The following is a 52,007-nucleotide window of genomic DNA, read 5'->3' as shown; positions in this document are numbered from 1 at the left end:
CTGGTCGGGCCGGTCGCCGTCGAGCGAGACGAAGAAGGGGGCCATGGTGGCCTCCCATCGCGCGGTGCGCGGGTCGGCGGCGAGAGCAGCCGCGGAGGCCGCATCATCGTCGGTCTCGTAGACGCCGACCAGCAGGCCGGAGGGGGACAGGAACAGCGAGTAGTCGCGCCGTCCCGCGTCACGGATCGCCTCCAGCATCTCGGGCCAGACGGCCCGGTGGGCCTCGACGTACTCGTCGAGCCGCGTCGGGTCCACCTGGAGCGTGAAACAAATGCGCGGCATGGCCTACGCGCCCCAGCCGGCCTGGGTGCCACCCACGCGCTCCTGCGCGGCGCGGGCAAGATAACCCGAGTCGGCGAAGGCGCGCATCGGGTTGGCGGGCAGGCCGCGCGACTCGCGCCAGGCGGCGAGGTCGGGGCGCACGTCCGTATAGAACGCGTCCATGAGGATGCCGTTGGCGGTGAGGACGTCGCCGTCGATCTGGGCGGCAGTGAGGGCCTCGCGGTCCACCAGGAGCGCACGAGCCGTCATCTCCTGGACGTTCAGCACCGAGCGGATCTGGCCGGGGATCTTGTCCTCGATGTTGTGGCACTGGTCGAGCATGAAGGCCGTGTCGCCGTCCTTGCCGTAACCGCCTCCGCGGATCACCTCGACGATGATGCGGAACAGCTGGAAGGGGTCGGCGGCGCCCACGATGAGGTCGTCGTCGGCGTAGTTGCGCGAGTTGAAGTCGAACGAGCCGAGTTTGCCCAGGCGCAGGAGCTGCATGACGATGAACTCGATGTTGGTGCTGGGGGCGTGGTGGCCGGTGTCCAGGCACACGGTCGCGCGCTCGCCGAGCGCGGCCACCTGGGCGTAGCTGGTGCCCCAGTCCGGAACGTCCATGTGATAGAACGCCGGCTCGAAGATCTTGTATTCGAGCACCAGCCGCTGGTGCTCACCGATGCGCGCGTAGATCTCCTGGAGGGACTCGTGCATGCGGTCCTGGCGGCCGCGCATGTCGTCCTGGCCGGCGTAGTTGGTGCCGTCCGCGAGCCAGATCTTGAGGTCCCGAGAGCCCGTGGCGTCCATGATGTCGATGCACTCGAGGTGGTGATCGATCGCCTTGCGGCGGATCCGGTCGTCGCGGTGGGCGAGGGAGCCGAGCTTGTAGTCCTCGTCCTGGAACGTGTTCGAGTTGATGGTGCCCAGTGCGACGCCCTCGGACTCGGCGTGAGCCTTGAGCCGGCCGTAGTCCTCGACCTTGTCCCACGGGATGTGCAGGGCGACGGTGGGCGCCAGCCCGGTGAACTTGTGCACCTGTGCGGCATCGGAGATCTTCTCGAAGGGGTCGCGTGGAGTGCCGGGGGTGCCGAAGACTCTGAAGCGGGTGCCCGAGTTGCCAAAGGCCCACGAGGGAAGCTCGATGGCCTGCTCCTCGAGTCGGGGGGTGATGTTGGCGAAGTCCACCATGGTTCTCTCCTTCGAGGCGAGGTGCTGACGGGTTGTCGTGGTGCGGTGTGGTGCCGTGCGTTTTGAAACGATTCAAGCGATAGCGACGATGCTACGGGTCGTGCCGGGCGCACGTCAACTTGGGGGTGATGCACCTCAGCGGCGCGGGTGGGGTCCCGCGCCGCTGAGGGCAATCTGGCCGCTGGCTGGGGGGTCAGCGGGCCAGGTGAGGAGCGACGGCGAGGGCGAACGCATCGGCGGTCCGTGAGGCCACCTGGGGGTGCGGCGTCGACCACACGTCTGCGTTGAAGATCTCGACCTCGATGTCGCCCGCGTAGCCGGTCGCCTCGACGGCGCGAGTGAGCGACGCGAAGTCGATCACGCCGTCGCCGGGGTAGTGGCGGCTCAGCAGGACGTCGGCCGCAAGCGGGGTGGCCCAGTCGCACACCTGGTAGGTGGCGATCCGGCCCTCCTTGCCCGCGCGCTCAATCTGTTCGTACACCTGCGGGTCCCACCACACGTGGAAGGTGTCCACGGTGACGCCCACGACGGCGGGGTCGAACGGTGCGGCCAGGTCGAGCGCCTGGCCCAGCGTCGACACGACCGCGCGGTCCGAGCAATACATGGGGTGCAGCGGCTCGATCGCGAGGGTGACGCCCGCCTGCCGGGCATAGGGCGCCAACTCATCGAGCGCATCGGCCACCCGAATGCGGGCCTCTCGCACGTCGCGAGAGCCCTCGGGCAGGCCGCCCACGACCAACACGAGGATGGCCTGCGAGCCCTCCGCGCCGGCGGCCGCGAGCCGAGCGGTCTCGTCGATCGCGCGGCGGTTGTCCTCGATGGACGCGCGCCGCTCGGGCCCCTCGGGCACCGTGAAGAAGCCGCCGCGGCAATGGGTGGAGACCCGCAGGCCCGACGCCGAGATCATGGCCTCCGCGCGTGCGAGCCCCACGGCCTGAACGGGCTCGCGCCACGTGCCGATGGCCTGGTAGCCGGCCGACTGTACGGCCTCGATGGCCTCCTCGAGGCTCGCGTGCTTGACGGTGGCCTGGTTGAGGGACAGGCGTGGATGCGCGGTCATCATGCCTCCACGCCGTTGAGGTTCAGCATGCCGTGCCAGCGCTGCTGCGCGAGCTCGGGCTGCTCGAGGGCGCCGCACGCATTGGCGAGTTCGACAATGCGCGACAGGTGCGGCAGCGAGCGGGCGCCGTGCAGGCCGCCCACCATCTGGAACGCCGCCTGGTGGCCGTTCAGCCACGACATGAAGGCCACGCCTGTCTTGTAGTAGAACGTGGGCGCCGCGAAGATCTGACGGGACAGTTCCTCGGTGGGGCCCAGGATCGACCGGTAGGCCTCGACATCGCCCGCGTCGAGCGCCTGGATCGCGGCCGAAGCATGCGGTCCGAGCGCCGCGAACGCACCCAACAGCGCGTCCGAGTGGCCCTGCTCGTCGCCCTCGATGAGCGAGACGTAGTGGAAGTCGTCGCCCGTGAGCATGCGCGCGAACTCGGGGAGCTGGCCGCGTACCGCGATCTCCGAATCCGCGTTCAGCAGGCTCATCTTGACGCCGCTGACCGCCTGCGGGTTGGCCCGGATGATTGCGAGCAACGTGTCAGAGGCCACGCGCCAGTCGTCGCTACCAAAGTAGCCGGCGAGCTGCGGGTCGAAGGCCGTGCCGAGCCAGTGCAGGATGACGGGGGAGCCCGCGACGGCGAGCACCTCGTCGTACACGCGCCGGTAGTCGTCGGCCGACTGCGCGGCCTTGGCCAGGTGCCGGCTCGCCATCAGCACCGCCCCCGCGCCAGCGTCCTCGGCGTGGAACAGCTGCTCCTTGTAGGCGTCGATGACCTTGTCGAGGCTGATCACCTCGTCCTCGACGTGGTCGGTGTTCACTCCCACGACGAGCGCGCCGCCCACCCGGTTGGCCTCTGCGGCCGAGCGCTGGATGAGTTCGCGGGTGGCCGCGGCGTCCAGGCCCATGTTGCGCTGGGCGGTGTCCATCGCATCGGCCACCCCCAGACCCCACGAGTACAGGTGGTGACGGTAGGCGAGCGTGGACTCCCAGTCGATCTGGGCCGGCCGGCCGGGGGTGTTGTCAGCGTGAACGTGGGGCACCACGTGTGCGGCGGCGTACGCCACCCGCGAGGTGAGCGGCCCGCTGGGCCTGGTGAGGGCCGATGCGGGGGCCAGGTCCACGCGCGAGGTCACCCCCGCGGTGGACAGCAGGGTCAGCTGGCTCACGTTAGTTCTCCGCCACGACGGAGTCCTGCGCCTGCGCCGCGTCGCTCGGGACGCCATCGACCGAGATCTCGGGCAGGTCGATGCGGGTGCCGGTGCGGTGCGACTCAAGGCCCTTCTCCGCGAGCAGCATGCCCCGCGCGCCGGCGAGGAAGTCGTAGGGGTGAGGGGCGTCCTCGGCCACGTGGCGGATGAACTGCTCCCACTGAGCGCGGAATCCGTTGACGTTGTCCTCGGTGTCGGGCACCTCCACCCACGTGGAGTCAAAGTCGATCTCGTTCTTGAGGTCGGGGTTCCACACGGGCTTGGGGGTCGCGTTGCGCGGCTGGATCTTGCAGCCGAACAGGCCCACCACGGCCGAGCCGTGGGTGCCGTCCACCTGGAACTCGACCAGCTCGTCGCGGTTGACGCGAGTGGTCCACGAGGAGTTGATCTGGGCGGTGATGCCACCGGCGAGCTCGAAGATGCCGTAGGCGGCGTCGTCCGCCGTCGCGGCGTAGGGCTGGCCGTGCTCGTCAACGCGCTCGGGGATCTCGGTGACCACGCGCGAGTAGACGGACTCGACGCGGCCAAAGAGGTTCTCGAGCACGTAGTTCCAGTGGGGGAACATGTCGACAACAATGCCGCCGCCGTCCTCGGCGCGGTAGTTCCACGAGGGGCGCTGGGCCGGGTGCCAGTCGCCCTCGAAGACCCAGTAGCCGAACTCGCCGCGCACAGACAGGATCCGGCCAAAGAAGCCCGAATCGATCAGGCGGCGCAGCTTGAGCAGGCCCGGCAGGTAGAGCTTGTCGTGGACCACGCCGTTCTTGATGGCGGCCTCGGTGGCCAGGCGCGCAAGTTCGAGGGAGTCCTCGAAGGACTCGGCGGTGGGCTTCTCGGTGTAGATCGCCTTGCCTGCGGCGATCGCCTTGCGGATCGCGGCGGAGCGGGCCTTGGTGACCAGGAAGTCCGAGTAGATCTCCCAGCGGTCGTCCGCGAGGGCCTCATCGAGGTTGGTCGTGTAGTGCTCGAGGCCGTGGCGCTCGGCGAGCTCGCGCAGCTTGTCCTCGTGGCGGCCCACCAGGATGGGCTCGACCTGGACCTTGGTGCCGTCGCTCAGTTCGACGCCGCCGGCCTCGCGGATGGCGAGGATGGACCTCACCAGGTGCTGGCGGTAGCCCATGCGTCCGGAGACGCCGTTCATGATGATGCCGATGGTCCGCGTGGCCACGGTTGCCTCTTTCCCTTGGTGCCCGGGCGTTGTCGCTCAGGCGCGTGCGTGGTGGTCTCGCGCTGTCCGGGGAGGGGTGGTGCGGTCGGAGCGGCCGTCTTCCCGTCATTGGAAAGCGCTTACCGCGAGTGTACGCAGAAGCCACGCGTCGGTGCAAGGGGTGAGTGTCGAGCGCGTGCGTCGACTGGGCGCGTCGAGCGCGTGCGTCGACTGGGCGCGTCGAGCGGGTGCGTCGACTGGGCGCGTCGAGCGGATGCGTCGACTGGGCGCGTCGAGCGGGGCGTGCGTCAGCGCGCCGGGGTGGACTCCCGCAGTTCGACGGAGCACGAGACGGCCGCGGGGTGGGCGTCGCCGTCCGCGAGGGCCAGTTCGAGTGCGTGCGCCCCCACGTCTGCCAGGGGAAGGGCGACCGAGGTCAGGCGCGGTGTCACGTCGCGCAACGTCGGGATGTCGTCAAAGCCGGCCACCGCGATGTCCTCGCCAGGTGTCAGTCCACAGTCGCGGAGCGCGGACATGGCGCCCACCGCCATCACGTCGTTGACCGCGAAGACCACGTCGATCTCGCCCAGGCCCTCCTCGATCATGCGGCGCATGCCGTCGTAGCCGCCGTCTCGGGTGAAGGCCGTGGGGACAATGCGCTCGGCGGGGATGGGCGCGCCGGCCTGAGCGAACGCATCGGCAAACCCTGCCAGGCGCTCGTCAGACGTGCGCAGGCCCACGGTCGCGACAGCGCCCTCGCCGTCACTGTCCGTGACGGTCAGGCGCGGGCCCGCGAGCACCGCAGGGTGTCGATAGCCCAGGGCGTGCAGCCGCTCGCCGAGCGCGAAGGCACCCTCTCGGTGGGGCAGGGGGAGGCAGCGAAAGTCCTGTGCCGCAGAGGAGATGAAGACCACGTGGCCGCCTGCGGCCTCGTAGGCGCTGAGCTCGCGCGACAACGCCTCGGCGTGCGGGTCGCCTGTCAGGCGTGACGCGGCGAGGATGATCGCGCGGGGGCGCTGCCCGCGCATGGCGCGCACGAGTTCCACCTCGCGGGCGGCGTCGCGCTCGGTCTCGGTCATGGTCACCACCAGGCCGTGGCGCGTGGCCGCTCGCACCACTCCGGAGGCGATGGTGGAGAAGTACGGGTCAGTGATATCGCCGACGAGCAGCGACACCGTCGTGGTGGTGCCGCGCGCGACCGCCTGGGCGGAGGCGTTGGGGGTGTAGCCCAGACGTGCGGCCGCCTCGACCACCAGCTGGCGGTTGGACTCCTTGACGTTGCGGGTCGAGCCGTTGAGACTGCGCGAGGCCGTCGCGAGCGACACGCCCGCCTCGCGCGCAACGTCGTGAAGCGTGACGGGGGAGGTGGGCTCGATGCCAGACACGGTGCTCCTGCGGTACGGGCCGGCCGACGGCTGGCGGGTGTGTGCGGGCTGACTTGTGGCCGTCGCCGGTGACTGGAGCCACGCGTCATCCCTGGCCCTAGCCTGGCATGGCCAACGCCGTGGTGCCATGAGACGCGCGTCCTAGAAGGGGTGCGCCCAAGGGCGCGATACAGTTCGGACAACGCTTTCCAAAGGTGGAGGCGCGAGAGGGGGCGCAGTGTCCGACCATGAGCCGCTCGCGGTGACCGCCGACGATCGCGGCGACCGCATCGGTGTGTCTGCCGGCGGACGCGACCTCGCGCACTACGTCTACCGGCCCACTGACGTCACACTCGAGTCGCCGCGGCCGTACCTCAGCCCCGTGCACACCCTCGCGGGCTCGCTCGTGTCGCTGTTTCGCCCGCACGATCACGTGTGGCACAAGGGCATCGCGTGGTCGCTGCCGGTCGTCGGCGACGAGAACTTCTGGGGCGGCCCCACCTTTGTGCGCGGCGAGGGCTACGTGCAGTTGCCCAACAACGGCGAGCAACGTCACGTGTCGCTCGACGTGGCTCAGGCGGACGGCGCGGTGACCATTGCCGAGCGGCTCGAGTGGATCACCCAGGCCGGACTGCGCGTGTTCGAGGAGGAGCGCACCCTGCGGGCGCGCGTGGTCGACGCCTCCACCTGGGAGTGGGGTTTCGAGACTCGCATGACTGCCATCGCGAAGGAGCCCATCGCGCTCGGCTCGCCCACCACCCGCGGTCGCGACAACGCCGGCTACGGGGGCTTGTTCTGGCGCGGCCCGCGGTCCTTCACCGGCGGCGTGGTGCTGTCGCCTGCCGGTGACAGTGGCGACGATCTGCGCGGCACGCGCGCACCATGGATGGGCTTTCGCGGCACGCATGACGGCGACGGTGCCGTGTCGACCGTCGTCATCGCTTCTCACCCGGAAAACTCCGCCCACCCGCCGCCGTGGTTCGTGCGCTCCGAGGACTTCGCATGCCTCAACCCGGCGCCATTCTTCTACGAGGAGCGCGTACTAGCTCCCGGTGGCGTCCTCCACGAGCGCTACAGCGTGCTCGTCCACGATGGCCCATGGAATGCGGCCGATGCGGGTGAAGCCGTCGCACGCACGCTCGCCTGGCACGGGGGTGCGGCATGACCACCTGGCTCGCTCCTGGCGCCACCTCCGTGAGCGCTCTGGCGGTGTACCACTCCGTCGCTCCCGATGGGATCGCGGGCGGTAGTCCTCACCTGCACACCGTGGCCTCCGAGGCGTACTTGGTGACGGGTGGTCGCGGCGAACTCCACGTGATTGATGCCGACGGTTTCAGGTCCGTGCCGCTCGCCACGGGCGACACCGTACGTATCGAGCCCGGGGTGGTCCACCGCGCAGTCAACCGCGGCGGCCTTGAAGTGCGCGTCCTCATGTCGCACGCAGGGCTTCCCGAGGCCGGCGATGCGGTGCTGACCTTCCCCGACCGCATTCTCGCCGACCCCGAGCGCTACGCCGCGGCGGCCTACATCCCCGGCCCGGAGGCAAGCCATGCTCACCGGCTCGAGGCTGCCGAGCGCCGGCGCGACCTCGCTGTCGAGGGGTACCGGGCGCTATTCGCCGAAACCGCCGAGGGATTCCGTGTGAATCCCGAGGCCGTCGCCCACCTGCACGAGCGCGCGGTCGCGCTGGTGGGGCCGCGGATCGAGCGGTGGCGAGGCCTTGCTGCCGACACGGTCGAGCGGGTCGCCCAGGAGACTCGCGAGCGTCTTGATGCACTCGCTCAGGCGGACGCGCGCGTGCTCGACGGCGGCAGGGCGGTGGCGTCTCAGCCTCGCCAGGACTATGGAATGTGCGGCATTCTCATGCGCGAGCACTCGATCTCAGGAGGACAACGATGACCACTCCCTTGCGCGCAGGCATTGTGGGCACCGGCGCGATCGCCCACGCGCACGCCGAGGCGATCGCGGCGCTGCCCGGCGTGACGCTGGCCGCGGTCACGGACGTGGTCCCCGCTAGTGCGCAGGCCTTCGCTGAGCGGCACGGGGGAGCGGTCTACGACGACATCGGGCAGCTACTCGACCAGGCCGCGGTGGACGTGATCCACATCTGCACGCCCCCTGGGGTGCACGCCGCGCAGGCGATCGCGGCGATGGAGGCGGGGGCCCACGTGGTGTGCGAGAAGCCGGCGGCTCTGTCGCTTGCGGAGCTGGACTCCATGATCGCCGCCTCGGAGCGCACCGGCCGGGAGTTCGCTGTGGTGTTCCAGCAGCGCACCGGCACGGCCGCGGCTCACGTGAAGGGCCTGCTCGAATCGGGGGCGCTGGGTCGCCCTCTCATCGCGGTCTGCCAGACCCTGTGGTTCCGCGATCAGGCGTACTTCGATGTGCCGTGGCGAGGCAGTTGGGCCACCGAAGGCGGCGGCCCCACCCTCGGGCACGCCATCCACCAGATCGACCTGCTTTCCTACCTGCTGGGCCCTTGGGAATCAGTCAGGGCGGACCTGTGGCGAGTGGCACGGGACACCGGCACGGAGGATTCCTCGACCGCGACGGTCGCCTTTGAAGGCGGCGCGATTGCCGCGGTCGTGACGGCGGCCGTGGCTCCGCGCGAGGTCAGTGCGATCAGGATCGATACCGACAAGGCGACGGTGACGGTCGAGCATCTGTACGGACACGGCCACGACCACTGGACGATCACGGCGGCTCCGGGAGTGCCGCAATCGGAGGTTGCCGAGTGGGCGCTGCCCGCGGTCGAAGAGGCCAGCGGGCACGTGCCGCTGCTGCGCGAGATCTACGAGGCCATCGGCGCGGGGCAGCCGCTTCCGGCCCTGGCCTCCGAGCCCGCGAGGTCATTCGAGATCGTCACCGCGATCTACTCCTCGGCCGCGTGCGACGGCGCCCGCGTGACCCGTGACGGGCTCCGGCAAGACGCCGCGCGGCTCACGAGCCTGGAGGCGCCCGTGCACGACCGGCGCGCGTTGACGCCCTGACGCAGGCTCGCCAAGCGCCGGCAACGGTCACGATACGGTCACGTTTTGAAACGTCACAAAGAAGCCGTTGACCGGTCCCAGCGCGTCGGCTAGTTTGTGGATAGCGCTTTCCAAGGGAGGAGTGGCGCGGCCGCCCGGATCCCGGGTAGTGCCACCAGGAGAACAACGGAGTTTTCGGGAGGACACGCATGTTTAACGCTCACAGGAGGCGCGGCCTGATGGCCACCGCCGCCATCACCACTGCCGGAGTGCTCGCACTCGGCGCCTGCTCATCTGACGTCGAGGACCCCGAGGTGGAGAGCACTACTGGAGGCGGCGGCGCCACCTCCGAACCGGTCACCCTCGACTTTGCCTTCTGGGGCAACGACGTCCGTGCTGAGATGTACACGCAGGCCATTGACCTCTTCATGGAGCAGTACCCGCACATCACGGTGAACTCCACGTTCCTGGACTACCCCGCGTTCTGGGAGAAGCGTCAGACGGAGGCTGCCGGTGGCGGCCTGCCCGACGTGATGCAGTTCGACTACTCGTACCTGCGCCAATACTCGGAGAACGGCCTGCTGCTCGACCTCGGACCCCACCTGGGCAACGAGATCGCGACGGACGGCTTCACCGAGCAGATCCTCGGCATCGGCGTGGTCGGAGACGTCACCACTGCCATCCCGATCTCGACCAACGCGTGGGGCATGTACACCAACCCCGCCCTGCTCGAGTCGGTCGGCGCGGAGGACTTCGCCGGCGGCAGCTGGGACGACTACAAGGCCTGGGTCGCGAGCGTCACAGAGGCCTCCGGCGGAGAGATCTTCGGCGGCACCGACTACACCGGTCGCATTCAGAACTTCGAGGTCCAGCTGCGTGCAGAGGGCAAGAACCTCTTCAACGAGGACGGCACGCCCGGCTTCGACGAGGCACGCCTCGCTGAGTTCTGGGAGTCGGGCGCCGAGATGCGCGGCGACGGTGCCACCGGCATCTCGCAGCAGCGACTCGAGGAGATCTACCCCGTGTCCGGATTTGGAGCGGCGCTGACCACCTCCGAGCTCACGTGGGACAACTTTGGCGCTGGCTACCTGGGCGAGCTTGGCGAGTCGTACACCGAGTTGGGCCTCGTGGCTCCTCCGGTGACCGTCGAGGGTACCAAGGACCTGTACCAGAAGCCCTCGATGTTGCACGCGATCGCGGCCACGACCGACAACGCGGCGGAGTCCGCAATGCTCGTGGACTTCCTCGTGAACTCGCCTGAGGTCGGTGCAGTGTTCGGCACCAACCGCGGTCTGCCGGCTTCGTCGGCCATGCGCGACGGCATCACGTTCGAGGGACTGGACGAGCAGATCCGCGCCTACGAGGAGTCGATCGCCGACCGCCTGGGCGACGCCCCGCCGGTGCCGCTCGTGGGCTACGGCACGCTCGAGGAGAAGTTCCGTGTACTCGGCACTGAGCTGGGCTTTGGCACCGTCACGGTTGACGATGCGGTGTCTCAGTTCTTCGCCGAGATGGACGTCGTCCTCAACTCCTGATCGCACGGCCTCGGGGGCGGTGTGCCGCCCCCGAGGCCGCTTCATCTTTGTCAGGAGAGAAAGTGACCTCGACTGTGACTCGCGCCACCTCAGATTCGCCGGCCTCCAGTTCGCCCCAAGCTTCCGACGCCAGCGGCGATCGGCCAACCAAGCAGGACTCTCGCAGAATGCGCCACTGGCGTGAGACCGTGGCCGGATACGGCTTTCTTGCGCCCTGGCTCATCGGGTTCTTTGGGCTCACCCTTGTGCCGATGGTGTACTCGCTGTACCTCAGCTTCACCAGGTACAACCTGTTTCAGCCGCCCCAGTGGATTGGCTTCGACAACTACATCCGCATGTTCACGGAGGATCCCACCTACCTGAACTCGGTCAAGATCACGCTGATTTATGTACTGGTCGGTACGCCCATCAAGCTGGCCGCTGCGCTCGGCGTCGCGATGCTGCTGAATTACCGCGACAGGGGAGCGGGCTTCTTCCGTTCGTCCTTCTACGCCCCCTCGCTGATCGGCGCCTCGGTGTCCGTCGCGATCGTGTGGCGCGCCATGTTCTCGACCGACGGGCCCGTGGATTCGTCGCTCAGCCTGTTCGGCATCGAGATCGGCGGCTGGGTCGGCAACGTCGCCCTCGTCGTGCCCATGCTGATCCTGCTGGCCGTATGGCAGTTCGGTGCCCCCATGGTCATCTTCCTCGCGGGCCTCAAGCAAGTGCCGCGTGAGTTGTATGAGGCCGCCGACATGGACGGCGCGGGCCCCGTGCGCAAGTTCCGCTCGATCACCATGCCCATGCTGTCCGCGGTGGTGTTCTTCAACCTGTTGCTCGAGATCATCGGTGCGTTCCAGGTATTCGCTGCGGCCTACATCATCTCCAACGGCACCGGCGGCCCCGCCGGCATGACCAACTACTACACGGTGTACCTGTACAAGCGCGCGTTCGCGGATGGCCAGATGGGCTACGCGTCCGCCATGGCCTGGACGCTCGTGATCGTCGTCGCGATCCTTGCCTTCGTGCTCTTCAAGAGCTCGAAGATGTGGGTGCACTACCAGGGAGACAGCAAGTGAGTAGCCTGCGCGAGATCCGCACCCCCCTCAAGCCGCGCTCGGGCGCCGACCCGGACGCCCCGCCCCGCTTCACGCGCCGCCAGATCACCACCGCCATCTGGTTTGTGGCCCTCATGACGCTCACCGTCATCGTCCTGTACCCCCTGGTGTGGCTGCTGCTGTCGACGTTCAAGGACAGCAGCGAGTTCGGACAGAACCAGGGCCTGCTGCCCGAGAACCCCACGCTGGACAACTACACCAAGGTCTTCGAAGGCATCGCTGGCGTGCCGATGTGGCGCTTCTTCGCCAACTCGGCCGTCATCGCGATCGCCGCGACCGCGGGCACCCTGCTGAGTTCGGCGATGGCGGCCTACGCGTTCGCGCGCATCCGCTTCAAAGGTGTGGGGATCTTCTTCGCGGCGATGATCGGCACGCTGCTGCTGCCGTTCCACGTCGTGATCATTCCCCAGTACATCCTGTTCAACAACCTCGGCATGATCGACACCTATTGGCCGCTGATCCTGCCCAAGTTCCTGGCCACCGAGGCGTTCTTCGTGTTCCTCATGGTCCAGTTCATGCGTGGCATCCCGCGTGAAATGGACGAGGCCGCAAGGGTCGACGGGGCGGGGCACGTGCGCACCTTCGTGTCGATCATGCTGCCGCTCATCCAGCCTGCCTTGGTCACGAGCGCGATCTTCAGTTTCATCTGGACGTGGAACGACTTCCTCGGCCCGCTCATGTACGTCACGAGCCCCGAGAAGTACCCGCTGCCGGTGGCGCTACGCCTGTACAACGATCAGACCAGCACCTCGGACTACGGCGCGACCGTGACGGCGTCGTTCCTCGCGCTCATCCCGATCCTGTTGTTCTTCCTCGTGTTCCAGCGCTTCTTGGTGGCCGGAGTCGCGACGCAGGGACTCAAGGGCTGACATGCGGGCCGCCCACCACCAGGAGCAATACAGACAGCAACGCGCGGCGCGCCGGCTCGACCGCGACGGGATGGGTCCCGTCCTGGGTGACCGCGCCGTGGGCGCGTGGCCGGGCGCGGTCGGCGGGTTCGCCCTGTGGGGCGAGGTGCTCCTCACCGGCGTCATGGTCACCGTCGCCTCGCTCGGGATCGTGACGGCCCCGGCCGCGCTCGCTGCAGGGGTGCGTCACCTCATGCGCTACGCCAAGGCGCAAGCGAGCCCGTGGTCCGCCTTCTGGGCGGACGTCAGAGCGGCGTTCGTCGGCGGCATGGGCGTGGCGGCGGCGGGCGGGGTGGTCGTGGCGATCCTGGTCACGGACATTCGCCTGGCCGCGGCAGGGGTATTGCCGGGGGGCGGGGTGGTCGCGGCGGCCGGCTGGGTAGGGCTCGTCGCGCTGTCCGTGGTGCTGCTCACGGCGGCGGGCCAGTGGGATCCGGCCGCAGGGTGGCGTGCCGCGTTCCCGCGCGCGATGTCGCAGTGGCGCGGCGACGGCGGCGGCGCCGCCTACCTGACGGCTACGGTGGTGTTTGTCGGAGTGTGCACTTGGGCACTGCCGGCGCTCCTGCCGCCCGCGCTGGGTTGCGCGACGATGGCCGCCGTGGCCATCCCCGCCCGACCACGCGGCGACGGTGAGGGCCGGGGTTGACCCAGCACGCGCATCGGCCCGGCGCGGTCGCCTCAGGCGACCTTGGACGAGCATCGACCGCGATGTCCGCGGGCGATACCAGGAAGGACTCTCATGCATTACGGCGGCGATTACAACCCTGAGCAGTGGCCGGAGGAGATCTGGCCGGAGGACGTGGCGCGCATGCGCGAGGCGGGCGTCACCATGGTGAGCCTGGGGATCTTCTCGTGGAGCAGGATCCAGCCCGCGGAGGGTCAGTTCGACTTCGACTGGCTCGACCGCGTGATCGACCTGTTGCACGAGGGCGGCATTGCCGTTGACCTCGCGACCGCGACGGCCTCGCCGCCGCCATGGGTCCACGAGCGCTACCCCGAGGTGCTGCCCGTGACCGCCGACGGCGTGACGCTCGGCCCGGGAAGTCGGCAGCACTATGCGCCGTCCTCGCCGGTGTATCGCCGGCTGGCGAGCGAACTGGTGACGGCCATTGCCCACCGCTACGCGCAGCACCCCGGCGTGGTCATGTGGCACATCAACAACGAGTACGGCTGTCACCTGCACGCCGACTACTCCGACACCGCCCGCGACGCCTTCCGCGCCTGGCTCGAGAAGCGCTACGGCGACGTCGAGACTCTCAACGACGCGTGGGGCACGGCATTCTGGTCACAGCGCTACACGAGCTTCTCCCAGGTGTTGCCGCCGCGCGCCGCCCCGTACAGCCACAACCCCGGCCAGTTGCTGGACTTCCACCGCTTCACCTCCGACATGCTCCTCGAGTGCTATCTCATGGAGAAGGAGATCATCAGGGCGGCCGGCGCGACGCAGCCCGTCACCACCAACTTCATGGGGCCCTTCAAGCCCGCGAACTACGCGCAGTGGGCCCCGCACCTCGACGTCATCACTGACGACTGCTACCCCGACCCCAACGACCCCGAGTCCTTCCGCGACGCGGCCTTCCAGCGAGACCTCATGCGCTCCCTCAAGCCTGACGTGCCGTGGATGCTCATGGAACAGGCCACCAACGCGCTCAACTGGCGGCCATCGAACGCACCCAAGGCGCCCGGGCAGATGGAGGCGCTGTCGATCCAGTGCGTGGGGCGCGGCGCGGACGGCATCTTGTTCTTCCAGTGGCGCCAGTCACGTGCGGGTGCGGAAAAGTTCCACTCGGCGATGCTTCCCCACGCGGGCACTGACACGCGCACCTGGCGTGAGGTCACCCGCCTGGGTGCCACGCTCGCTGCGCTGGGGTCACTTCCCGTGGGGACCGATGCGCGGGTGGCACTGGTCATGGACTGGGAGAACTGGTGGGCCATCGAAAGCCCCGACCACCCGTCCAACCGGCTTGACCACCTCGCGGTGCTGCAGCGCTGGTACCGGGCGCTGCACCGGCGACACGTCGCGGTCGACATCGTGACGCCCGAGCAGGTCGATGAGCGCCACTCGCTCGTGATCGCCCCCACGCTGTACCTGCTGCGCCCGGAGGGGGCCGATGCGCTGGTCGCCCACGTGCGCCGTGGCGGCCACCTGCTGACCGGCCCCTTCACGGACGTGGTCGACGAGCGCGATCGGTTCCTCGACGGCGGCTTCCTCACGCGGCTGGGGCCGGTGCTGGGAGTCGGCATCGAGGACTTCGGCGCGCTCGCGGTCGCGGGTGGGGGTCCGGGCGAGGCAGTCGCGCCGCTCACGGGACCGTTCGGTGAGGCCATCGGCACGGTGCTCGCCGAGGAGGTCATCCTGCGAGGCGCCGACGCGGTCGCGACCTTTTCGGAGGGCCGACGCGCTGGCGGGCCCGCGCTCACTCGCTTCAGCGGCGAGGGGGGCACGGGCTGGTATCTCGCGACGGTGCCCGACGAGGCGGGGTGTGACGCGATCGCCGGGCACGTGCTCGAGGCCGCGGGGGTGCGCGCAGTCATCGACGGCGCGCCTGACACAGTCGACGTGTCGCGCCGCGGCAACGTGGTCACCGTGGTGAACTTCGGCTCAGAGCCTGCGTCGGTGCCGCTTGCTGGCACTGACCTGGCCACCGGCGAGCAGGTCGAGCACGTGGACCTCGAGCCGTACGGGTATGCGCTGGTGGCGCAGTGAGCCTTGTCGTCCCGAGGGAGGCCTGAGCCCATGCGCGTGGTGATCGCGCCCGATTCGTTCAAAGGCACCGCCACGGCGCGGGAGGTGGTGCAGGCACTCGCGGAGGGCTGGGCCACCGTCGATCCCGACGTCGAGGTGATCGCGCGGCCCATGGCCGACGGCGGGGAGGGTACGGTCCAGGCGCTCGCCTCTGGGCCGGGCGCTCGCCTTCACCAGGTCGCCGCGACGGGCCCCGACGGTCGACCTGTGCAGGCGCAGTGGCTGTCGCTCGACGACGGCGGGGTTTCGACCGCGGTGATCGAACTCGCTCAGTCATGCGGCATCACCCAGATGGAGACGCTAGCGCCGCTCGACGCGCACACCCTGGGGCTCGGCGAGGTGATCCTCGCCGCCCTCGACGACGGCTGCGAGAGGTTGCTGGTCGCGGTGGGTGGGTCCGCCTCGACTGACGGTGGCACGGGTGCACTGCGTGCGCTCGGAGCGTTGCTTGAGGACGGTGACGGCGCGCCGGTAGTGCTCGGGGCGCGTGGCCTCGAAAGCCTGACGCGCATCGACCTGTCTGCCCTGGTAGCCCTGCCCGCTGGGGGCGTGACGGTGCTCACCGACGTGACCAACCCCCTCACCGGGCCCGCTGGCGCGGCGGCCGTGTATGGGCCGCAGAAGGGAGCCGACCCGGACGAGGTAGGGCGCATGGATGCCGCGCTCGGGCGCCTGGCCGTGCTCGTCGAGCAGTTGCGGCCCGATGCCCCCGACCCTGCCGCCCCGGGTGCGGGCGCGGCAGGAGGGACGGCGTACGGCCTCGCCGTCTGGGGTGCGTCGTTTGCGCCCGGCGCCGTGGCGATCGCCGACGCGATCGAACTGGATGTCGCCCTCGCAGGCGCGGACCTCGTCGTGACCGGAGAGGGCCGCTACGACGGCCAGTCCGGCCAGGGCAAGGTGGTCTCGGAGGTGGCGCGCCGTGCCGCGGCCGCGGGGGTGCCCGTGGCCCTCGTCGCGGGCGCCATCGACGCGCCGACCGACACTCTGGCGGCGGCGGTGTCGCTCACCGAGTTGGCGGGCTCATCCCAGGGTGCGATGTCCGAGACCCTGCATTGGCTACGTGAGGCTGGTGCAGCACTCGCCCGCTCGCGTGGGAAGATCGCCTCAACTTTGGTGCGGGAGCAGGGATGACAGTCAGTGTGAAGGAGGTCGCGGCGCGCGCAGGCGTGTCCGTGGGCACCGTCTCGAACGTGCTCAACCGCCCCGACTCGGTGCGCCAGTCCACCATCGACAAGGTGCAAGCGGCGATCGAGGAACTCGGGTACGTGCCCAACGACGCGGCGCGGCAACTGCGGGCGGGCCGCAGTCAGACCCTCGCCCTCGTGGTGCTCGACGTGGGTAACCCGTTCTTCACCGACGTGGCACGGGGTGTTGAGAAGCGGGCCGCTCGCGAGGGGCTCACGGTCTTGTTGGCCAACTCTGACGAGTCTGGCGAGCGAGAGGCCAGCCACCTGGCAGTCTTCGAGCGCCAGCGCGTCGCAGGCGTGTTGCTCTCTCCCGTGGACGACGACCACACCCGGCTGGGAGAACTGCGCGAGCGGGGCATCCCGGTGGTGCTCGTCGACCGCGGAGCGGACCAAAGCGAGTTCCCGTCGGTGTCCGTCGACGACGTGGCAGGGGGCGCGCTCGCGGCCCAGCATTTGCTCGATTCGGGGCGCACCAAGCTGGCATTCGTGGGCGGCCCTTTGCGCATCGGCCAGGTGTCGGACCGATACGAGGGTGCCAAGCACGCCATCGCTGCTCACGACGGGGCGTCGTTGCGCCTGGTCGGGACGGACCAGATGACCCTCGAGGAGGGGTTGCGGGCAGGGGCGGCGCTCGTGGCGCTCGTGCACGAGGGCACCATCGACGGCGTGATCTGCGCCAACGACCTGCTCGCCATCGGCGTGGAACGGGCGCTGCTGTTTGCCACGGAGCCCGTGCGGGTGCCAGAGGACGTCGCCCTCGTGGGCTACGACGACATCTCCTTTGCGGCGACGGCCGCCGTGCCCATCAGTTCGATTCGCCAACCACGCGATCTCATCGGAGCCACCGCGGTCGAGTTGCTGCTCGACGAGGGCTCCCGCCCGGCCGATGCGCCCGCCCGGCAGGTGGTGCTCGCGCCCGATCTGGTGGTGAGAGCCTCGAGCGCCGGTGTGGTCGACGCCGCGCCATAGGCTGGCCGCATGAGTGACACCCCCCGCTCGGGCAGCTTTCCACGACGCGTCTACGACGTGGGCGAGGCTCCCGACGCACGGTTCTCGATGGCGAATGAGCGTACCTACCTGGCCTGGATCAGGACGGCGCTGGGACTGTTCGCGACCGGAGTGGGGCTCGAGGCGCTCGAGGCGCCGCTCGACCCGATGCTGCGGCTCGTCGCCGCGACGGGCCTGAGCGCACTGGGCATCATTGCGTGCGCGTACGCGCTCTATGGCTGGGCGCGCACCGAGCGGGCGTTGCGCACCGGGCGCCCGTTGCCACGTTTTCGCCTGGGCCCCGTGCTGACCGGCGGCATCATCCTCTGTATTGGCCTGGTGGCCGTAGGGCTGCTGCTGTGAGTGCCGACCGGCCTCACCACCCGATGCTCGCCGCGGAGCGCACCGCCCTCGCGTGGCAGCGCACCGCACTGGGGTTCATGGCGGCCAGCGCCGTCGCGCTCAAGGTGCTGTCGGGCGCGGGTTGGGGGCCGGTGGCGATGGCCGGCGCGGGATTCGTGTTCGCCGTGGCCACGCTCGTGATGGCGGCGCGCAGGTATCAGCAGGTGCACCACGGGCTGCATCACGATGACTCGTTGCGTCCGTCAGGTGCGGCGGTGGTGGCGATGGGGGCGAGCGTGCTCGCCTTGGGCGCCGGGTGTCTGTGGTGGATAGGTGTGATCGGAGTGCAGGGATGACGTCGGGATACAGGTGGGTAGTGGCGGCCGCAGGGGTGGCAGTCCTTGCGGGCTGCGGGTCCGCGGGCGTGCCGGATCGGGAGCCCGAGGCAGTCGGCGCCGTCGCCGAGGTCAGCGAGGACAGCGGAACGGTCTACGTGCTGTTCGAGCCCGATGCCGGCTACGAGTATTTCGAGGGCACCACGTTCGCGGTGGGTGCCGAGGTGCCGCTCGAAGGCGTCGACGATGCTGGCGAGGTCGCCGCCGGTGACCGGCTTGAGGTGTGGACCGGGCCATGCGCGGAGTCGTTCCCGGTGCAGTGCACTGTCGAGGGCGTGCGCGTCCTCGACTGACCGCTCAGTGCCTTCCAGGACGCACGCGGCCCCCCGAAACCGACCATGGGTGCCTGCTAGGGCGCTCAGATTCGAAAGAGAGCGGGAGGGGCTCCGCGGCGCTAGTCGAGGAGGGCGGACGCCAGCGACGTGTCGTCGATGCCGCGGTCGGCGGAGCCCAGCACGTTGGTGAGGAACACGTAGGCGAGGTCGTGGTCCGGGAACATCCACAGCTGGGTGCCGGCCCAGCCGCCGTGCCCAAACCCGTCCGTCGCCTTCAGGCCCGGCTCGCGCAGCCGGAGTTTCCAGGTAAAGCCGTCCTCGTGGTCGCGAGTCTGGTCGAAGTCGGGGATGCCGACGGTGAGCGGCTCGCGCATCATGGCGAGGGTCTCAGGGGAGACCAGGCGGCCGTCATCGCGAAGCAGCGACTGTGCGATCGCGAGCATGTCGCCCAGGGTGGCGCTCGCCCCCGCGCCAGGATGGCGCTCGGCGGCGAAGGCGTCGAAGTCGAGCCGGATCTCGTCGGTCATCGTGGGTGGGTGGGTGGTGTCGGCGGCGTCGAGCGACACGCTCGTGGCCCCCGCTCCGGCCAGCAGTTCACGCAACTGCTGCTCCCACGGCCGAGGTTCGGCATGCTCGATCAGGCGAGCCACACCCTGGAACGCGATCGACGAGTAGTGCCGGGCGGTCCCAGCCTCGAAGGTGACGTCCTGAGCGAGGAGTGAGGCGTCGAGCCCCGAGTCGTCGTCGAGTTCCGGGTCCAGCACACCCGACGTGTGGCTCACGAGGTGGCGCAGCGTGACTGGCACCGTGCGACCCGCGCCGAACTCGGGCACCGCGTCCGACAATGGCGTGTCGAGGCTCAGCCTCCCCGCCGTGACGTGGCGTGCAGCGACCATGCCCACGAGCGGTTTGGTGATCGAGAATAGGGGGTACCGGTCGTTGAGGTGGGCGTCGCCCCACGTCTCGACGGCGACGGTGCCCTCGCGGTTCACCACTCCGAGCACGGCCCCCGGCATGCGCCCAGCGTCGATGTGGTCGCGCACCCACGCGGCTGCCTCGTCGAAACCCATGCCCACTCCTTCGTGTTCTTGTCGTCCTCGTCCGCACCTCGAAGCGTATCGACAACCGGGAGGTGCCCCGCGCATCGGCTGGGCGGCCGGGCCGGGCACCACGGCCGGTGCCCGCGCGCCGATACACTCGACGGGTGACCCCTGAAGAGCTCTCCGCCACCATCCGTGCCGCCCTCCTGCAGGGCATCGATGACAGCGACTTCCAACTGTCGCCGTTCGACGTCCCCGACGAGGTGCGGGTCGAGCGCCCGCGCCAGCGCGAGCACGGCGACTGGGCCACCAACATCGCGATGCAGCTGGCCAAGAAGGCCGGCACCAACCCGCGCGAGTTTGCCGAGACCCTCGTCGAGCGGCTGCTCGAGGAGGAGGGCATCGCGACCGCCGAGGTGGCAGGACCCGGCTTCATCAACATCCGCGTGGCCGCTGCGGCCGCGGGCGAGCTCGCTCGCGCGATCGTCGACATGGGCACCGACTACGGCCGGGGAGAGTCGTTCACGGGCAAGACCGTCAACGTCGAGTTCGTCTCCGCCAACCCCACGGGCCCCATTCACCTGGGCGGCACCCGCTGGGCCGCGGTGGGCGATTCGCTTGCGCGCCTGCTGGAATTCCACGGCGCGCGGGTCATTCGCGAGTACTACTTCAACGACCACGGCAGCCAGATCGACAACTTCGCGAAGTCGCTCTATGCCGTCGTCGCGGGTGAGGACGCCCCCGAAAACGGCTACGGCGGCCAGTACATCCAGGACATCGCCGACGAGGTCATGGTCGAGGCCATGGCAGCGGGCGACAACAACCCCATGGAACGCCCCCGCGAGGAGGGCATCGAGTTCTTCCGTGAGCGTGGCGTGAAGCTCATGTTCGCCGAGATCAAGCAGTCGCTGCAGGACTTCGGCGTCGAGTTCGACGTGTACTTCCACGAGGACTCGCTGCACCACTCGGGCAAGGTCGAGCGCGCGCTGGACGAGCTCAAGGCCTCGGGTGCGCTGTACGAGGCGGACAATGCCTGGTGGCTGCGCAGCTCCGACTATGGCGACGAGAAGGACCGCGTCGTGATCAAGTCCGACGGCAACGCAGCGTACATCGCGGGCGACATCGCCTACATTCGCGACAAGTACGAGCGGGGCGCGGACCTGTGCATCTACCTGCTGGGTGCCGACCACCACGGCTACATCGCGCGCCTCAAGGCCGCCGCGGCCGCATTGGGACACTCGCCTGAGATCGTCGAGGTCATCATTGGCCAGATGGTCAACCTCGTGAAGGACGGCCAGCCAGTGCGCATGTCCAAGCGGGCGGGCACCGTGGTGACCATGGCGGACCTCGTGGACGCCGTGGGCGTGGACGCCGCACGCTACTCGCTCGCGCGTTCCTCCGCCGACTCGTCGATCGACATCGACCTGGACCTGCTGGCCTCCAAGACCAACGCCAACCCGGTGTTCTACGTGCAGTACGCGCACGCTCGCTCCACCTCGGTCGCCCGCAACGCGGCCGAGTACGGCATCACGCGCGAGGACGGCTTCGACGCCTCCCTGCTTGAGCACGAGTGGGAGTCCAAGCTGCTGGGCGTGCTGGGAGAGTTCCCGCGCGTGATCACCCAGGCCGTCGAGTTCCGCGAGCAGCACCGCGTTGCGCGCTACCTCGAGGAGCTCGCCTCGGTGTATCACGGCTGGTACGACCGCACTCGCGTCACGCCCCAGGGCGACGAGGAGGTCACCGACCTTCACCGCACGCGACTGTGGCTCAACGATGCCGCGCGCCAGGTGTTCGCCAACGGGCTCGGCCTGCTGGGCGTCACCGCACCCGAGCGGATGTGACCGTGGCGGCGGTGTGGCCCGTCACGCACGAGCGTGGCGACGACGGTGCGATGCGCGTGGGCGGCATGGAACTGCGCGAGCTCACCTCCCAGTTCGGCACGCCGCTGTACGTGGTGGACGAGCAGGACATGCGTGGCCGCGCCCGCGCCTTCCAGCAGCACTTTGCCGACGCCTTCGCGGCGCACGGCACCACCTGTGCGGTCTACTACGCCTCCAAGGCGCTGCTGGCCTCGCGCATCAGCGCCTGGATGTGTGAGGACGGGCTGGGGATCGACGTCGCGAGCGGGGGAGAGCTTGAGCTCGCCCTTCGCGGTGGCATGCCCGCTGACCGCATCACCCTGCACGGCAACAACAAGTCCGATGCGGAACTTACCCGCGCGCTCGAGGTGGGCGTGGGCCACATCGTGGTCGACTCGCTCACCGAGATTCAGGTGCTGAGCGACCTCGCCGTCTCGCTCGACCGCATCGCACCGGTGCTCGTGCGCGTCACGACCGGGGTCCACGCGGGCGGTCACGAGTACATCGCGACCAGCCACGAGGACCAGAAGTTTGGGTTGTCCCTTGCGACGGGCGCCGCGCTGACGGCGCTGCACGCCGTGCACGACGCCCCCGGCCTGGACCTGCGCGGCATCCACACGCACATTGGCAGTCAGATCCTGTCGATCGAGGCCTTCCGCGAGTCCGCCGAGCGCATGCTGGGCCTACGCGCCGACTTTGCCGCCGCATCGGGCGTCGAGGTGCCCGAGGTGGACCTGGGTGGCGGCTACGCGATCGCCTATACGGCTGGCGCGGAGGCGCTCGACCCGTCGGTGGCCGCTCGTGAGATCGCCGATGCGGTGGCAGGTGCCGTGGCCAGCGTGGGTGGGTCGTGGCCCGCCTTCTCGATCGAGCCCGGCCGCGCGATCGCCGGCCCCGCCGGCATCACCCTGTACACCGTGGGCGTGGTCAAGGAGGTCGCGCTCGAGGACGGTGGCGCGCGCCAGTATGTGGCCGTCGATGGCGGCATGAGCGACAACCCGCGCACCATCATGTACGGCGCCGAGTACTCCGCCGAACTCGCCGCGCGTCGCTCCGACGCTCAGCCCGCGCTGTCGCGCGTGGTGGGCAAGCACTGCGAGTCAGGCGACATCGTGGTGCGCGACGTGGACCTGCCGGCAGACGTGGCCCGCGGGGACCTGCTCGCGGTCGCGGCGACGGGCGCCTACGGGCGCTCGATGGCGTCGAACTACAACGCAGTCCTGCGCCCGGCCGTGGTCGCGGTGCGCGACGGCCAGGCGCAGGTGCTGATCAGGCGAGACACCCTCGAGGATCTCCTCAGTTGGGACGTCGCGCCCGCCTGAAGTCGCGCCCGCCTAGTGCGGCGTCAGTCGCTCTCGAGCGCGGTGCGCACCGCGTCTTCGAGGGAGTCGGGCTGGTGGCCGATGAGGTCCGCCAGATCCGTCGACTCCGTGTGGAGGTCGCCCTTGGCGATCGAGGTGTCGATGGCGGCCCAGAACTGGGCCGCGCCACGGTCCATGCCCGCACCCTCGACCATGCCGGTCACCAGTTCCTCGACGTCGACCCGGTGGTGCTGAATGGGCGCGTTGGCGAGAGCGGAGACGACCTCGGCCAGGTAGGACATGGTGAAGGTGTCGCCCGCGAGTTCGTAGGTCTGTCCCTCGGAGTCCTGGAGGGCGGCGACCGCGGCGGCCTCGGCGAAGTCGGAGCGGCTCGCGCCGCTGAGCTTGGCGTTCTTGGTGGCCGAGACCACGGCACCACTCGCGATGTACTGGGGGATCTGGCCCGTGTAGTTCTCGAGGTACCAGGCATTGCGCAGAACGGTCGCGGGGATGCTCGACTCGGCTAGCGCCCGCTCCGTCGCCAAGTGCTCGGGGGCGAGGGGGTTCGAGGACTCGTCGGCCTTGAGCAGTGACGTGTACACGATCCGCGAGACGCCGGCCCGCTCGGCGGCGGCGATCACGTTGGCGTGCTGCTCGACGCGCTTGCCCACCTCGGAGCCGGAGACCAGCACCAGACGGTCGACGCCCTCGAGGGCCGCATCCAAGGTCTCCGCCTGGTCGTAGTCGGCGTGACGGACGGTGACGCCGCGCTCAGCGAGGTCCGACGCCTTCGACTCGGTGCGTGCGAGGGCCACGATGTCCGCGGGCGACACGTCCCGCGTGAGCAGGTGCTCGATCACGAGGCGGCCCAGGTGTCCGCTTGCTCCGGTGACGGCGATGGTGGTCATGGTGGATCCTCTCGAGGGGTGTCAGGGTTCAGCGTGCCCAACCCGCACGCGCGCGCGGCTATTCCCGCGATCACCGCACCCACGACGAACGCGGCGCTCATGGAACAAGCGGCGCGCCCGCGCTGTTGCCCACCATGGCGGCACGGTGCCGTTCAGCCAGCGGAAGGAGTCAACGATGCCTGGCTTCCACGAGCAGTCCGAAGAAGAGATTCACGAGGGCACGGAGGCCTTGCAGGCCCTCGCCGCTGACGTCGAGGCCGAGCGTGAGCACTCGGCCAGCGCCATGAGTCTCCCGCACGATGACCCTGACGCGGAGCAGCCTGGCGACGGCGCAGCAGGCGAGGACCACGACGACCACGACCCCGTTGATCCGGGCGACATCGTCCCGCCTGCGGTCTTCCCGCCCCGCTGATCGATGTCACGGGCGCCACCATCGGCACCTGTGGATCATCTGAGAGCCGGCAGGCGTTGAACCTAATGAGCGGTCGGCGTGCGCCGGTCCGCTCCACTCGATAGGCCACCCGCAGTCGTGCGGGGGACGAGGCCTCGCCGCCGCAGGAACGCTTGCGGCGGTTAGCAGGCCAAGGCGGCGGCGGCCCGGGTCACCCCCTCAGCACCCGGGTCGTCGTCGCTGTCGTGTGCACGCGCGTCAGGCGCGTGCGAGCCCCGCCCACGCGGTCAGTTCAGCGAGGTCGTCGACGATCTCGTCCATCACCCTGTCGTAGGTGGCCTGGTCGCGGGCCCAGGGGTCGTCGAGGCTGCGCAGCGCCACCGGGGTGACGGTGCGCGCCTGGTGCAGCGATGCCGCAGCCGCGGCGAGCCGAGCGGCCGGGCTCGACCCGGCGGGCGCATCGGCCGTCCTGGACAGTTCTGCTGCCTCCTTGATGACGAACACATGCGGGGCGGCAGAGCCCCATTCCTGCTCGATCCAGCGGGCGTGTTGCTGAGTGGCGACGAGTACCAGGTCCGCGCGGCTGAGGATGCCCCGATCAAGCTGCGTGGGGCGGTGGCGCGGGATGGTGAGGGAGTGGCGCTCGGCGGCACGGCGCATGGGCGAGGGCACGTCCATGCCGATCTCGGCGTAGATGCCAGCACTCGTGACCTCCGCGGCGTCGCGCCATTCGCGCTTGGCGAGGTAGTGCATCGCGGGCGAGCGGCAGATGTTGCCGGTGCAGACCATGGTGACCCGTGCTGGCGTGGTGCTCATGGCAAGTGAGGCTACGTCAGGCTCGCTGCCCGCCACGACGGCCGATGCGCGTGACGCTCGGGCGGTCGCCATGCCTGCCGTAGAGGGTGCCCTCGTATTGCTTGAGCGTCGCGATGAGCGCGAAGCTCAGCGTGACCAGCAGCGCCCACGAGCCGAGTTTGCCCACGTGCACGGCCCTCCAGATCTGCTCCTGGTCGGGGTACTGCCAGGCGCCGAGGAACGTGCCCATGTTCTCCGCGACCCACAGGAAGAACCCGATGAACACGAAGGCGAGCGCGAGCGGCATGCGCAGGCGTCGCTCGGCGACCGTGTAGTGCACGAGGGTGCGGCGCATCTCAAGGACGAAGGCCGTCGCGATCACCCAGCGCAGGTCCCAGAAGTAGTGGTGGGTGAAGAAGTTCAGGTAGGCGAGCACCGCGAGGATCGTCATGGGCACGGGTCGGTAGTCGGTCACGCGCAGGTCGAACCGCCGCCAGGCCTGACAGATGTAGGAGCCCACGGCCGCGTACATGAACCCCGAGTACAGCGGCACTCCCGCGATCATCGTGACGCCAACGTCGGGGTAGGTCCACGAGCCCTGGTGAACCTTGAAGATCTCGAGGCCAAGGCCCAGCAGGTGGAACACGAGCACCACGCCCACCTCGCGCGTGGTCTCGTAGCCAGTGGCCCACAGCACCGCCGTGATGGTGATGCCGGCGATCAGCAGCAGGTCGTAGCGCGCGATGGGGGTGTCGATGACGTCGGTCACGCCCATCGCGATAAAGATCAGGATCGCGAACAGCAGCGACGTGAGGTTGGTCCAGGCAAAGACCCACAGCAATCTGACGACATTGCGGAGCCGCAGGCGGGGGTTCTCGGGAGCGTCTGCTGGCACGGCACCATTGAGCCCGATCAGGTCTCTCGAAGCCCGCAGGCGCACCGGGGAGGGGCAGCTCGGCGCTCCGATAGAGTGGCCCCGTGCCAACCTCCTCAGCCCCTGTGAAGATCGCCGTGCTCGGCTGTGGGACCGTCGGAACCCAGGTGGTGCGCCTGCTGCTTGAGCAGGCCGACGACCTCGCGGCCCGTGTCGGTGCCCCCGTCGACCTTGCCGGAGTCTACGTGCGCGACACGTCGAAGCCGCGCGACGCCGTCGTCCCCGTGGGCCTGCTGACGTCGGACGCTGAGGCGCTCGTCGACCAGGCCGATGTGGTGGTTGAGTTGATGGGCGGCATGGAGCCCGCGCGGGCGCTGATCTTGCGCGCCCTCGCGCGCGGCGCGGCCGTGGTCACCGCGAACAAGGCGCTCCTCGCCACGCACGGCGCCGAGCTCCACGAGGCTGCCGACGCCGCGGGCGCCGACCTGTACTACGAGGCCGCCGTCGCGGGTGCGATCCCGCTGGTGCGGCCCGTGCGCGAGTCCCTCGCGGGCGACCGGGTCACCAAGATTCTGGGCATCGTCAACGGCACCACCAACTACGTACTTGACGAGATGACCACCAAGGGCCTGAACTACGACGACGTCGTGGCAGAGGCGCAGCGGCTGGGCTACGCCGAGGCCGACCCGACCGCCGACGTGGGCGGGCACGACGCCGCCGCCAAGGCCGCGATCCTCGCCTCGCTCGCGTTCCACCAGCGCGTCGCGCTCGACGATGTCTACTGCGAGGGCATCACCGAGGTCACCGCGGACGACATCATCGCGGCCAAGGAGACCGGTCGCGTCATCAAGTTGCTCGCCGTCGCCGAGCAGGCCGATGCGGGTGTCACCGTCCGTGTCCACCCCGCCCTGCTGCCCAAGGACCACCCCCTCGCCAACGTGCGCGGCGCATTCAACGCCGTGTTCGTCGAGGCAGAGGCCGCGGGTGAACTGATGTTCTACGGTCAGGGAGCGGGAGGTGCGCCCACCGCATCGGCCGTCCTGGGCGATGTCGTGTCGGTGGCCCGTCACAAGGCCAACGGCGGCAAGGGCCCGCGCGAGTCGAATTACGCGCGCCACGAGGTGCTGCCGATGGATGCGGCGATGACTCGCTACGCGGTGCGCATGTCGGTCGCGGACCGCCCCGGCGTGCTCGCGCAGGTCGCGTCGATCTTTGCCGAGCACGAGGTCGGCATCGAGTCCGTGCGGCAAATGGCCGGGCGCGGCCACGCGGGACTGATCTTGTCGACCCACCGCGCGCCAGAGTCGGCGCTGCGGGCCACGGTGGAGGCGCTGCGTGGTGCCGACTCCGTCAACGATGTCTGGTCCGTCCTGCGGATCGAAGGAGAGGCGTAAGCAATGGCGCACGTGTGGCGCGGCATCATCCGCGAGTACCTGGACCGAATGCCGTTCACTGAGGACGACCGCATCATTTCGCTCGGCGAGGGTGGCACGCCCCTGGTGTACGCCCGCTCCATCTCTGAGGAGGTGGGAGCGAAGGTCTACGTCAAGGTCGAGGGGATGAACCCCACGGGCTCGTTCAAGGACCGCGGCATGACCTCCGCGATCACGCAGGTGGTCAAGGACGGCGACCACACGGTGGTGTGCGCCTCCACGGGCAATACCTCGGCCTCCGCCGCGGCCTACGCCGCGCACGCCGGGCTCCAGTGCGTCGTGATGATCCCCCAGGGCAAGATCGCCGCCGGCAAGATGGCCCAGGCCATCGTGCACGGCGCCAAGCTGGTGCAGGTCGACGGCAACTTCGACGAGTGCCTGGACATTGTGCGCTCGCTGTCGGAGGACTACCCGGTCGCGCTCGTCAACTCGGTCAACCCGTACCGACTGCAGGGGCAGAAGACCGCCGCCTTCGAGATCGTCGACCAGTTAGGTGACGCCCCGGACATCCACATGCTTCCCGTGGGCAACGCCGGCAACATCTCGGCGTACTGGATGGGCTTCAAGGAGGCGCTGGCCGCTGGCGACGCCACCCGTACGCCCCGCATCTGGGGCGTGCAGGCCGCCGGCGCCGCGCCGTTTGTGGCGGGCCACCCCATCAAGGACCCCGAGACCATCGCCACCGCGATCCGGATCGGCAAGCCCGCGTCGTGGGACCTGGCGGTCGCCGCGCGTGACGAGTCCGGCGGCTGGATTCGCGCCGTCTCCGACGTGCAGATCCTTGCCGCGCAGGCGCGCCTGGCTGCCGACGTCGGCGTCTTTGTCGAGCCGGCCTCTGCTGCGCCGATCGCCGGCCTGCTGGCCGCGGCCGCCCTGGGCGAGGTGCCCGAGGGTGTGACCATCACCTGCACTGTCACGGGCAACGGACTGAAGGACACCGCGACCGCGCTCGCGGGCCACGAGGTCGAGCCCACCGTGATCCCCGTTGACGTCGCCGCGGCGGCGAAGGTCCTGGGGCTGTAGCGATGCGCCTGGCAGCGGACGCGGTCCGCGTGCTGGTGCCCGCGACCGCGGGCAACCTTGGCCCTGGCTTCGACGCGCTCGGTATGGCGCTGGGCGTCGCCGACGAGATCGAAGTCCGTGCCGTCGCCTCGTCGTCAGTCACGATGGAGATCGAGGGAGAGGGCGCCGACACCCTGCCGCGCGACGAGAGCCACCTGGTGGTGCGGGCGCTGCGTGAGGCGCTCGACCACGTAGGTGCCTCGCAAGTGGGACTGCACGTGCGCGCCATCAACCGGATCCCGCACGGTCGGGGACTGGGGTCATCGGCGGCCGCCGTCGTGGCGGGCATTGTTGCCGCACGGGGGCTGATCGCCGAGCCCGAGGCGCTGTCGGCAGAGGTCGCTCTCGACCTTGCGACGCGCTTCGAGGGTCACCCTGACAATGCCGCTCCAGCGATCTACGGCGGCGCGACCGTGGCGTGGACCGACGAGTCCGGCGCGCACGCTGTCCCGCTTGAGGTCGCTGACGAGATCGAGACCGCAGTGCTGATCCCACGCTCCGTGCTGCCCACCAAGCAGGCGCGCTCCGTGTTGCCCTCGCTCGTGCCGCACAAGGACGCCGCCTTCAACGTGGGCCGCGCCGCGCTCCTGGTCAACGCCTTGGCTGGCAGGCCTGAGGACCTCATGCCCGCGACCGAGGAGCGGCTGCATCAGCAGTACCGCGCCGAGGTCATGGCGGCCACGCCTGCGATGGTCGCGCACCTGCGCGAGCAGGGGCTCGCGGCCGTCGTCTCGGGCGCCGGGCCGTCGGTGCTCGTCATCGGCACCGACCTGGCGTCGCTCGGTTTGGGCACGGGAACGCCGGACTGGGCTGCAGGGATTGGCGACGAGACGTGGCGCTGCGTGCACACGATCGAGCACGTCCCAGGCGCCACGTCGGTGCGCCTGTAACGCCCCAGACCCCAACTCCTGCACCCCTTCACCCCCTGTCCCACCCCCCTCACCCCCTGGGTTCGCGTAGACCTGGACCAGATCTGGGCGTCCGGTGCGCGCTACGCGTACCTCAGGCCCACCGCAGCGTTATCCACAGATTCGTGAACCGCCCCCACCCGGACTGCTGCGCTGGCTAGCGTCGGGATGGGCTCGCGACTGGGCGAGCCGTCGCAACCCGCGCTCAAGTGCGGATCAGGGGGAATGATGCGAAAGATCGCGACCGCGTGCCTACTGGTGGCACTGCTCGCCGGGTGCCAACTGTGGGGATCGCCAGAGCGTGACAGCGAGCGGGAGCCAGCCGGCGCATCGGCCACTCCTCAAGCGCTGGGCGACACGACTGCGTCACCCGAGGGAGCATCGGCGCTCAGCACAAGTGCCCTTGACGTCGGTGAGCCCGTGTGGCGCGTACCAGGGATCTTCGGCGAGGACACCGTGGTCGCCGACGGGGTCGTCCTCGCGGTCCAACAGATGGGCAATCGGTACGCGAAGGCCATCGACGTCGAGACGGGCGAACTGCTGTGGGCGAAGCCGGTCTCGCGGGGCTCGGTCGGGGAGGCATGGCTCGCGACGCCCGCGTTGTTGAGAACCGACGATCACGGGTGGGCCGTGGTGATGTCTGGCACGGCAGAACTCAACCGTGATCTTGGCCAATTCCAGCACCGCGTCCAGGTGCGCGCGCTCAGAACAGGCGAGGTGTTGGCCGAGGCTCAGCCAGCCTGGATGGGTTCTCTCTGGCAGTGCGACGGGTATGACGAGGTGTGTGCGCATCTCGCTGCGCCTGGCGACGAGTACTTCACCCGCTACGTCGTGGACGCCGCGAAACTCGAGTTCACGGCTGTCGATTGGGAGCCGCCTGCTTCGAGCGGTGGCTCGGCGTACTTCGCCGGAGGGATCTGGGGTGTGGAGCGCGATGGACGCACGGTCTTGGTGAGGAGACTCGACGGTGTGGAGACCTGGCAGACCGATGTGACCGACGTGAAGGGACTCGAGTCGGCGGCGAGTTCGGGTGTCTACGCGCATGCAGAGATCGACGACGACGCCAATGTCATGCTGATGAGCATCGGCCCAGCCGAACCAGCTGAGCGCATCGGGCTCGACGACATGACTGTCGTCAGCGTCGATCTCGACAGCGGAGACGTCCTCTGGAGGGAATTCGGCGCGGTGTTCTGCTGGGAGCGTGTGGTGTGCCGCGGGGAGATCCACTACGACCGCGACCCCAACGGCACGTCCTACTCACTGACGACCGGTGACGTCGAACTGTCGGTGTTGGATCCGCGAACGGGGCAGGCCACGTGGAGCACGACCATCGCGGACGCGGCGGGCATTGCGAACGGGTCGCGGCAGGCGAGCATGATTGGCCCCCCTGGCGTCGAGGTTCTCGAAAGTGGCGGAGTCGCGCATCTCCTCGACCTCGAGACAGGAGAGTTGCAGCCGCTCGGCGGTCGCACAGTGGTGTGCGCGCAGCCGCGCACCGCCACGTTGCCGGAGTACTCAAACCCGCAGCGCGATGAGGTCGAGATGAACGCGGGCGTCACCTACGCGCCGTGCACCGGGCTAGGCGAAGACGACGTAGTCGAGGACTTCACGCGCGAGGCCGTCGAGGCCGCAGAGTGGGACAGGGCGGTGGTGATCGATGACGAGTGGGGCGTGCGCGCGGGCACTGATGTGGGCAAGGTGCCGGTTGAGGACTCGCAGCCTCGCATCCACGTGGTCGCCACCGAGGACGCGCTGCTCGGCTTCTGGTTCTAGCGGCGCGGGGGCGTGCCGGCGTGCGGGCCGTGCGGCACGTGCGGGGCCCGTTCCCGGTTCGCGTAGACCTCGCCCACATCTCAGGCCGCGGCGCGCCCTGCGCGTAGGTCAGGGCGTGTGCGTGCTGCCACGATGCGGCGAACCACGGCACGGCACCACTCCGGGCGGGTCTCGAGGTCCCGCGTCGAGAACCGGACGGTGGCGATGCCCTGCGTCATGAGGATCGCGTCGCGCGTGATGTCGTGTTGGCGTCCGCCAACGGTGGCGTGGGTGCCTCCATCAAGTTCGACCGCGGTGCGCGAGGCAGCGTCGTACATGTCGAGTTCGAAGGTCCGGCCGTCCGCTGTCACGCGGTGCTGGCGCAGGAACATGTCGAACTCCTGAGTGTGGAACACCTCCCGCAGGCCCAGGGTCTCGAGATAGCTCATCGACCCGGCGCGAATCGCCGCCACGAGTCGCTCGAATGCCCGCCGGGAGGCCATGCGCGCGAGCGTCGCGCAGGCGCGCGTGAGGTCGCGTGCGGTCGTCATGCGCCGCTGAACCGCGAGGTAGATAGGGTCGTCACGATCCTTCGGGGGGAGGGTGCCGTACGACGTCGCCAGCGCCCACGGCACGTCGACCGTCCTGAGGCCGTTGACGTCGTAGGCAGGCGGGATCGTGCCGATGCGGCGCAGTCGCAGCCATGGAGGGCACTCGCGATTGGTGCCCCACGGGGTGGCGACCACGATAACCTCAGGTGGCAGGCACAGTCCCCAGTTGGCGGTCGCCGCGACCCCGATCAGCGCCGCCTGAGGGTGTGCCCAGGCGAGGGCCGCGTGCGCGCGCACGGTGAACGATTGCGCGTGGAGGGTCGCCGCATAGAGGCCGGGCAACACGCGGGTGACCGCGCCGCCTCGCAGTGCACGCCGCAGCGCCGCTCTTGACCAGCGGCGGGTGATCTCGTGGATGTCGAAACTGCGCGCCTCGCGTTCCATCGCGGTGTGAAGGTGGTGAGCGTCCATAGGTCGTGTCTAGCCCTGTAAAGCAGTCGTTGGCAGGTTGCGGAGCCAATCTGTGGAGGGCCGATGCGCGCTCGCCCCCTGGGGATGGATGTGCCACGGGCCTTGGCGCGCCCTCACCTACGCGTAGCGCGCATGGGGCTGCGGAAAGTGGGCGAGGTCTACGCGAACCCCGTGGGGGAGGGGCAGCGCCGGGAGGGAGGGCGTGCGCAGGTGAGGCGGCGCTCTAGAGTGGTCGCACTGTCGTAGCGACGCGAGAAGGGGTGCCCGTGGCACATCGATGTGTGGTGGTCACGGCCCATGGCGACTCTCCCGCCTCCCGTGGCGACATCGCGCGCTTCACCGTGAACGCCGCCTGGGAAGGACCCGACGCATGATCATTCGCCCTGCTACTGCGGACGATTCGGCCGCCATTGCCAGCATCTGCCTGCTGACCGGAGCCGACGGCGGCGACGCGACCGGAAACTACGGCGACGACGTTGCGCTGAGCGACGTCTACGCGACGCCCTATCTGCACGGGCCCGGCGGTTTCGCGCTGGTGTGGGACGAGGGCCAGGGCGCTGTGGGGTATGTACTCGGGACGGACGACACGCGGGCATTCCAGGCCTGGTTCACCGGTGAGTGGTGGCCGTCGAGGCCCCACCGCGAGCAGGTGACGGAGGGTGACCGCTGGCTGCTTGCGTCGGCGAGTGATCCCGACCGGATGCTCATCGACGCGCTCGATGAATACCCGGCTCACCTGCACATCGACCTGTTGCCGCAGGCTCAGGGCAAGGGCGCCGGGCGTCAGCTCATCGAGGCGGCGTGCGCGCTTCTCGCGCAGCGTGGCAGCCCCGGCGTTCACCTTGTGGCCTCGAAATCGAACGCCGGCGCGCAGGCGTTCTATCCGCGGGTGGGGTTCTCACCCGCCGCCGATGACGGCAGTTCGGTGACCTTTGTGAGGGCGCTGCACGCGTAGCCACGGAGCAGGGCCGATGCGGTGGTGGGCATCCCACTCCGCCTCCAAGTTGCGGAGTGAGCACTCACTCACTTAGTCTGTCGTGGTGTCTAGCAAGCCCGGTCGAGCCCGTCCCATGGCGCCTGAGGCGCGCCGTGAGTCGATCCTCGACGCGGCGACGCCGCTCATCTTTGAGCACGGCTACGCCGTGACGACGCGGCAAATCGCTGACGCGGCGGGCATCGCAGAGGGCACGATTTTCAGGGCCTTTGAGGACAAGGATGCCTTGCTCGACGCGCTCGTGGAGCGGCTGCTCAGGCCCGAGCCGACGCTTGCCGCGCTCGAGACGATTGACCTTGGCCTTCCCCTTGAGGATCGCCTGGCCCAGATCGTCGAGATCTTGAGGGCGCGGGTGGCGGACGTGACTGCGCTCATGCGTGCGATTGGTCCTCGCCACCATGGGCGCCGCCCACACCGCGCGCCGCTGTCAGAGGTGACCGATAGCGTCACCCGCATCGTGGCCTCTGATGCTGAGCAGTTGCGAGTTCCCGTCGCGACAGCGGCGGAATATGTTCGCATCCTTGTGGTGGGGACATCGGTGCCGTTCCTCGCCGCTGGAGAGGCACCAGCAACGCGTGACCTTGTTGACTTCATTCTTCGCGGAATTGCCCAGGAAAGGGACTGACTGATGCTGTGGAAACTGCTCAAGAGTTCGGTCAAGCCGTACTGGGGGCTGCTGGCGCTCGTTGCGGTGTTTCAGTGCGGACAGGCGATCGCCAACCTGTACCTGCCCACGCTGAACGCCGACATCATCGACAAGGGTGTGGCGACCGGCGACATTCCCTACATCTGGCGCCTGGGTGGCTGGATGCTGCTGCTGTCGCTGTTCCAGGTGGTCTGCACCATCACGGCCGTCTACTTTGGGGCGCGGATCGCGATGGCGGTGGGCCGTGACCTGCGTGCGCAGATCTTCGGCCAGGTCGCGGAGTTCTCCGAGGCGGAGGTGCAGCGCTTTGGCGCTCCCTCGCTCATCACCCGCAGCACCAACGACGTGCAGCAGGTGCAGATGCTCGTGCTGATGACGTGCACCCTGCTGATCTCAACTCCCTTTACCGCCATCGGTGGCGTGATCCTCGCGCTTGAGCAGGATGTGGCCCTGTCGTGGATCATGGCCGTCGCTATCCCGCTGCTGCTCGTGATCGTCATGGTGATCGTGACCCGCATGGTGCCGCACTTCAGGCGCATGCAGACGCGCATCGACGGTGTGAACCGCGTGCTGCGCGAGCAGCTCACGGGCATCCGGGTGATCCGCGCCTTCGTGCGCGAGGACCGTGAGCAGGACCGCTTCGCGGATGCCAATGCTGCCGTGACGGAGTCCGCGATCGCGGCGGGCCGCCTGATGGCCTCGATGTTCCCCTTGGTGCTGCTCGTCGTGAACCTGGGTTCGGTGGCCGTCATGTGGTTCGGAGCGGACCGCATCAACGCCGGCGAGATGCAGGTGGGTGCGCTGACGGCCTTCCTGGCGTACCTGATCCAGATCCTCTTCTCCGTGCTGATGGCGACGTTCCTGTTCGTGCTCGTGCCACGTGCCGCCGTCGCGGCCGACCGCATCACCGAGGTGCTCGACACCCCCGCATCGGTGACCGATGCGGAAGGCGCCGTCGAGGTCCCCTCCACTGGCGACGTGGTCTTCGACAAGGTCACCTTCACGTATCCCGGTGCCGACGAGCCCGTCCTCGCCGACATTTCCTTCACGGCGACCCGCGGCACCACCACTGCGATCATCGGGTCGACGGGTGCGGGCAAGACCACGCTGGTCAATCTCATCCCCAGGCTGTACGACGCCACGGAGGGCTCCGTGCGCATCGGCGGGGTGGATGTGCGTGACGCCCAGCTGGAGTCGCTGTGGGCACGCGTCGGAGTGGTGCCCCAGCGGCCGTACCTGTTTGGCGGAACCGTGGCATCGAACCTGCGCTTCGGCGCGCAGGATGCCACGGATGAGGACCTGTGGTCCGCGCTCGCCATCGCGCAAGGCGAGGACTTTGTGCGGGCCATGCCCTCGGGACTCGACTCACCCATCGCTCAGGGCGGCACCACCGTTTCTGGCGGCCAGCGTCAGCGACTGTCGATCGCCCGCGCGCTCGCGGCGCACCCCGACATTTTGGTGTTCGACGACTCGTTCAGTGCCCTCGACACGGCGACCGATGCGCGCCTGCGCGCTGCGCTCGCGACCGACGTCAAGGACGCCACGGTGATCGTGGTCGCCCAGCGCGTCTCGAGCATCGTGGAAGCGGACCAGATTCTCGTGATGGAGCACGGGCGCATCGTCGACCGTGGCACGCACGATCAACTTCTTGAGACATCGCCGACCTACCAGGAGATCGTCAGTACCCAGCTCCGGGCGGAGGACGCAGCATGAGCGAGGAGACCACCGAGGAGCGCGAGGCTCCTGCCGCCCGTCAACAGCACCACGGTCCCGCGATCGGCGCGCCCATGGAGAAGGCTCAGGACTTCAAGGGCTCGTCGATGCGTCTGGCGCGCATGCTCAGCCCCGAGAAGGTGCTCGTGTGGATCGTCGTGGTCCTTGGTGTGGGCTCGGTGGCGCTGAGCGTCGTCGGACCCAAGATCCTGGGTAACGCGACCACCGTCATCTTCGAGGGCTTCATGGCAGGTAGCGGCGTCGATTTCCCGCGCCTGCACCAGATTCTGTGGACGGTTGCGGCCATCTATGTGGTGTCGTCCATCCTGGCTCTGGGCCAGGGCCTGATCCTCAATGGTGTGACCCAGCGCACCGTCTACCGGCTACGCCAAGACGTCGAGGACAAGATCCACCGCCTGCCCCTGAGCTACTTTGACCGCCACCAGCGCGGCGATCTGCTCAGCCGCGTCACCAACGACATCGACAACATCGCCCAGGTGCTGCAGCAGACCCTGAGCCAGTTGTTCACGTCGGTGCTGACGATCATCGGCATCCTCGTCATGATGCTGTCGATCTCGTGGGAGCTCGCGCTGATCGCGATCGTCTCCATCCCGCTCACGACCATCGTCGTGGCGCAGGTGGCCAAGCGCTCCCAGCCCAAGTTCGTGGCGCAGTGGAAGCACACCGGTGACCTGAACGCGCAGATCGAAGAGGGGTACACGGGTCACGCGCTCATCAAGGTGTTCGGCCGTCGTCGTCAGACCCGTGAGGAGTTCGACTCCAAGAACGGCGAGCTGTACGACGCGAGCTTCGGCGCCCAGTTCATCTCGGGCATCATCATGCCCAGCGCGCAGTTCATCGGAAACCTGGTCTACGTCGCGATCGCCGTCGTCGGCGGCATCATGGTCACCAACGGTCGCCTGAGCCTGGGCGACGTGCAGGCATTCATCCAGTACTCGCGTCAGTTCCAGCAGCCCATCAGCCAGCTCGGTTCGATGGCCAACCTGCTGCAGTCGGGCGTCGCGTCCGCCGAGCGGGTGTTCGACCTGCTCGACGCCGACGAGCAGGAGCCCGACCAGGAGCCCGCTGTGACCCCCGAGGACGACCACGGGCGCTTGGTGTTCGAGAACGTGTCGTTCCGCTACGTCGAGGACAAGCCGCTCATCGAGGACCTCAACCTCGAGGTCCGCCCCGGCCGCACGGTCGCGATCGTTGGCCCCACGGGCGCCGGCAAGACCACCCTGGTCAACCTCATCATGCGCTTCTACGAGCTCACGGGTGGGCGCATCACGCTCGACGGCGCGGACATCGCCAAGATGACCCGCCACGACCTGCGTTCGCGCACGGGCATGGTGCTCCAGGACACGTGGCTGTTCGGCGGGACTATCCGCGACAACATCGCGTACGGGCGTACCGACGCGACGGAGGAGCAGATCCTCGACGCCGCCAAGGCCGCCTATGTCGACCGGTTTGTGCACTCGCTGCCGGACGGCTACGACACGGTGCTCGACGACGACGCGTCGAACCTGTCCGCAGGCGAGCGGCAGCTGGTGACGATCGCGCGTGCCTTCGTCGCGCAGCCGCAGGTGCTGATCCTTGACGAGGCCACGAGCTCCGTCGACACCCGTACCGAACTGCTGGTGCAGCGGGCCATGGCGGAACTGCGCAAGGACCGCACGGCGTTCGTGATCGCGCACCGCCTGTCGACCATCCGGGACGCCGACCTCATCCTCGTGATGGAACACGGCACCATCGTCGAGCAGGGCAACCACCGCGAGTTGCTCGCGGCTAAGGGTGCGTACGCGCGTCTGTACGAGGCGCAGTTCGCGGCGGCCATTGAGGACCCCGACGCTCAGGCAGGGGATGGCTCGGGCAGCGACACCGCAGCGATCGACGTCAGTGCCCTCGACACGGCCGATGCGCGGGTGGCACCCGTGCCTCCGTCCACCGTGGCCGCGGGGATTGTCTCCGAGGGGATCCTCCCGCAGGAGTCCGTCGTCGAGGACGGGGACACAGACCCCCGCGCCTAGGAGCCGCCACCAGCTGACCACACGATGGCCGCCGCACCCTGGGGTGCGGCGGCCATCGTCATGGGGTGACCCTGGTTCCAGGTGCCGCGAGCGATCGAGGCAACCGACGCATCGGCTCTAGAAGTTGTCGCGCTCGCCGTTGACGTCGAACGTGTACGACGGGATGAACTCGAGCACGATGTGCTCGACGTCGAGCCCGGCGTCGTCCATCTCGGCGTACACCTGGTCGATGTCGGGCAGCGGGGGAGTGCCCTTGACCACGGCGTAGATCTTGTCGTCCTCGCGCGGGACCACCGACACCACGGCCCAGCGGGTGTCCTCGGTGAGATCGTCCAAGTAGTTCTGCACCGTGGCGATGCGGCCGCTGTCCGCGATGGCCTTAGCCGTCGTCCACGCGAGTGGCCCCGACACGAGCAAGACCATGGTCGCGGTGGTGAGGTAGACGCGCACGCGCCGACGCCGCTCGGCCTCCTTGTCCTCCACCTCGAGAAGCCTGAGTTTCGAATAGCCGTAGATCGCCATGACGATCGCACCGGTGGCGAGGATGGCGGCGACGTTCGTGACGAACAGCAGCAGCGCGCCCAGGGCTTGGGTCCACGCGCCCGACTCGAGCGTCAGTCCCACCACGCACAGCGGGGGAACCAGCGAGATCGCGATCGCCACTCCGGGCAGGGTGTCGGAGATGTCTGAGCGCACGAGCGCGATCGACCCCACGACTCCCGTGGCGAGCGCCGCGAACAGGTCGATGAGGCCGGGGGAGACGCGACCGGCGACCTGGGCGTTGCTCGCAGCGGTCATGGGCTGCACGAGCAGCAAGCCAAGGATGAATCCCACGGCAATGGCAGCAAGCGCGCCCGCACACATGATCAGGATGGAGCGCGTGAGCTGCTTGCGGTCGCCCAGGACGGTCGCGAGCATCGTGCCCTGGATGGGTCGCATGAGCGGCGCGACGATCATCGCGCCGATCACCGTCGCGGTGGAGTCTGCGGCGACACCCGCCGTCGCGATGGCGGCCGCGAGAATCAGCAGCAACCAGAACCTGGTGTGCTGGGAGCGGACGCGGTCTCCTTCAAAGAAGACCGCGTCCCTCATGTAGTCAACGCTGTTGAGCTTTCCCGACCAACGGGTGTCCCTGACCAGGGAGCCCAAGAGCGTCATCCGAGGAGCTTCGCCTTCGCTGCTGCGAACTCCGCGTCGCTGAGGATGCCAGCGTTCTTCATCTCTGCCAGCTTGGACAGTTGCGCCATCAGGTCGTCACCAGCGGCCGGGGCGGCGGCCACGGCGGGCGCCGCCTGCGAGGCAGCCAGCTGGGCCTGCATCGAGGCCAGCTGAGCCTGGTTCGCCTGCACCTGCTGGTACTGCTGCTGCTCGGCGTAGGCCTGGTCCTGGCGTGCGTCGTAGCGGGCGCGCTGACGGCGCGCGACCCCACCCGAGACAGCCGTGGCGGTACCTGAGATGACTGCCGTGCGCGCCATCGTGCCAATGAGGCCGGGGCGGCCAAACCTGGGGGCCATGACTACGCCACTTCCTCGGCCTGGACGGCGTCCAGAACCTCTTGAACCACGGGGCCGGGCACGCGGATCGAGTCAATGAACTCACCGCCGGCTGAGGTGATGGCGTCGCGCAACGGCCTGACCCAGGTGTGTTCGAACACCAGAATCGCCGCCGATGCGCCTACCTCCAGGCCCTCGGTCAACAGCTCGACGTCCTCGTCCGAGATCATCTCGAGCCCCGTGCCGATGAGCGCGCCCACGCGGGCGACATCCGAGTCGGCGTCGTCCTGAGCGAACTCAAGGGTGGTGGTCTCGTCCTCACTGACGCGCTGCACAAACACGCCGTCGGCGATGGAAATGACGCCCGCATCCACCAAGCGTTCGAGCTCGGGAATGATGTCGCCTTGGAACTTGCCTGAGTCGAAGCCGATCGTGACAACCTCGATGGGACCCAATGTCATGGTGCTCTCCACATCGTCGCTGGAATGGCCGCGCATGCCGCCACTTGGCAATCTAGGGCCGCGTGCCAGCAGCGGCAACTGGTGAATGCTCAGGTGTCGCTGCACACTGTTCACGGCAGTCCGAAAGGTGAGGGCGCATAGGCGCGTTCCAGGGACGATAGGGGTGCTGTTTGGGTGCCCGTGGGGTGCGGTGGTAGCCTGAATGAGCATCCCCCGAGTAGCAACCAGCACCGGCGGATTGCACATCCCTTGCTTTCAGACGTCTGCGGACGATGGCGTATCCGCATACCCGGATCAGCAGGGATTGCTCGCACCCACAGGAGCCAGCCTGGCTCGTGCGAAGAAAAGGACAATCAGTGACAGACACCACAGTGGCCGCAGCGGATAACAGCGCGGCCCTCAGCGCCATGAAGCTCCCTCAGTTGCAGGCACTCGCCTCCGAGCTTGGAGTCTCCGGCGTCAAGAAAATGCGTAAGGGCGACCTCGTGGAAGCCATCAAGAACGGCGGCGTCGTGCCGGCGAAGAAGGAGGCCGCCGAGGCTCCTGCCGCCGAGGCTCCCGCTGCCAAGGCCGCTGGCGCTAAGGCCGCTGGCGCTAAGGCCGCTGCCGCCAAGACCCCGGCCGCCGACGCCGATGCGGCCGATGCGCCCGCCACCGGGCAGCAGCGCTCGCGTTCGCGCCGCGCCACCTCCGGCCAGGGCCCCGTTCAGGCGGCTGCTGGCGACGCAGGCTCGAAGGATGAGGCCTCCGGTGCCGGTGCTGCCAGCGCCGACGCCGAGCAGGACCGCCCCGCTCGCGAGGGACGCCAGTCCCGCGATGACCGTGACGAGCGCGCGCGGCGCGCAGCCGAGGCCGTGCAGTCCGCCGGTCGCGGCGAGCGTTCGGAGCGCTCTGAGCGTTCGGAGCGTTCGGAGGGGGAGCGCCAGGACCGCGGCAACCGTCAGGACCGTAGCGAGCGCCAGGACCGCAGCGCCGAGCGTGGCGAGCGCCAGGGTCGTCAGGACGGCAACAACGACGCTCAGAACGATGACGAGGACGGCAACGGCCGCCGCCGTCGTGGCCGTGGACGTGGCCGCAACCGTGGCCGTGAGCGCGATGGCGTCGAACTGCAGCCGCAGGCCCGCCAGGACGAGGACGAGGCCCGCGATGACGAGGAGCTGACCCCGGTCGGCGGCATCGTCGACCTGCTTGACAACTACGCGTTCATCCGCACCACCGGCTACCAGTCGGGCAAGTCGGACGTGTACGTGTCCATGAACCAGGTCCGCAAGTACGGCCTGCGCAAGGGCGACGCGATCACCGGTTCGGTGCGCCCGCCCCGCCCCGGCGAGCGCGGACAGCGTCAGAAGTTCAACGCTCTGGCCACCATCGACACCGTCAACGGCATGAGCCCGGACGATGCGCGCACGCGCAAGGAATTCTCCGACCTCACGCCGCTGTACCCGCAGGAGCGCCTGCACCTCGAGACCGACTCGCGCAACCTCACCAACCGCGTGATCGACATCGTCGCGCCCATTGGTAAGGGCCAGCGTGGTCTGATCGTCTCGCCGCCCAAGGCCGGTAAGACCCTCGTGATGCAGTCCATCGCGAACGCGATCACCACCAATAACCCTGAGGTTCACCTCATGGTCGTGCTGGTCGACGAGCGCCCCGAGGAGGTCACCGACTTCCAGCGCTCGGTCAAGGGTGAGGTCATCGCCTCGACCTTCGACCGTCCCGCGACGGACCACACGCAGGTGGCCGAGCTCGCGATCGAGCGCGCCAAGCGCCTGGTCGAGCTCGGACAGGACGTCGTGGTGCTGCTCGACGGCATCACCCGCCTGGGTCGCGCTTACAACCTGGCCGCTCCCGCATCGGGCCGTATCCTCTCGGGCGGTGTGGACAGCTCCGCGCTGTACCCGCCCAAGAAGTTCTTTGGCGCGGCGCGCAATATCGAGAACGGCGGCTCGCTGACCATCCTCGCGACCGCGCTGGTCGAGACCGGTTCCAAGATGGACGAGGTCATCTTCGAGGAGTTCAAGGGCACCGGCAACATGGAGCTGCGCTTGTCGCGTCAGCTCGCCGACCGCCGCATCTTCCCCGCCGTGGACGTCAACTCGTCCGGCACGCGGCGTGAAGAGATCCTCGTGTCGACCGAGGAGCTCAAGGTCATGTGGAAGCTGCGTCGCGTGCTGACCGCGCTCGAGCCGCAGGCCGCGACTGAACTGCTGCTGGGCAAGCTCAAGGAGAACCGCACCAACGCGGAGTTCCTCATGCAGGTCGCCAAGACCACTCCCAGCCACGACGACGACTCCAAGTAGGAGCTGACCCGCAGGGCCCCGGACCGCTTCCCAGCGGACCGGGGCCCTGCGGCGTTCCCGCCCGAGCCAGCCAGCGCATCGGCCCTGTGCCTTGCTCTCTGCGCCCTGCGCCCTGCGCCCTGCTCGCTAGTGGGACATGAGTGTCAGAATCTGCCCAAATGTGACGCTCATGTCCCACCAGGACGCGCGAGCCGCCCGGCCACGGTCGTCAGCACCCGTTCCCGACACCACGCAGGGCGACGAGTGACGTCGTCCCACCCGAACCTCAGCACCACGTAGCCGGCGGCCGCGAGGTCCGTCTGGCGCTGCCGGTCCGCATCGCGGGCGTTTCGCGTCGCGTGGTAGGCGTCGCCGTCGAGTTCCACGGCGACCATGGTGCGCCGGTGGAGCATGTCGAGCATCGGCCGACGCACGGGCAACGTCACCGGCACCTGCCACTCGAACTCACGGAACCGCGCATCGGCGAAGGTCTCGTGCTGGGCGCGCACCTCAAGCGGCGTGGTCGCGCCCGTATCGAACCAAACCAGCATGCGCTCGAGGTCGCGCCGGCCAGCCACGCGCGGCGCACGCCGGAGTTCACCCCGCAGTTGCCGCCACGTACACACCCGGGCCCACAGTGCCTCCCACAACAGGTTCTGCCGCGCATGCGTCGGCGCATACCGCCATGCGTCGAGGAGCGCCCTTTCCGGAGCCGCGCACGACACCCCTTGCGCGACACTCATCGCGTGCGAGCCATGACTTTGGACGCATACCACCCAAGGAGGGACACGGGGTCGGTGGCCGCCGGGGACCAGCAGGTGCGATCGCAGCGGGGGTGCGAGCGATGGCGCGAACAAGTGCAGCGCGAGCTCGCCGGTGACGAGGCCTCGCGGGTGCCACAGATTGAGGGCTTCACCTCGGACGGACGGCAACTGCGTGTGGACACTCGCCGCGTAGACGCCCGGAAGGATGCGCTGCGCGCTTCCGTCGAGCATGGCGGTCTCGAGGGCCTGGCGGCTCCAGCCTCGCAGCAGTTCGTTGCGTGTGAAGGCGTGCTGATTCTCCGTCAGGAACTCGGCCAAAGCTCGGTCCGTGGAGATGAGGCGAGGCATGATCCGCATGTCGGCATCCGACCACCGGCATGGCATCCGCGGAAGGCCCGGTCGCCTATCTGTGGACAACATAGCCCCCCTCGTGGGACATGAGTGTCAGAATTCGCCGGATTCTGACACTCATGTCCCACCAGCGCGCTGGGGTGGGCTGGGCCGGGGGAGCACCAGGCACAGGGCCGATGCGCGGGCTGGGCCACGATTCGGCCTGCCCTTGACAGGCATGGCAGAATGGATCGCTGGCCATCCGGTTCACCGCGCGCAAAATCTGCTCGACGGACCCGGAGGCACCTTAAAGGGAGATCATGAAGAAGGACATCCACCCCGAGTACGTGGTTACCACGGCCACGTGCACCTGCGGAAACACGTTCGAGACCAAGTCGACCGTGACCTCCGGCGCCATCAGCGCCGAGGTGTGCTCGGCCTGCCACCCGTTCTACACGGGCAAGCAGAAGATCATGGACACCGGTGGCCGTGTCGCGCGCTTCGAGAAGCGCTACGGCAAGAAGTAACCGGACGCCCGATACTTCGCATTCGACGACGACGTGGCCGAAGCCTTCGCTGCCGTCCAGCCGCTGCTGGACGAGTACGCCGACATTGAACGCCAGCTTGCCGACCCCAGCGTCCACGCGGACGCGACGAGGTCGCGACAGTTGGGCCGTCGGTTCGCGGAGCTCGGCCGCGTCGTCGCCGCGCATCGGGCCTGGGAGGCCGCGCAGGATGACCTGAGCGCCGCCCAGGAGATGGCCGATGCGGATCCCGAGTTCGCGGACGAGGTGCCGGCTCTTGAGCAGGCAGCAGCCGACGCCACCGAGGCGTTGCGCCGCATTCTCATCCCGCGTGACCCGGATGACACTCGCGACGTGATCCTCGAGATCAAGTCGGGCGAGGGTGGCGAGGAGTCAGCGTTGTTCGCGGGCGACTTGCTCAAGATGTACCTCAAGTTCGCGGAGTCCAAGGGCTGGAAGGCCGAGGTTCTCGAGGCGACGGCCACCGACATGGGTGGCTACAAGGACATCTCGGTCGCGATCAAGGCCAAGGGCGCTGTCGAGCCCGAGGACGGCGTGTGGGCCCACCTCAAGTACGAGGGCGGCGTGCACCGCGTCCAGCGAGTGCCGGCGACCGAGTCGCAGGGCCGCATTCACACCTCCGCAGCGGGCGTGCTCGTGTACCCCGAGGCAGAGGAAGTCGAGGATGTCGAGCTCGACATGAACGACGTCCGCGTTGACGTGTACCGCTCGTCGGGCCCCGGTGGACAGTCGGTCAACACCACGGATTCTGCCGTTCGCCTCACCCACCTGCCCACGGGCATTGTGGTGAGCTGCCAGAACGAAAAGAGCCAGCTCCAGAACAAGGAGTCGGCCATGCGCATTCTGCGCGCCCGCCTGCTCGCCGCCCAGAAGGAGGCAGCGGAGGCCGAGGCGCAGGACATGCGCAAGTCGCAGGTGCGCACCGTGGACCGCTCGGAGCGCATCCGCACCTACAACTTCCCCGAGAACCGGATCGCTGACCACCGCACGGGGTACAAGGCGTACAATCTGGACCACGTCCTTGGCGGTGACCTGGGACCCGTGGTGCAGTCTGCGATCGACGCTGACGAGGCCGCCCGACTTGAAAGCCATGAGGCCTGATTGCCATCCGTCGGTGTACGACTTCGAGACATCACCAGGCGGCTAAGCGAGGCGGGAGTTCCCTCCCCTGAAGCCGATGCCGTTGCGCTCATGGCGCACACGTTCGGCTGGGAGCCCTCCGAGGTTCGCACCGCCGCAGCCCGCGACGACCACTGGCCCGAGCATCCGCTTGACCTGGATCTGCTTGAGGCGCGCGTGGGCAGGCGCATGGAGCGCGAGCCGCTCCAGCACATCACCGGCAAGGCCTACTTCCGCGGCCTCGAATTGCAGGTAGGCGACGGCGTGTTCATTCCGCGCCCCGAGAGCGAGATGGTGGCGCAGTTCGCCATCGACGCCGCGCGAGCGGCCACGCCGGGCAAGGATGGTCGCGTGCGCGTGACCGACCTGTGCGCGGGGTCCGGAGCGATCGGGCTGTCGATCGCCGCGGAGGTCGACAACGCCGACGTGACGCTCGTGGAGCAAAGCATGGGTGCACAGGTGTACTTGCGCCTCAATGCCCGCGGGCTGCCTGCCGAGGTGCGGCCGCGCGTGCGCACGGTGGTGGGCGACGCGCGGCGCTGCCTGCACCTGTTCGAGGGCTGCGCCGATGTCGTGGTGACCAACCCGCCCTACATTCCTCCGGACGGCGTCCCGCGCGACCCAGAGGTGCGCGACTTCGACCCGCCAGAGGCGCTGTATGGCCTGGGTAAGGATGGCCTCGAGATCCCCAAGGCCATCATTGACGAGGCTGCGCGCCTGCTGAGGGTGGGTGGCACGCTCATCATGGAGCACGGCGACGAGCAAGGTCCCGCCTTGCGAGCCTTTGTCGAGCGCTCCGAGTTCTGGGCGGACGCCCGCACCGAGCAGGACCTCAACGGGCGCGATCGCATGCTGATCGTGACCCGCGTGGGCGTCTGACACACTGTCTACGTGATCCTGCCGTGCACCGACCCCTTGACCTGGGGCCCTAGCCTCGATGCTGCCGTGGACGCGGTGGGGCGCGGCGCGGTGGTCGTGCTGCCGACCGACACGGTCTACGGCGTGGGCGCCGATGCATTCAACGCCAACGCCGTTGCGGCCGTGCTCGCCGCGAAGGGCAGGGGCCGGCAGATGCCGCCGCCCGTGCTCATTCCCGACCTGCGCACAGTCGACGGTCTCGCGCGTGACGTCCCCGCCAGCGCGCGTGCCTTGATGGAGGCGCTGTGGCCCGGGGCGCTCACGGTCATCGTGCACGCCCAGCCGTCGCTCGCGTGGGACTTGGGCGACACTCATGGCACCGTCGCGCTGCGCATGCCCGATCACGAGGCCGCGCTCGCGTTGCTGCGGCGCACCGGGCCCCTGGCCGTGACGAGCGCGAACCGGACGGGGGAACCCGCGGCGACCACCGCATCGGCCGCCCAGGAACAGCTGGGCGAGGCCGTCGCGGTCTACCTTGACGGCGGCGACAGCCCGTTGGGCACGGCCTCGACCATCGTTGACGCGACTGACCCGGCCGCGTTGCGCATCGTTCGCGACGGGGGAGTGAGCCGCGAACGACTGATCGAGATCGCCGGGGCGGAGGCGTTCGCCGAAGGGCCCACAGGGTGAAGGTCTATCTGACCCTGCTGGTCGTGTCGGCGATCGTGGCCTACGTCGCGACTCCCGCGATGCGCCATCTGGCATTTCGCGTGGGCGCGGTGACGGCCGTGCGCGACCGCGACGTCCACAAGCTGCCCACGGCTCGCTTGGGCGGCGTCGCGATCTTCCTCGGCATCGCCGCGGGAATCCTCATCGCGCAGAACATTCCGTTCCTGCAACCCGTCTATGAGGCCTCCGGCGCGGTCTGGGGCGTACTCGCAGGCGCCGCGATCGTGTGCGCGCTGGGCATGGCCGACGACATCTGGGACCTCGACTGGATGGCCAAGCTCGCGGGCCAGGTGCTCGCCGCGCTGGTGATGGCGTGGAGCGGTGTCCAACTCGTGACGGTGCCCATCGCGGGCCTGACCATCGGCAGTTCGTATCTATCGCTCGCCGCCACCGTGATCATTGTGGTGGTCGCGATGAACGCTGTGAACTTTGTCGACGGGCTCGACGGCCTCGCGGCGGGCATGGTCGCGATTGGCGGCTCGGCCTTCCTGACGTACACGTACGTGCTCGCACGCTCCGCCTCGCCCGGGGACTATTCGTCGCTTGCGACGCTCATCCTCGCTGTGCTCGTGGGTGGCTCCATCGGCTTCTTGCCACACAACCTGCACCCCGCACGTCTCTTTATGGGGGACACGGGATCGATGGTGCTGGGGCTCATGATCGCCGCCGCGGCCATCGTCGTGACCGGCCAGATCGACCCCACGGTAGTGTCCGAGCGCGAACGCATCCCGGCCTTTATCCCCATCGTGTTGCCTCTGATGGTCGTGGCGATTCCGCTGCTGGACATGACGCTTGCGGTCATCCGTCGCACGCTCAAGGGCCAAAGCCCGTTCCTTCCGGACGCCCACCACCTGCATCACGTGCTGCTGCGGTCGGGGCATTCCCACCGGTGGGCCGTGAGCGTCCTGTACATGTGGACTGCCGTGCTGTCCTTCGGCACGGTGTCGCTCGTGTTCTTGCCCGCTCGCCAGTCCGCAGTGCTCCTCAGTGTGGGGATCATCACGGCGCTCCTGGTGACGTTCTCGCCCGCCCTGCGCACGCGCCTGTCCCGAGGGTGGCGCGCCGCCGGTGACCGCGCGAGGCCGCTCCAGCGCCTCACTCCCGAGGGACATCAGCAGGCCCGCCACAGCGCCGATGCGTCAGGTGACACCGCGCAGGAGGCACCTGACGCTGCCCAGCCAGCAGGCGCATCGGCCGTACCGAACGCCTCCCACCCGACCGTCACCCCCGAGGAGAAGTAGTGAGCGCCGAGTCCGCCACCTACCGCAAGGCCACCCGCTACACGCTGATCGCTGTGATCGCGCTCGCCCTGATCGCGATTCCCGTAGGCCTCATGGTCGGGGGAGGAGCAGGCCTGTTCGCCGCAGAGATCGGCGTCGCGGTGACCGCGCTGTCGGGCCTCACCACACAGGTAGCGATGGTCATGGGTCACGACCGTGAACCGCACATGATGGCGGCGATCGTGGGTGGCTCGTGGCTGGTAAAGATGTTCATCATCGTCATCGCGATGATCGTGCTGCAGGACATCGACGGATTCCCCAAGGGCCTGTTCGCTGGCTTCTTGCTCGTGGGCGTCGTGACCACCCTGGTGATCGACCTGTGGGTCATCCGCAAGGCGCGCATTCCGTACGTCGAGCCGCGCGCGGACGATGCGCAGAAATAACGCACCTAGGACGTTCGTCATGGGCCCATGGATACGTTAGGATTCTGGGGCATCACGGTACCTGCGCGGCCGGCCCCCGTGGCCCGCGCCAGCTTCTACCCCCTGGAGAGACTTCTGTGGCGAATCTAGCCCTGGGTGCGGCCATGTCGGCCACGTCTGAACTCGCAGCTGACAGCGGCGAGTCCACCGGCTTCTTCGGGTGGCTTTTCGGATCTGACGGCTTCCACGCTCCTTCGGTGAGCGAGTTCTACCCGCCTGCCCTGCTGTTTGAAGGCACCATCTTCGAGTTCAACCGCATCGAGCTCGCGCGAGTGATCGCCGCGACCGTGTTGATCTTGCTCGTCTGGCTCGCGGTGCGCCGCGCCAAGCTCGTTCCCGGCCGTGGCCAGGGCGTGCTCGAGCTGATCGTCGACTTTGTGCGCCTGCAGATCGTCGAGCAGGTGATGAGCAAGGAAAACGCCAAGCGTTTTGTGCCCTTCCTCACCACGCTGTTCCTGGCGATCCTCGCGTTCAACATCACGGGCGTCATCCCGTTGATCAACATCGCTGGTACATCGTTGATTGGCTTGCCGATCATCATGGCCATTTGGGTGTTTGTGCTGTACCTCGGCGTCGGCATCAAGCAGCACGGCCTGGGCGGCTATCTCAAGCTCAGCCTGTTCCCGGCCGGCGTGCCCAAGGGCATCTACGTGCTGCTGACCCCCATCGAGTTCCTGCAGGTGTTCTTCCTGCGGCCCTTCACGCTCGCGCTGCGACTGGTCGGCAACATGATCGCCGGTCACCTGCTGCTCGTGCTGTGCTTCGCGGCCACCCAGTTCTTCTTCTTCGAGGCTGCCGGGTTCATGAAGTCCATGGGCGCCGTCACACTCGCTGCAGGCTTCGCCTTCACGCTGTTCGAGATCTTCGTGGCAGCACTGCAGGCTTACGTGTTCGTCATGCTGTCGTCCGTGTACATCAACATGGCGATCGAGGAAGAGCACTAATACTCACCTAGAGACGTGCGGCGCCGCGGTGGCGTCCGCATCCAACGGAAGGAAACACAGTGGACATCACCACTCTCGCCGCGCTGGAAGGCAACATCGCCACCATCGGCTACGGCATTGCGACCCTCGGCCCCGGCATCGGCCTGGGCATCCTGATCGGCAAGACCGTTGAGGGAATGTCGCGTCAGCCCGAGGTTGCTGGCCAGCTGCGCGCCACCATGTTCATTGGTGTGGCGTTCGTCGAAGTGCTCGCGCTCCTGGGCCTGGTCACGGGCTTCCTCTTCTAAATCATGACCCTTCTCAACCAGTTGGTCGTCGTGGCCGAGGAGAGTGGGGAGACCCCCAACCCTCTGATCCCGGCCCCGTACGACATCCTGTGGTCGGCGGTCATCTTCCTGGTCATCGTCGCGGTGTTCATGAAGGTGCTGCTGCCCAAGTTGCAGGCGGTGCTGGACGAGCGGGCCGAACTGATCGAGGGCGGACTCCAGAAGGCCGAGCTGGCTCAGGCCGAGGCAGCCGCAGCTCTCGAGGAGTACACCGCCCAGCTGACCGCCGCACGCGCGGAGGCGGCACGCATCCGTGAGGACGCGCGTTCGCAGGCAGGCCAGATCGTCGCCGAGACCCGCGAGTCCGCGGCCGGAGACGCTCAGCGCCTTGTCGAGACCGCACAGAAGCAGATCGACGCCGAGCGCCAGCAGGCGATCGTCTCGCTGCGGACCGAGGTCGGGGCCCTGGCCACCGAGCTCGCCTCCCGCATCGTGGGCGAGTCGCTCAAGGACGACGCCCGCCAGCAGCGGATCATCGACGCCTTCCTCGACGACCTCGAGGCCCAGGTGTCACCCACGAAGGCGAAGGGATAGAGCCGATGCGCGGAACCAGCCAGGCATCGCGCGATGCCGCGATGCGTGAGTTCGACCTGGTGGCTACGGCCGCCAGCGAGGACGGCATCGTCATCGCCGAGCACCTGTTCGCCGTGGTCGACGCCTTGGACGCGTCAGGTTCGCTCCGGCGTGCCCTGACGGACCCGGCGCGACCTGGGACGGACAAGGCCTCGCTGGTCAAGCAGTTGTTCGGTTCGCTCGATCCTCGTGCGGTGGACGCGGTCATCGCGTTCTCGTCTTCCCGATGGTCGGACGAGGCGGACCTCGCTGAGTCGATCGATGACGCAGGCGAGCTCGCCCTGTTCGCCCACGCGGACAAGGCCGGAACGCTCGCTGCGGTCGAGGAGGAGCTGTTCCGCGTCGAGCGGGTGCTGACCTCCGAGCGTGCACTGCTGGTGGCGCTGAGCAACCGCTCGGCCACCAAGGAGCAGCGCCTGTCGCTGTTCGAGGACACGTTCGGTGGCAAGCTGCACCCCACGACCCACGCGCTGCTGACGCGCGTGGTGGGAATGCCGCGCGGCAGCCGACTGATCCCCGCGATCAACGCGCTGCTTGAGGTGGCTGCCGCTCGTCGCGACAAGTCCGTCGCGAACGTGACGGCGGCAGTCGAGCTCACGGCCGCCCAGCGCACCCGCTTGGGTTCCATCCTGCGCGAGGCCTACGGCCGCGACATGCAGATCAACGTTGCCGTGGACCCCGAGGTCCTCGGCGGCATCCGAGTTCAGGTCGGCTCCGAGGTAGTGGACGGCACCGTCCTCGGCAGGCTCGACGAGGCACGACGACGACTCGTCGGCTAGCAAAGACGACTAACCGCTTTCGCGGCAGTGACAGGAGAGTAAGAGACATGGCTGACCTGACGATCAGTCCCGAGGCATTCCGGGACGCGCTCGACAGCTACGTGAAGTCGTACGAGCCCACCGGCGTCGTGCGCGAAGAGGTGGGCCGCGTGGTCCTCGCCGGCGACGGCATCGCGCAGGTCGAAGGCCTTCCGGGCTGCATGGCGAACGAGCTGCTGCGCTTTGAAGATGGCACCCTGGGCCTGGCCCTGAACCTCGACGTGCGCGAGATCGGTGTCGTGGTGCTCGGTGAGTTCACCGGCATCGAGGAGGGCCAGCAGGTCCAGCGCACCGGCGAGGTCCTCTCCGTCGCCGTGGGTGACGGCTACCTTGGTCGCGTTGTTGACCCGCTGGGTAACCCGATCGACGGCCTGGGCGACATCGCCACCGAGGCGCGCCGTGCCCTCGAGTTGCAGGCACCCGGCGTCATGGACCGCAAGTCGGTCCACGAGCCCCTGCAGACCGGCCTCAAATCGATCGACGCGATGATCCCGATCGGTCGTGGCCAGCGCCAGCTGATCATCGGTGACCGCCAGACCGGTAAGACCGCGATCGCGATCGACACGATCATCAACCAGAAGGCCAACTGGGAGACCGGCGACCCCACCAAGCAGGTGCGCTGCATCTACGTGGCCATCGGCCAGAAGGGCTCGACCATCGCCTCGGTGCGTGGCGCGCTCGAAGAGGCCGGCGCGCTGGAGTACACGACCATCGTGGCCGCTCCCGCATCGGACCCCGCAGGCTTCAAGTACCTCGCCCCCTACACCGGTTCGGCCATCGGCCAGCACTGGATGTACGACGGCAAGCACGTCCTCATCATCTTCGACGACCTGTCGAAGCAGGCCGAGGCCTATCGCGCTGTGTCGCTGCTGCTCCGCCGCCCGCCGGGGCGCGAAGCCTACCCGGGCGATGTGTTCTACCTGCACTCCCGCCTGCTCGAGCGCTGCGCCAAGCTGAGCGATGAGCTCGGCGCCGGCTCGATGACCGGTCTGCCGATCATCGAGACCAAGGCGAACGACGTCTCGGCGTACATTCCGACCAACGTGATCTCGATCACCGATGGCCAGATCTTCCTCCAGTCGGATCTCTTCAACGCGAACCAGCGCCCCGCAGTCGACGTGGGTATCTCGGTTTCTCGCGTGGGCGGCGACGCCCAGGTGAAGTCGATCAAGAAGGTCTCCGGTACCTTGAAGCTCGAACTCGCGCAGTACCGTGCGCTCGAGGCATTCGCGATGTTCGCATCTGACCTCGACGCCGCCAGCCGCAAGCAGCTCGAGCGCGGTGCCCGCCTCACCGAACTGCTCAAGCAGCCGCAGTACACGCCGTACCCGGTGGAAGAGCAGACCGTGTCGATCTGGGCCGGTACTCAGGGCTACCTCGACGAGGTTCCTGTGGAAGACATCCTCCGGTTCGAGCGCGAGTTCCTCGATTACATCGGCCGCAACTCGGAAGCTCTGAACACGCTCCGCGAGACCAACGTGCTTGACGACGACACCGTCGCCTCGCTCGTCTCGCAGATCGAGAAGTTCAAGTCGGAGTTCCGCACCTCCGCTGGCAAGAGCCTGAGCGAGCAGTTCGAGGCACTTGACGAGGCAGACATCAAGCAGGAGCAGCTGGTCGTCAGCAAGTAGTTCGAGTTCGGGTGGGGACGCTCGTCCCCACCCACTCGGCCACT

Annotated in this window: 51 protein-coding genes; 36 read left to right on the top strand and 15 right to left on the bottom strand. The window is 68.5% G+C overall.

Annotated elements, in window-relative coordinates; genetic code table 11:
• The 6 genes from ACK5NO_RS00945 to ACK5NO_RS00920 form a co-directional block, all read right to left on the bottom strand.
• On the bottom strand, window positions 1-282 hold a 282-nt coding region (locus ACK5NO_RS00945; protein ID WP_416810791.1), incomplete at its 3' end, for an L-rhamnose mutarotase.
• A 3-nt stretch (window positions 283-285) separates the two neighbouring features.
• Window positions 286-1,452 (bottom strand): L-rhamnose isomerase, encoded by a 1,167-nt coding sequence (gene rhaI, locus ACK5NO_RS00940; protein WP_416810790.1) that lies wholly within the window; start codon window positions 1,450-1,452, stop codon window positions 286-288.
• Window positions 1,453-1,645: 193 nt separating this feature from the next.
• A complete protein-coding gene (locus tag ACK5NO_RS00935) occupies window positions 1,646-2,515 on the bottom strand; it encodes a sugar phosphate isomerase/epimerase family protein (RefSeq protein WP_416810789.1) in 870 nt (289 codons plus the stop codon).
• Window positions 2,512-3,672, bottom strand: a complete 1,161-nt coding sequence (locus ACK5NO_RS00930) for a dihydrodipicolinate synthase family protein (RefSeq protein ID WP_416810788.1) — start codon at window positions 3,670-3,672, stop codon at window positions 2,512-2,514. Before ACK5NO_RS00930 ends, ACK5NO_RS00935 begins: the two co-directional genes overlap by 4 nt.
• 1 nt (window position 3,673) lies before the next feature.
• The gene (locus ACK5NO_RS00925) at window positions 3,674-4,852 is read right to left on the bottom strand and encodes a Gfo/Idh/MocA family protein (RefSeq protein ID WP_416810793.1); all 1,179 of its coding nucleotides are present in this window, start codon (window positions 4,850-4,852) and stop codon (window positions 3,674-3,676) included.
• A gap of 314 nt (window positions 4,853-5,166) precedes the next feature.
• Window positions 5,167-6,243: a LacI family DNA-binding transcriptional regulator gene (locus tag ACK5NO_RS00920; RefSeq protein ID WP_416810787.1), complete on the bottom strand. Its 1,077-nt coding sequence runs from the start codon at window positions 6,241-6,243 to the stop codon at window positions 5,167-5,169.
• A gap of 217 nt (window positions 6,244-6,460) precedes the next feature.
• On the opposite strand from ACK5NO_RS00920, the gene ACK5NO_RS00915 reads away from it, so the two are divergent.
• The 13 genes from ACK5NO_RS00915 to ACK5NO_RS00855 all read left to right on the top strand — a co-directional run bounded on the left by ACK5NO_RS00915 (window position 6,461) and on the right by ACK5NO_RS00855 (window position 18,681).
• Entirely contained in the window at window positions 6,461-7,387 is a 927-nt protein-coding gene (locus ACK5NO_RS00915; protein WP_416810786.1) for a PmoA family protein, read from the top strand.
• Window positions 7,384-8,121 carry a cupin domain-containing protein gene (locus ACK5NO_RS00910; RefSeq protein WP_416810785.1) on the top strand — a complete coding sequence of 246 codons (738 nt, stop codon included), beginning with the start codon at window positions 7,384-7,386 and terminating at the stop codon, window positions 8,119-8,121. Before ACK5NO_RS00915 ends, ACK5NO_RS00910 begins: the two co-directional genes overlap by 4 nt.
• Window positions 8,118-9,212 carry a Gfo/Idh/MocA family protein gene (locus ACK5NO_RS00905; protein ID WP_416810784.1) on the top strand — a complete coding sequence of 365 codons (1,095 nt, stop codon included), beginning with the start codon at window positions 8,118-8,120 and terminating at the stop codon, window positions 9,210-9,212. Before ACK5NO_RS00910 ends, ACK5NO_RS00905 begins: the two co-directional genes overlap by 4 nt.
• A gap of 218 nt (window positions 9,213-9,430) precedes the next feature.
• Complete coding sequence (locus ACK5NO_RS00900) at window positions 9,431-10,726, top strand: ABC transporter substrate-binding protein (protein WP_416810783.1); 1,296 nt, start codon at window positions 9,431-9,433, stop codon at window positions 10,724-10,726.
• 167 nt (window positions 10,727-10,893) lie between these two features.
• Window positions 10,894-11,784 (top strand): carbohydrate ABC transporter permease, encoded by an 891-nt coding sequence (locus tag ACK5NO_RS00895; RefSeq protein WP_416810782.1) that lies wholly within the window; start codon window positions 10,894-10,896, stop codon window positions 11,782-11,784.
• A gap of 5 nt (window positions 11,785-11,789) precedes the next feature.
• Window positions 11,790-12,692 carry a carbohydrate ABC transporter permease gene (locus tag ACK5NO_RS00890; protein ID WP_416810792.1) on the top strand — a complete coding sequence of 301 codons (903 nt, stop codon included), beginning with the start codon at window positions 11,790-11,792 and terminating at the stop codon, window positions 12,690-12,692.
• Window position 12,693: 1 nt separating this feature from the next.
• On the top strand, window positions 12,694-13,377 hold the full coding sequence (locus tag ACK5NO_RS00885) for a hypothetical protein (RefSeq protein WP_416810781.1): 684 nt from the start codon (window positions 12,694-12,696) through the stop codon (window positions 13,375-13,377).
• A 93-nt stretch (window positions 13,378-13,470) separates the two neighbouring features.
• Window positions 13,471-15,438 (top strand): beta-galactosidase, encoded by a 1,968-nt coding sequence (locus ACK5NO_RS00880; RefSeq protein WP_416810780.1) that lies wholly within the window; start codon window positions 13,471-13,473, stop codon window positions 15,436-15,438.
• A gap of 30 nt (window positions 15,439-15,468) precedes the next feature.
• The gene (locus tag ACK5NO_RS00875; protein ID WP_416810779.1) at window positions 15,469-16,608 is read left to right on the top strand and encodes a glycerate kinase; all 1,140 of its coding nucleotides are present in this window, start codon (window positions 15,469-15,471) and stop codon (window positions 16,606-16,608) included.
• A complete protein-coding gene (locus tag ACK5NO_RS00870) occupies window positions 16,605-17,633 on the top strand; it encodes a LacI family DNA-binding transcriptional regulator (protein ID WP_416810778.1) in 1,029 nt (342 codons plus the stop codon). The genes ACK5NO_RS00875 and ACK5NO_RS00870 overlap by 4 nt, the downstream gene beginning before the upstream one ends.
• A gap of 9 nt (window positions 17,634-17,642) precedes the next feature.
• Window positions 17,643-18,014, top strand: a complete 372-nt coding sequence (locus ACK5NO_RS00865; RefSeq protein ID WP_416810777.1) for a YidH family protein — start codon at window positions 17,643-17,645, stop codon at window positions 18,012-18,014.
• Window positions 18,011-18,349: a YidH family protein gene (locus ACK5NO_RS00860; protein ID WP_416810776.1), complete on the top strand. Its 339-nt coding sequence runs from the start codon at window positions 18,011-18,013 to the stop codon at window positions 18,347-18,349. Before ACK5NO_RS00865 ends, ACK5NO_RS00860 begins: the two co-directional genes overlap by 4 nt.
• Window positions 18,346-18,681 (top strand): hypothetical protein, encoded by a 336-nt coding sequence (locus ACK5NO_RS00855; RefSeq protein ID WP_416810775.1) that lies wholly within the window; start codon window positions 18,346-18,348, stop codon window positions 18,679-18,681. Before ACK5NO_RS00860 ends, ACK5NO_RS00855 begins: the two co-directional genes overlap by 4 nt.
• A gap of 101 nt (window positions 18,682-18,782) precedes the next feature.
• On the opposite strand, the gene ACK5NO_RS00850 is transcribed toward ACK5NO_RS00855, so the two are convergent.
• Window positions 18,783-19,733 (bottom strand): serine hydrolase domain-containing protein, encoded by a 951-nt coding sequence (locus tag ACK5NO_RS00850; RefSeq protein WP_416810774.1) that lies wholly within the window; start codon window positions 19,731-19,733, stop codon window positions 18,783-18,785.
• A 134-nt stretch (window positions 19,734-19,867) separates the two neighbouring features.
• Between ACK5NO_RS00850 and argS the strand changes: the two genes are divergently transcribed.
• Both argS and lysA read left to right on the top strand, forming a co-directional pair.
• Window positions 19,868-21,544, top strand: a complete 1,677-nt coding sequence (gene argS, locus ACK5NO_RS00845; RefSeq protein ID WP_416810773.1) for an arginine--tRNA ligase — start codon at window positions 19,868-19,870, stop codon at window positions 21,542-21,544.
• Window positions 21,545-21,546: 2 nt separating this feature from the next.
• Entirely contained in the window at window positions 21,547-22,884 is a 1,338-nt protein-coding gene (lysA, locus tag ACK5NO_RS00840) for a diaminopimelate decarboxylase (RefSeq protein WP_416810772.1), read from the top strand.
• A 23-nt stretch (window positions 22,885-22,907) separates the two neighbouring features.
• On the opposite strand, the gene ACK5NO_RS00835 is transcribed toward lysA, so the two are convergent.
• On the bottom strand, window positions 22,908-23,771 hold the full coding sequence (locus ACK5NO_RS00835; protein WP_416810771.1) for an SDR family oxidoreductase: 864 nt from the start codon (window positions 23,769-23,771) through the stop codon (window positions 22,908-22,910).
• A gap of 175 nt (window positions 23,772-23,946) precedes the next feature.
• On the opposite strand from ACK5NO_RS00835, the gene ACK5NO_RS00830 reads away from it, so the two are divergent.
• Window positions 23,947-24,183, top strand: coding sequence for a hypothetical protein (locus ACK5NO_RS00830; RefSeq protein WP_416810770.1), 237 nt, complete (start codon window positions 23,947-23,949; stop codon window positions 24,181-24,183).
• A gap of 237 nt (window positions 24,184-24,420) precedes the next feature.
• On the opposite strand, the gene ACK5NO_RS00825 is transcribed toward ACK5NO_RS00830, so the two are convergent.
• Both ACK5NO_RS00825 and ACK5NO_RS00820 read right to left on the bottom strand, forming a co-directional pair.
• Window positions 24,421-24,978: a hypothetical protein gene (locus tag ACK5NO_RS00825; RefSeq protein WP_416810769.1), complete on the bottom strand. Its 558-nt coding sequence runs from the start codon at window positions 24,976-24,978 to the stop codon at window positions 24,421-24,423.
• A 16-nt stretch (window positions 24,979-24,994) separates the two neighbouring features.
• Window positions 24,995-25,852 carry a DUF817 domain-containing protein gene (locus ACK5NO_RS00820; RefSeq protein WP_416810768.1) on the bottom strand — a complete coding sequence of 286 codons (858 nt, stop codon included), beginning with the start codon at window positions 25,850-25,852 and terminating at the stop codon, window positions 24,995-24,997.
• Between the two features lie 83 nt (window positions 25,853-25,935).
• On the opposite strand from ACK5NO_RS00820, the gene ACK5NO_RS00815 reads away from it, so the two are divergent.
• The 4 genes from ACK5NO_RS00815 to ACK5NO_RS00800 all read left to right on the top strand — a co-directional run bounded on the left by ACK5NO_RS00815 (window position 25,936) and on the right by ACK5NO_RS00800 (window position 31,007).
• The gene (locus ACK5NO_RS00815) at window positions 25,936-27,225 is read left to right on the top strand and encodes a homoserine dehydrogenase (RefSeq protein ID WP_416810767.1); all 1,290 of its coding nucleotides are present in this window, start codon (window positions 25,936-25,938) and stop codon (window positions 27,223-27,225) included.
• Between the two features lie 3 nt (window positions 27,226-27,228).
• On the top strand, window positions 27,229-28,287 hold the full coding sequence (gene thrC, locus ACK5NO_RS00810; RefSeq protein WP_416810766.1) for a threonine synthase: 1,059 nt from the start codon (window positions 27,229-27,231) through the stop codon (window positions 28,285-28,287).
• 2 nt (window positions 28,288-28,289) lie between these two features.
• Complete coding sequence (thrB, locus tag ACK5NO_RS00805; protein ID WP_416810765.1) at window positions 28,290-29,216, top strand: homoserine kinase; 927 nt, start codon at window positions 28,290-28,292, stop codon at window positions 29,214-29,216.
• A 246-nt stretch (window positions 29,217-29,462) separates the two neighbouring features.
• On the top strand, window positions 29,463-31,007 hold the full coding sequence (locus tag ACK5NO_RS00800; RefSeq protein WP_416810764.1) for a PQQ-binding-like beta-propeller repeat protein: 1,545 nt from the start codon (window positions 29,463-29,465) through the stop codon (window positions 31,005-31,007).
• Window positions 31,008-31,087: 80 nt separating this feature from the next.
• Here the strand turns inward: ACK5NO_RS00800 and ACK5NO_RS00795 are convergent, their stop codons facing one another.
• On the bottom strand, window positions 31,088-32,008 hold the full coding sequence (locus tag ACK5NO_RS00795; protein ID WP_416810763.1) for an endonuclease domain-containing protein: 921 nt from the start codon (window positions 32,006-32,008) through the stop codon (window positions 31,088-31,090).
• Between the two features lie 370 nt (window positions 32,009-32,378).
• Here ACK5NO_RS00795 and ACK5NO_RS00790 point away from each other — a divergent pair, with 370 nt between their 5' ends.
• The 4 genes from ACK5NO_RS00790 (at window position 32,379) to ACK5NO_RS00775 (ending at window position 37,391) form a co-directional block, all read left to right on the top strand.
• Window positions 32,379-32,963, top strand: coding sequence for a GNAT family N-acetyltransferase (locus tag ACK5NO_RS00790; protein ID WP_416810762.1), 585 nt, complete (start codon window positions 32,379-32,381; stop codon window positions 32,961-32,963).
• 85 nt (window positions 32,964-33,048) lie between these two features.
• A complete protein-coding gene (locus ACK5NO_RS00785) occupies window positions 33,049-33,627 on the top strand; it encodes a TetR/AcrR family transcriptional regulator (RefSeq protein ID WP_416810761.1) in 579 nt (192 codons plus the stop codon).
• A 3-nt stretch (window positions 33,628-33,630) separates the two neighbouring features.
• Window positions 33,631-35,361 (top strand): ABC transporter ATP-binding protein, encoded by a 1,731-nt coding sequence (locus tag ACK5NO_RS00780; protein ID WP_416810760.1) that lies wholly within the window; start codon window positions 33,631-33,633, stop codon window positions 35,359-35,361.
• Window positions 35,358-37,391, top strand: a complete 2,034-nt coding sequence (locus tag ACK5NO_RS00775; RefSeq protein ID WP_416810759.1) for an ABC transporter ATP-binding protein — start codon at window positions 35,358-35,360, stop codon at window positions 37,389-37,391. The genes ACK5NO_RS00780 and ACK5NO_RS00775 overlap by 4 nt, the downstream gene beginning before the upstream one ends.
• A 117-nt stretch (window positions 37,392-37,508) precedes the next feature.
• Here ACK5NO_RS00775 and ACK5NO_RS00770 read toward each other — a convergent pair whose 3' ends face one another.
• From ACK5NO_RS00770 to ACK5NO_RS00760, 3 genes are all read right to left on the bottom strand, one after another.
• Window positions 37,509-38,483 (bottom strand): TIGR00341 family protein, encoded by a 975-nt coding sequence (locus tag ACK5NO_RS00770; RefSeq protein WP_416810758.1) that lies wholly within the window; start codon window positions 38,481-38,483, stop codon window positions 37,509-37,511.
• A 62-nt stretch (window positions 38,484-38,545) separates the two neighbouring features.
• A complete protein-coding gene (locus tag ACK5NO_RS00765) occupies window positions 38,546-38,905 on the bottom strand; it encodes an SHOCT domain-containing protein (protein ID WP_416810757.1) in 360 nt (119 codons plus the stop codon).
• Window positions 38,906-38,907: 2 nt separating this feature from the next.
• Window positions 38,908-39,345 carry a DUF6325 family protein gene (locus ACK5NO_RS00760; RefSeq protein WP_416810756.1) on the bottom strand — a complete coding sequence of 146 codons (438 nt, stop codon included), beginning with the start codon at window positions 39,343-39,345 and terminating at the stop codon, window positions 38,908-38,910.
• Between the two features lie 356 nt (window positions 39,346-39,701).
• Between ACK5NO_RS00760 and rho the strand changes: the two genes are divergently transcribed.
• The gene (gene rho, locus ACK5NO_RS00755; protein WP_416810755.1) at window positions 39,702-41,645 is read left to right on the top strand and encodes a transcription termination factor Rho; all 1,944 of its coding nucleotides are present in this window, start codon (window positions 39,702-39,704) and stop codon (window positions 41,643-41,645) included.
• A gap of 167 nt (window positions 41,646-41,812) precedes the next feature.
• On the opposite strand, the gene ACK5NO_RS00750 is transcribed toward rho, so the two are convergent.
• On the bottom strand, window positions 41,813-42,736 hold the full coding sequence (locus ACK5NO_RS00750) for an endonuclease domain-containing protein (RefSeq protein ID WP_416810754.1): 924 nt from the start codon (window positions 42,734-42,736) through the stop codon (window positions 41,813-41,815).
• Window positions 42,737-43,038: 302 nt separating this feature from the next.
• Between ACK5NO_RS00750 and rpmE the strand changes: the two genes are divergently transcribed.
• From rpmE to atpA, 11 genes are all read left to right on the top strand, one after another.
• Entirely contained in the window at window positions 43,039-43,245 is a 207-nt protein-coding gene (gene rpmE, locus ACK5NO_RS00745) for a 50S ribosomal protein L31 (protein WP_416810753.1), read from the top strand.
• A 33-nt stretch (window positions 43,246-43,278) separates the two neighbouring features.
• The gene (prfA, locus tag ACK5NO_RS00740) at window positions 43,279-44,364 is read left to right on the top strand and encodes a peptide chain release factor 1 (RefSeq protein WP_416810752.1); all 1,086 of its coding nucleotides are present in this window, start codon (window positions 43,279-43,281) and stop codon (window positions 44,362-44,364) included.
• Window positions 44,365-45,261 (top strand): peptide chain release factor N(5)-glutamine methyltransferase, encoded by an 897-nt coding sequence (gene prmC, locus ACK5NO_RS00735; protein ID WP_416810751.1) that lies wholly within the window; start codon window positions 44,365-44,367, stop codon window positions 45,259-45,261.
• Window positions 45,262-45,273: 12 nt separating this feature from the next.
• The gene (locus ACK5NO_RS00730) at window positions 45,274-45,930 is read left to right on the top strand and encodes an L-threonylcarbamoyladenylate synthase (RefSeq protein WP_416810750.1); all 657 of its coding nucleotides are present in this window, start codon (window positions 45,274-45,276) and stop codon (window positions 45,928-45,930) included.
• Complete coding sequence (locus ACK5NO_RS00725; protein ID WP_416810749.1) at window positions 45,927-47,210, top strand: MraY family glycosyltransferase; 1,284 nt, start codon at window positions 45,927-45,929, stop codon at window positions 47,208-47,210. Before ACK5NO_RS00730 ends, ACK5NO_RS00725 begins: the two co-directional genes overlap by 4 nt.
• Complete coding sequence (locus tag ACK5NO_RS00720) at window positions 47,210-47,632, top strand: hypothetical protein (protein ID WP_416810748.1); 423 nt, start codon at window positions 47,210-47,212, stop codon at window positions 47,630-47,632. Before ACK5NO_RS00725 ends, ACK5NO_RS00720 begins: the two co-directional genes overlap by 1 nt.
• Window positions 47,633-47,775: 143 nt before the next feature.
• Window positions 47,776-48,615, top strand: a complete 840-nt coding sequence (gene atpB, locus ACK5NO_RS00715) for a F0F1 ATP synthase subunit A (RefSeq protein WP_416810747.1) — start codon at window positions 47,776-47,778, stop codon at window positions 48,613-48,615.
• Between the two features lie 59 nt (window positions 48,616-48,674).
• Entirely contained in the window at window positions 48,675-48,902 is a 228-nt protein-coding gene (atpE, locus tag ACK5NO_RS00710) for an ATP synthase F0 subunit C (RefSeq protein WP_416810746.1), read from the top strand.
• A 3-nt stretch (window positions 48,903-48,905) separates the two neighbouring features.
• Window positions 48,906-49,475 carry a F0F1 ATP synthase subunit B gene (locus tag ACK5NO_RS00705; RefSeq protein WP_416810745.1) on the top strand — a complete coding sequence of 190 codons (570 nt, stop codon included), beginning with the start codon at window positions 48,906-48,908 and terminating at the stop codon, window positions 49,473-49,475.
• Window positions 49,476-49,480: 5 nt separating this feature from the next.
• Window positions 49,481-50,293, top strand: coding sequence for a F0F1 ATP synthase subunit delta (locus ACK5NO_RS00700; RefSeq protein ID WP_416810744.1), 813 nt, complete (start codon window positions 49,481-49,483; stop codon window positions 50,291-50,293).
• Between the two features lie 47 nt (window positions 50,294-50,340).
• On the top strand, window positions 50,341-51,963 hold the full coding sequence (gene atpA, locus ACK5NO_RS00695; protein ID WP_416810743.1) for a F0F1 ATP synthase subunit alpha: 1,623 nt from the start codon (window positions 50,341-50,343) through the stop codon (window positions 51,961-51,963).
• Window positions 51,964-52,007 lie beyond the last annotated feature (44 nt).

It is taken from the genome of Demequina sp. (assembly GCF_047975725.1).
Lineage (GTDB): Bacteria > Actinomycetota > Actinomycetes > Actinomycetales > Demequinaceae > Demequina.
Note: the sequence above shows the minus strand (reverse complement) of the source record. Positions and strands in the feature narration are given on the sequence as shown.

What these genes read in the sequence shown, in the direction of transcription:
- rhaI (WP_416810790.1), bottom strand. Translation starts at nt 1,452, where the DNA reads ATGGTGGACTTCGCCAACATCACCCCCCGACTCGAGGAGCAGGCCATC.
- ACK5NO_RS00935 (WP_416810789.1), bottom strand. Translation starts at nt 2,515, where the DNA reads ATGATGACCGCGCATCCACGCCTGTCCCTCAACCAGGCCACCGTCAAG.
- ACK5NO_RS00925 (WP_416810793.1), bottom strand. Translation starts at nt 4,852, where the DNA reads ATGAACGGCGTCTCCGGACGCATGGGCTACCGCCAGCACCTGGTGAGG.
- ACK5NO_RS00910 (WP_416810785.1), top strand. Translation starts at nt 7,384, where the DNA reads ATGACCACCTGGCTCGCTCCTGGCGCCACCTCCGTGAGCGCTCTGGCG.
- ACK5NO_RS00905 (WP_416810784.1), top strand. Translation starts at nt 8,118, where the DNA reads ATGACCACTCCCTTGCGCGCAGGCATTGTGGGCACCGGCGCGATCGCC.
- ACK5NO_RS00900 (WP_416810783.1), top strand. Translation starts at nt 9,431, where the DNA reads ATGGCCACCGCCGCCATCACCACTGCCGGAGTGCTCGCACTCGGCGCC.
- ACK5NO_RS00895 (WP_416810782.1), top strand. Translation starts at nt 10,894, where the DNA reads ATGCGCCACTGGCGTGAGACCGTGGCCGGATACGGCTTTCTTGCGCCC.
- ACK5NO_RS00885 (WP_416810781.1), top strand. Translation starts at nt 12,694, where the DNA reads ATGCGGGCCGCCCACCACCAGGAGCAATACAGACAGCAACGCGCGGCG.
- ACK5NO_RS00880 (WP_416810780.1), top strand. Translation starts at nt 13,471, where the DNA reads ATGCATTACGGCGGCGATTACAACCCTGAGCAGTGGCCGGAGGAGATC.
- ACK5NO_RS00875 (WP_416810779.1), top strand. Translation starts at nt 15,469, where the DNA reads ATGCGCGTGGTGATCGCGCCCGATTCGTTCAAAGGCACCGCCACGGCG.
- ACK5NO_RS00870 (WP_416810778.1), top strand. Translation starts at nt 16,605, where the DNA reads ATGACAGTCAGTGTGAAGGAGGTCGCGGCGCGCGCAGGCGTGTCCGTG.
- ACK5NO_RS00865 (WP_416810777.1), top strand. Translation starts at nt 17,643, where the DNA reads ATGAGTGACACCCCCCGCTCGGGCAGCTTTCCACGACGCGTCTACGAC.
- ACK5NO_RS00855 (WP_416810775.1), top strand. Translation starts at nt 18,346, where the DNA reads ATGACGTCGGGATACAGGTGGGTAGTGGCGGCCGCAGGGGTGGCAGTC.
- ACK5NO_RS00850 (WP_416810774.1), bottom strand. Translation starts at nt 19,733, where the DNA reads ATGGGTTTCGACGAGGCAGCCGCGTGGGTGCGCGACCACATCGACGCT.
- ACK5NO_RS00835 (WP_416810771.1), bottom strand. Translation starts at nt 23,771, where the DNA reads ATGACCACCATCGCCGTCACCGGAGCAAGCGGACACCTGGGCCGCCTC.
- ACK5NO_RS00830 (WP_416810770.1), top strand. Translation starts at nt 23,947, where the DNA reads ATGCCTGGCTTCCACGAGCAGTCCGAAGAAGAGATTCACGAGGGCACG.
- ACK5NO_RS00825 (WP_416810769.1), bottom strand. Translation starts at nt 24,978, where the DNA reads ATGAGCACCACGCCAGCACGGGTCACCATGGTCTGCACCGGCAACATC.
- thrC (WP_416810766.1), top strand. Translation starts at nt 27,229, where the DNA reads ATGGCGCACGTGTGGCGCGGCATCATCCGCGAGTACCTGGACCGAATG.
- thrB (WP_416810765.1), top strand. Translation starts at nt 28,290, where the DNA reads ATGCGCCTGGCAGCGGACGCGGTCCGCGTGCTGGTGCCCGCGACCGCG.
- ACK5NO_RS00800 (WP_416810764.1), top strand. Translation starts at nt 29,463, where the DNA reads ATGCGAAAGATCGCGACCGCGTGCCTACTGGTGGCACTGCTCGCCGGG.
- ACK5NO_RS00795 (WP_416810763.1), bottom strand. Translation starts at nt 32,008, where the DNA reads ATGGACGCTCACCACCTTCACACCGCGATGGAACGCGAGGCGCGCAGT.
- ACK5NO_RS00790 (WP_416810762.1), top strand. Translation starts at nt 32,379, where the DNA reads ATGATCATTCGCCCTGCTACTGCGGACGATTCGGCCGCCATTGCCAGC.
- ACK5NO_RS00780 (WP_416810760.1), top strand. Translation starts at nt 33,631, where the DNA reads ATGCTGTGGAAACTGCTCAAGAGTTCGGTCAAGCCGTACTGGGGGCTG.
- ACK5NO_RS00775 (WP_416810759.1), top strand. Translation starts at nt 35,358, where the DNA reads ATGAGCGAGGAGACCACCGAGGAGCGCGAGGCTCCTGCCGCCCGTCAA.
- ACK5NO_RS00770 (WP_416810758.1), bottom strand. Translation starts at nt 38,483, where the DNA reads ATGAGGGACGCGGTCTTCTTTGAAGGAGACCGCGTCCGCTCCCAGCAC.
- ACK5NO_RS00765 (WP_416810757.1), bottom strand. Translation starts at nt 38,905, where the DNA reads ATGGCCCCCAGGTTTGGCCGCCCCGGCCTCATTGGCACGATGGCGCGC.
- ACK5NO_RS00760 (WP_416810756.1), bottom strand. Translation starts at nt 39,345, where the DNA reads ATGACATTGGGTCCCATCGAGGTTGTCACGATCGGCTTCGACTCAGGC.
- ACK5NO_RS00750 (WP_416810754.1), bottom strand. Translation starts at nt 42,736, where the DNA reads ATGCCTCGCCTCATCTCCACGGACCGAGCTTTGGCCGAGTTCCTGACG.
- rpmE (WP_416810753.1), top strand. Translation starts at nt 43,039, where the DNA reads ATGAAGAAGGACATCCACCCCGAGTACGTGGTTACCACGGCCACGTGC.
- atpB (WP_416810747.1), top strand. Translation starts at nt 47,776, where the DNA reads ATGTCGGCCACGTCTGAACTCGCAGCTGACAGCGGCGAGTCCACCGGC.
- ACK5NO_RS00705 (WP_416810745.1), top strand. Translation starts at nt 48,906, where the DNA reads ATGACCCTTCTCAACCAGTTGGTCGTCGTGGCCGAGGAGAGTGGGGAG.
- ACK5NO_RS00700 (WP_416810744.1), top strand. Translation starts at nt 49,481, where the DNA reads ATGCGCGGAACCAGCCAGGCATCGCGCGATGCCGCGATGCGTGAGTTC.
- atpA (WP_416810743.1), top strand. Translation starts at nt 50,341, where the DNA reads ATGGCTGACCTGACGATCAGTCCCGAGGCATTCCGGGACGCGCTCGAC.